This window comes from Rhizobium sp. FKL33 (assembly GCF_005222915.1).
In the GTDB taxonomy this organism is placed as follows: Bacteria; Pseudomonadota; Alphaproteobacteria; order Rhizobiales; family Rhizobiaceae; genus Rhizobium_E.
This window is the reverse complement of record NZ_STFX01000028.1, coordinates 113,648-169,319: the sequence shown is the minus strand read 5'-3', so window position 1 is coordinate 169,319 and position 55,672 is coordinate 113,648. Positions and strand designations below refer to the sequence as shown.

Genomic DNA, 55,672 nt, shown 5'->3' with positions numbered 1-55,672 from the left:
AGGCTTCCGGCCAGATTTCCTTCTCGATCCAGGCTTTGAAATGTTTTTCCACGGCAGCCTGAGAGACGGCTGCGGCTGGAGAGGCGAGAGCGGCGACCGTTATGGAGAGGCCGAGCATCACGCCTCTCGCCAATGCGGACGCATCCCGGAAACGGGCGGAAATGTTCATCGCAATTCTCCTCAGATCGACGTCCGCGAGCGTAGCGCCGCCGTCAGCGTGCCTTCATCGAGATAATCGAGTTCGCCGCCGACCGGAACGCCATGCGCGAGCCGGGTGATCTTCACCTCGAGCCCGGCCAGCTGGCTGGTGATGTAATGAGCGGTGGTCTGGCCTTCGACCGTCGCGTTGACGGCGATGATCACTTCCTTCACCGTTCCGCCCATGACGCGATCGATCAGGCCGCGAATGTTGAGATCATCGGGACCGACGCCGTCGAGCGGCGACAGCGTGCCGCCGAGCACGTGGTAGGCGGCGTTCATGGCGCCGGCGCGTTCGAGCGCCCAGAGATCGGAGACGTCTTCGACGACGATGATCACGGTATGGTCGCGCCGGTCGTCGGTGCAGACCGTGCACGGGTCGATCGTGTCGACATTGCCGCAGCAGGAGCAGATTCGCACCTTCTGATGCGCCTCCGCCATGGCGCCGGCCAAAGGCCCGAGCAACTGGTCTTTCTTCTTGACGAGATGCAGCGCCGCCCGGCGCGCCGAGCGCGGGCCGAGGCCGGGCACTTTCGCCAGCAACTGGATCAGTTTTTCGATTTCGGGGCCGGTGACTCGTTTTGCCATATCGAGGCTTTTAGCGCATCTATCGAGGATCTGTGAATCACCCGGAGGAAAAAACCATGCGGCTCCTCGCAGTTTCGATCGGCGACGCGACGCCGATGCCCGGAAAATCCTCCGGCAAGACCGGCATCGACAAGCGGCCCGTGGACCATCCGGTGATGATCGGCCGCGAAGGATTGGCCGGCGATAGGATCATCAACCGCAAATATCATGGCGGGCCGGATCAGGCCGTCTATATCGAGGGTTCGGTGGATTATGAGTGGTGGCGATCCGAGTTGGGACGAAACCTCCCGGCCGGAGCCTTTGGCGAAAACCTGCTGATCGACGGCTTGGACAATCGCAACGTTGCGGTTGGCGACCGGTTTCGGATTGGAGACGTGTTGCTGGAAGTGACCTCCGCCCGCACGCCCTGCGCCACATTCGCAGCCCACATGGAAGATCCGCTGATGGTCAAACGCTATGCCGCCGCGGCGCGGCCCGGCGCCTATGCCCGCGTGCTCGAAGAGGGCGTCGTGCGTGCGGGCGATCCTGTGGACTATACGCCTTTCGCCGGCGACCGCATCAGCATGCCTGACCTCATGCGCACTCATGGCAAGCGGCTGGACGAAGAGATCAAACGCCGCTTTCTCGCCGCGCCGATCGGCCAACGATTGCGGGCGATGATTCTGGCGAAATAGCAGCCTTTCGGGGAAATCTATCCCGGTCGCTTCGCCAGAGCCGCATCGACGAGGCAACGCGCCGCCTCGCCGGCCTCGCGCATATAGCCGGGGTCTCGATGCAGCATCACCACCGCGAAGCACCCGTCGATCAACAGCCGGATCTGGCGGGCAAGAGCGTTGGCGTTCTCCAATCCGGCATCCGCGAAGATCGATTGCAGCCAGGCCTCCAGCCGTTTCTTATGGGTAATGCCTGCTACGATCGCCGGATGACCCGGAAGATTGGCGAGTTCGACCGAGGTGCGCAGAAAGCCGCAGCCTTTCCATTTCGGATCGGCGGCCACAAGTGCAAGGTTCTCGAAAAGGCCGGCGATGCGATCGGCGAGCGGGCCCTTCGACGTGTCGAAGCATTTTTTAAAAGCGCCGAGGCTGGGCTGGTCGCGATAATCCAGATAGGCGGCGACGAGGTCGTCCTTGCTCTTGAAGTGGTAATAGAGCGACTTTTTGGTGATGCCGGCTTCAGCCGCCACCGCATCGACGCTGACGGCGCGGATTCCCTCCCGGTAGAACAGCCGGTTGGCGGCGGCGACGATCTTTTCGCGGGTGTCTGTCTCGACCATAGCCGAAAGTATACTGACCAGTTAGTATACACAAGCAGCGATTTCCGCCACTCTGAACCAAGAAAGGGTGGAGCGGGAATGGAGCCGAAAGCAATCGAGATCCAATGCGGCGATGGCGTGCGCCTCGGCGGCCACTGGTGGCCGCGGCGTCTCGGCCCCGAGCAGGGTGTGGTGATCGTCAATTGCGCCACCGGCGTTCAAGCGCGCTTTTATCATGCCTATGCCCGCTTTCTCACCGAGCACGGCTATCACGCGCTCACCTATGACTTTCGCGGCATCGGCCTCTCTCGTCCGGAGCGGTTACGCGGATCGAACTATCGCTGGCGCGACTGGGGGGAGAAGGATTTTGCCGCCGTTCTCGCCTATGTCCGTCAGACGGCGCCGGATCTGCCGGTTCTGGTCGTCGGACATTCCATCGGCGGCTTTCTGCCGGGCTATGCCGAAAACGCTGCTGACATCAGCCGCATGCTCACCTTGGGCGCTCAATACGCCTATTGGCCGGATTATCGCGCGGCGCAGCGCTGGACGCTGTTCCTTAAATGGCACGTGGTGATGCCGGCGCTGACGAGGGCGGCGGGCTATTTCCCGGGACGAAAACTGGGCTGGCTCGAGGATTTGCCGCGCGGCGTCGCGCTCGAATGGGCCCTGCGAGGAAAGGAGATCGAAAGAGGGTCGTCAAATGAAGAAAAGCAGAATCTGCGGGCTCGATTCGCCGCCGTATCAGCGCCGATCCTGGCGGTAAGCGTGTCGGACGATGACTTCGCCACTCCTGCAGCGGTGCGGCGCGCTCTATCTTATTATGCTGGTTCTGAGCGGCACGCCGTGATGCTGGAGCCCGACGATCTAGGTCAGTCGGAGGTCGGTCACTTCGACCTGTTTCGCGCCCATCATGCGTCCGGCTTCTGGCTAGACACGCTGTTGTGGCTGGGCCAGGGCGTCAACCCCTGGCCCAGCCGGCGTTTTGAATGATCAGAACGGGAACTTCATGCCCGGCGGCAGCGGCATGCCGGCGGTCAAAGTCGCCATCTTTTCCTGGGCCTGGGCTTCGCCCTTGTCCTTGGCGTCTTTATGGGCGGCGACGAGCAGGTCTTCGAGGATTTCGACATCGTCTTCCTTGAACAGCGATGGGTCGATCTTGAGCGAAGTCATATGGCCCTTGCCGTCGAGAACGACCGCCACCAGTCCGCCGCCGGCCTTGCCTTCGATGCTCATGGCGGCGATCTCGGCCTGGACTTTCTCCATCTTGGCCTGCATCTCCTTGACCTTGCCCATCATGCCCATGAGGTCTTTCATCATTCGCTCCTGTTATTATTCGTCGAAATCGTCGAGCGCCTCATCGGCGGCGACGGCGTCTTCATTGTCGTCATCGGGCGCGGCCATCACGCGGACGTCGGTGATCTTGGCGCCCGGATAGCGCGCCAGAATGGCGGCGACATCCGGGTCGGCGCGCGCATCCGCCACGCGGTCGTCGCGCTCCTTCGCTTCGGCCTCAACGAGGGTGAGCCCGCCCGGTTCCCGCGAGATCACCACCAGCCAGTGTTGCCCGGTCCATTCTCTGAGCCGAGTTGAGAGATCGCCGACCAGGCTTTTCGGCGCGTCGGGCGAGAGCGCCAGCTCGATCTTGCCGGGCTCCATGCGCACGGGCCGCACGAATTGCCGCAACTGCGCCTTCAGCTTCATGTCTCGCTTGTCGCCCGCGAGTTGGGCGACATCGGCGAGCGAGCGCAGGTTGACCTTGGGCGCTTCGTCGGGGCGCGCCGCCGGCGAGGGTCTGAGATCCTGCATCGGCTGTTGCGGCGAGGAGGGAACCGCGCGCAGCATGGTCGCCCCGCCCGAAGGCGAGGATGGAGCCATGGATTGATAGCTTCTGTTGTCTGATGCGGCCATCGTCTGCGGGCCGCCGCCATTGCCGCCGCGCGGCGCGGGCGTCGGCGCGCCCATGTCGCCGTTCATCATGCCGGCCAGACGGCGCGCGGCGTCTTCGGGCGAGGGCAGGGAGCCGGCATGCGCCAGCCGGATCAACACCATCTCCGCCGCGCCGAACGGGCGGGAAGCGTTCTCCGTCTCCGGAATGCCCTTGAGCAGCATCTGCCAGATGCGCGACAGCGCCGTCACGGCAATGGACTTGGCCAGTTCCGCGCCTTGCACCCGCTCGATTTCGGACAGCGACGGGTCATTGGCGGCGTCCGGGATATATTTGAGTCGCGTGACCAGATGGGTGAAATCGGCGAGATCGTTGAGCACCACCACTGGATTGGCGCCGGCGGCGTATTGTTCGGAAAATTCGTTGAGCGCCGCGGCGACGTCGCCTTTGACGATATGCCGGAAGAGATCGGCAATGCGGGCGCGATCGGCGAGGCCGAGCATGGCGCGCACCGCATCCGTCTCGACTACACCTGCGCCATGAGCGATCGCCTGATCCATCAGCGACAGGCCGTCGCGCGCAGACCCCTCGGCGGCGCGCGCGATCAGGGCCAACGCCTCGGTCTCGGCCTGAATGCCTTCCTTCTCGGCGATGGTGCTGAAGAGATGGGTCAGATCGGCGGCAGAGATGCGCCGGAGATCGAAGCGCTGGCAGCGCGACAGCACCGTCACCGGCACCTTACGAATTTCGGTGGTGGCGAAGATGAATTTCACATGTTCCGGCGGCTCTTCCAGCGTCTTCAACAAGCCGTTGAACGCGGCCGTCGACAGCATGTGCACTTCGTCGATGATGTAGACCTTGTATCGTGCAGACGCCGGCTTATAGCGCACCTGCTCGATGATTTCTCTGATATCGTCGATGCCTGTATGGGAGGCGGCGTCCATCTCGATCACGTCGACATGCCGGCCCTCCATGATGGCCTGGCAATGCAGGCCGGGCTCGCGCAGGTCGATGGTCGGTTTGTCGATGGCGTCGGTCTTGTAATTGAGCGCGCGCGCCAGAATGCGGGCGGTCGTGGTCTTGCCCACGCCGCGTACGCCGGTGAGCATATAGGCTTGGGCGATGCGGCCGGTCTCGAAGGCGTTGGTGAGCGTACGGACCATCGCCTCCTGGCCGACCATGAGGTCGGAGAAGTCCTTGGGGCGATATTTCCGGGCCAGAACCCGGTAGCCGGTCTTGTCAGTCTCTGCGCTCAAGCTTCATCCGCCTTTGATCGCGATCTTTTCGCCGGCGCAGGCTAAAGCATCCGATCGGAAAAAGGAAATTCCGCCGGGCTGTTCCTGCTTGTGATCCACGGGAAAAGAGAGGGTGGGAGGCCGGCACGATGACCCGTACCGAAGCTCGTTGGGGCTGCTTCCTTCCGGACCTGACCCGGTTGGCGAGTGGCGCGTCCACCACCAGCCTCCCGCTGTCCATATCGTCAATATCTTTTCTGATTGCAAGCCAATCTTGAAATTATCTGATATCTGGAGAGGAAAAAGAAGATCAGGATAGGGAAAGGGTCCCCATGGCGTTCACGCTGGATGAGAGATTGTCGAATGATTCCGTGCTGGTAGTCCGCATCGGGCTCTGCGAGCTCAGGCTGATGAACGATCGACGCTGGCCCTGGCTCATTCTGGTTCCTCAGCGCGACGGCCTCTCGGAATTGTTCGACCTTGCGCCTCTGGACCAGGCCATGCTCACCTTCGAGACCAATCTGGTCGGCGCGGCGCTGAAGAAGGTCACCGGCTGCGACAAGATCAACATCGCCGCCATCGGCAACATCGTCCGTCAATTGCATGTGCATGTGGTGGCCCGTAGCGCCGGCGATCCCAATTGGCCCGCGCCCGTCTGGGGCTATGGGACGCGCGAGCCCTATTCCACTGAGGAGATCGAAGCCTTCGCCAATCGTGTTCTGGAGGCGATCTGATGTCGAGCCGGAGCATTTTCGATAGTCCCCGACCGCATCCCGAGGCCTCCAGTCTCGTCGCCTTTTCCGGCAATCGCCTGGATCGCCGCTCCGAACATCGGGAGGACGACTGTATCGAAAAGGCCGTGCGCGCCGAGGGGGCTCTCTTTTATGCTCTGGCGGGTTCGAAGCTTGTGCTCAAGCATGAGAACGAGGTGATCGATCCCCTGTTCGCCCCCTATGAACTGCCGGATCTGGATCCGGATTTCGACGAAGCGATCCTGCTGGGTTTCGAAGAGAGCGGCGCGCCTCGGCTCGCGGTGCCCGTGGGCGTCGATCCCGAGAACCCCGTCGATCACCTCAAATTCGCCGATTGCCGCGCCTTGATGCGCGAGGCGCTGCTGAATGACGCGGCGCTGGGGGAGGCGGCGCAGGCCACGGCGATGATGTCCTGGTCGCGCGGCGCGCGTTTCTGTGGAAAATGCGGCGCGAAAACCGAGCCACGGGCCGGCGGTTACAGGCGGAAATGCACGAGTTGCGAAGCGGAGCATTTCCCCCGCACCGATCCGGTGGTGATCATGCTGGCGATCGATGTCGAGGGCGATCGTTGCCTGCTCGGTCGCTCGCCGCATTTCCCGCCGGGCATGTATTCATGCCTCGCCGGCTTCCTCGAGCCCGGCGAAACCATCGAGGCGGCGGTGCGCCGCGAAACCTTGGAGGAATCCGGCATCGAGACGGACTGTGTCCGCTATCACGCCAGCCAGGCCTGGCCCATGCCGCATTCCCTGATGATCGGCTGTTACGCCGAAGCCAAGACTCTGGATATTTCTCGCGACACGCTGGAGCTCGAAGACTGCCGGTGGTTTTCGCGGGACGACGTGGATGCGATGATCGAGGGGCGGCATTCCGAAGGAATCATCGTTCCTGTCAGCGGCGCCGTCGCCTATCGCTTGATTCGCGATTGGCTGGATTGGCCATCGGAATAATTCGAAAGAAATTTGGAAACAGTCGTAAAGGGCGTCGCGCTATCATTGCTGGACGTCGTTGTGGAGGATCGCATGAGCAAGACCAATGACGCCGGCGCAGACCTGATTGAAGCTTTGAAGCGGCAGGAGAAATTGGCCGTCTTCCAGCATTTCAACGAAGACCAGGCTTTCGACCTGGGCTCCATGACGATGGCGATCGCAAGGGGGCAGCATGCCCCTGTCGTCGTCGACATCCGCACGCCCAACCGCATCCTTTTTCATGCGGCGTTGCAGGGATCTTCGGCGGACAATGACGAATGGGTGCGACGCAAAAGCAATATCACGCTGCGTTTCAGCCAATCCTCGTTGCTCCACGGCCAGTTGCTGGCCGAAAAGCAGCGCAGCGTCGGACCGGAAATCGGTCTGGACCTCAAGGATTACGCAGCCCATGGCGGCAGTTTTCCCATCCGCTTTGCAAGCGGCGGCCTGGTCGTCGCCGCGCTGACCGTGTCGGGTCTGCCGCAACGCGACGATCACCGTATGGCGGTGGAAGCGATCGCGGCCTATCTGAAGATCGATCTGCCGCAGATCTGAGGACAAACTGTCAAAGGTTGCGGCGATATTCGCCTGGCGTCATCCGGGTGTCCTCGCGGAACACCTTGATGAATTGCTGGACGCTGCCGAATCCGACGGCGGCGGCCACTTCCGAAAGGCCGAGTCGCGGTCCAGCTAAAAGCAGTTTCGCCTTGGCGAGCCGTCGGCTGGTGACGAATTTGACCGGCGAGACGCCGAAAGCCGCCTTGAACGAGCGGGAGAAGTGAAAGCGGCTCAATCGCACCAATCCCGCCAAACGGTCGAGCGACACGTCCTCTGCGAGATGAGCGTCGATATATTCGGTCAGCATCTTCATCTGCAGGCGGTTCAGGCCGCCGCGGCGGAAGGAGATGTGGCGCGTCTCCTCGACCATGAACTCGGCTATTTCCAGGGCGGCCAGCAGCCCCAGCGTTTCGAGATACAGGTTGGAGCCGCCTTCGACGAGTTGCCGCTCGATCTTGCGCATGGTGGACGCCAGGCGCTCATCCTCGAAATAAATTTGCGGCTTGAAGGCGTTTTCTGAGAAGTCGCGCTCTAGTTCTTCGGAAATCAGCGAGGGGTCGAAATTGACGATCGTGAAGCTGTTCTTGCGGCCGACCGGCGCCGCCCAACCCGTCAGCGAATTTCCGGCTGGGATATAGGTCATCTTGTTGCGCAAATCGCGGCCGGAGATGGGGTCCATCCCATCCACATGCATTTCACCGCGATCGAGCACGAGATCGTGGGCGGCGAAATAATGCGTCGCGCCGTTCCAGGCGAATTCATACTCCGCGGGAAGCACCATGCTGGCATGCTGCAGGGTAAAGCCGCGCCAGTTGACGATGCGCTCGAAGTCGGGCGCCTGTTCGGGCTCGCGGAAATCCAGATCTAAGGTGTTGGCGTCTTGCATGTCACGGCTCTCCCCTAGCGAGGGTAGTAGGAGCATCTTGCGCGAAACTTGCTGGCGCGCAAGGCGAAAGCGCAACCCCAAAGCAAAAAGCCCGCCTTGCGGCGGGCTTTTTAACCTATTGAAATAGGTGGGAATTTGGTGCCCAGAAGAGGACTCGAACCTCCACGCCTCGCGGCACAGGTACCTGAAACCTGCGCGTCTACCAATTCCGCCATCTGGGCGACGAGGGAGCGTGTAGCCGCGTGACCGTTTTGTGTCAACAGCGATTTTTGAGAAAAGCGCAACGGCATAGGGGGCGAGGTGGAAAGATCCGAGATTTCCAGCTGTCACGGCATTCGAAAAAAAATTGCATGATATGATCTACAGCAAATCCTAAAATTGAGGCGCGTGATATATGGAACTAACAAGGGTACAATTGTGTTGCAAAAGGCTGAGCGCGGGAAGATTATTGCCGCGAATAACAAAAGACGACGAAACGTCTAGCGCAAGGGACACCGAGAAGCGTAAAGCTTCGCAATGTGAGAGGATCTGAAATGGCAAAATTGCGCAATCTAATCATAGCCGGCGTCGTGGCGTTGGCCGGCGCCGCCTCCGTATCGGTGGCAGAGGCTCAGCCTTCGATGCCGCCGCTGAAGGTCGAGAAGACGACGGATGTGACCAAAGCGAGAGTCGTGTGCAATCGCTGGAATTGCCGTCGTGTCTGGCGACCTGGCCCGCGCGTGGTCATTCGCCCAGGCTATTACTACCGGCCCCGCACGGTTTATGTGCAGCCGCGTGTGATCGTTAGGCCTGCGCCCCGCGTGATCGTTCGCACCGGTGGTAGCGCCCATGTGCGCTGGTGCCTCAATCGTTACCAGTCCTACAATCCGGCCACCAATCGCTTCCTGGCCTATGACGGCTACTACAAGGTTTGCCGTTCGCCTTACCGGTGACCCCAGAATCAAATCAGACAAACAGAGCGGCGCATCACACGCCGCTCTCACTATATCCAGCTTTCGGGAATCGGCGCTCAGCCCTTGTCGGCGCGGTCGGTGTGGCCGAGGTCGCGCTCGGGTTCGATGATGTCCCTGATGCGCTGCTTCAATTCCTTGGGGCCGGGAAAGCCGCCGTCGCGCTTGCGCTCCCAGACGAGGTCGTCATTGACCCGGATCTCGAAATTGCCGCCCGTGCCGGGAATGAGTGCCACTTCGCCCAGGCTCTGGCCGAAGGTCTGTAGCAGTTCCTGCGCCATCCAGCCTGCCCGAAGCAGCCAGTTGCATTGGGTGCAGTAGAGAATGGTGATGCGGGGTTTTTCGGTCATGACGCCTGATACCATCCCCCATGCGCTCTTGCAAAGCCGGCAGCGAGCGCCGACATCATCCGAAACAACACTGGAGACGCTTGATGATCCTTACTGCCGCCAGCCGCGCACTGGCTGATCTCTTCGCGCCGGAAGTCCGCGGCGTGTTCTGGAAAGTGCTCGGCCTGACGCTTCTGGCGCTCGCCGCGCTCTGGCTGGGTCTGCGCGAAGTCTTCATGGATGTGATCATGCCGTGGGTCACGCCCTATCTTCCGGATCTGCCGGCCTGGGCGGGGTGGCTCACCTTCGTGGCCGGTCTCCTGGCGGCCCTGGGGCTTGCTGCGGCGCTTGCGATGCTGATCGCGCCGATCAGCGCCATCGTCGCGGGTTTCTTTCTGGATGACGCCGCCGAGATCATCGAAAAACGCGACTATCCCGATGAAGCGCCGGGCGTGGCCCTGCCGCTCGGACAGTCGATCTGGTCCTCGGTGCAGTTCTTTCTGGTGGTTGTCGCGGCAAACATCCTGGCGCTGTTCCTGCTGCTCGTGCCGGGCGTCAATCTGGTGATCTTCTTTCTGGTGAACGGCTATCTGATCGGTCGCGAATATTTCGAATTCGCTGCATCGCGCCATCTCGGCGTCGAAGGCGCGCGCCAGTTCCGCAGGAGCAATCGCGGCGCGGTGATGCTGGCTGGCCTCATGGTCGCCCTGTTCCTGTTCATCCCCATCCTCAATCTGCTGACGCCGCTGTTTGCCGCCGCCACGATGATTCATCTGCACAAGGCGCTCAGGACCACATCGCCTGCGGTCCGCTAATTGCCTCAAAACACCTGCGGCGGCAGCTCCACGAGGGGAGCGGGCACATCCCAGCTCTTCTCGGGCGATTTGCAGATATCGGCGATCACGCATTTCTCGCATTCGGGCTTGCGCGCCTTGCAGCAATAGCGGCCATGCAGGATCAGCCAGTGATGGGCGTAGAACAGGTGGTGATCGGGAATGATCGACAGGAACTTCTCCTCCACCTCGTCAGGCGTCTTGCCCGGCGCGATTTTCAGCCGGTTGCCGATGCGGAATATATGCGTGTCGACGGCCAGGGAGGGAATTCCAAAGGCCATGGACAGCACGACATTGGCCGTCTTGCGGCCAACGCCCGGCAGGGTCACCAGTTCTTCGCGCGTGCGCGGCACCTGTCCGCCGAAATCGTCGATAAGCTTCTGCGAGAGCGCGATGACGTTTTTCGCCTTGTTGCGATAAAGTCCGATCGTCTTGATGGCGTCGCGCAGGCGTTCCTCGCCAAAGTCCAGCATCTTCTCGGGCGTGTCGACCAGCGGGAATAGCGGGCGCGTGGCGCGGTTGACGCCCACATCCGTCGCCTGGGCCGAAAGCGCCACGGCCACCAGCAGCGTAAAGGCGTTGGTGTGATAAAGCTCGCCCTTCGGCTCCGGACGTTGCACGGAAAAGCGCCGGAAGATCTCCTCGATCTCCTCGCGCCCATAGGGACATCGAAATTTCTTCGCGCGCACGGGCTTTTTTGTCGCTGGCTTGGCGGCGGCGGTCGTCTTGCTGTTTGTCATATTTGCCCTATAGTTTGGGCATGACTCTAGCCACTGTGGAAAGCGGGTTCAACGGGGAGCCGGCGGTGTTCACCGCCGAGCTTAGGCCACATCGTTCTCTCGGAAGGGTCGGGTTTCGGGTGTTGATGGGTGTGTCCGTCGCCGTCACCCTGATCAACGTCGTGTTCTTCCTCGCCACCAATGCGCTGCCGGTCGCCATGTTCTTCGGGTTGGATCTCGCGCTGCTCTATGGCGCCTTCTGGCTGAACTATAGATCGGCGCGGGCCAAAGAGGTCGTTCGATTGAGCCGCAACCATCTCGACATCCAGAAGGTCTCGCCGGCGGGTCTCGTGCGCAAGAGCCAGTACAATCCCTTCTGGGCGCGCTTTGATGTGGCGCGGCATGAGGAGTTCGGCATCACCGACATGGCGGTGATCGAGCGCAACCGGCGTACGACGCTCGGCAAGTTCCTCGGGCCTGAGGAACGTGAAAATTTCGCCCGCGCCTTCACGGCCGCGCTCGCCGATATCAAACGGCGCGTCTGAAGCGGGCTTGCGGAAATCGGGTGGCGGCGGTCCGGCCATCGTGCGAGAACGATGCGAAAGAGGATGAGCCCATGACCATCGCCCCACATTTCGATTCCGCCAGCGCCATTGACGTGACCCCCGAGGGAGATGATTACGCGACCGTGTGCAGTGTCATCGCCCATCTCACGGACCATTATCGCGCCCAACCGACGCTCGAAGACATCGGCCGCGCCATCGGACGGGATCCGCAGGAGTTACAGAAGACCTTCACGCGCTGGGCGGGTCTATCGCCCAAAGCCTTCCTGCAGGCCGTGACGCTGGACCACGCCAAGCGTCTTCTTGGTCGCGAGCGCCTGCCGCTTCTGGAGGCGTCGTTGGAGCTCGGACTGTCGGGGCCCGGGCGCCTGCACGATCTCTTCGTCACCCATGAGGCCATGTCGCCGGGCGAGTGGAAGACGCAAGGACGCGGACTTGAGATCCGCTATGGCTTCTTTCCGTCTCAGTTCGGGCGGACGCTGCTGATGGCCACCGATCGCGGCCTCTGCGGTCTCGGATTTTCCGACGCCGCGGGCGACGAAGCGGCGCTTCTGGACATGACGCAGCGCTGGCCCGAGGCGCATTTCGTCGCCGATCAGCAGGCGCTTGCTCCCTATGCCGCCCGCATTTTCGACCCGGCCCGCTGGCGCGCCGAGGAGCCGCTGCGCGTGGTTCTCATCGGCACCGATTTCCAGGTGCGGGTCTGGGAGCAGTTGCTGGATATTCCACTCGGCGGTCTCTCGACCTATTCCGATATCGCCTGCAAGATCGGCGCGCCCAAAGCGTCGCGTGCTGTCGGCGCGGCCGTCGGACGCAACCCCGTCTCCTTCGTCGTGCCTTGCCATCGCGCCATCGGCAAATCCGGCGCGCTCACCGGCTATCACTGGGGACTGACCCGCAAACGGGCCATGCTGGGCTGGGAAGCCGCCCAGCTCTGATCAGAGCGGGAATTCGACGCTGAAGGCGAAGCGCGCCGAGCCGCCGGGCTCGAGCGTCATCGTATAGGGCCGCGTTTCCAGCGCATCGCCGTCGCCGACCACAGGCGCGGTGCCATGCCAGGGCTCGATACAGAGGAACGGCGCGCCCGGCTTGGTCCAGAGCGCCAGATTGGGCAGCTTTTCGAAACGGAATCTGAGCGTCGGCCCGCCCTCGGCGGCATAGGTCAGCACATCGCCCGCGCCTTCGGGAAACACCAGCGCATCGTCGGCAAACAGCGCGTGATCGAGCACGAGATGGCCGTCCTTGAAGGGCGAAGGGAAGAGACCTGATTTACGCAGCCCGCCCTCGAGCGTCGACAGCCCCGGCTCGGCAGCATTTTCCAGGCTCACCGCATGCGGCTTGCCTTCCGCGCCCGGCAGCGGCCAGACAAAGGCGGGATGATAGCCGAGGCCGAAGGGCATGGGATCGGCTCCGAGATTGTCGACCACGGTCTCGACCGTCAGCACATGGCCTTCCAGCGCATGGGTGAGCGATAGCCGGAAATCGAATGGGTACACGGCGCGGGTGGCGTCGCTTGCCGTCAGTTCGTAGCGGCAAGCGGTCTCCGTCGTGTCCGCGAGCGCGAACTCGCTGCGGCGGGCGAAGCCATGCTGGTTCATCTCATAGGCTTTGCCGCCGATGCTGACGCGGTTGTCGATCGCCTTGCCGACGATCGGGAAGAGGATCGGCGAGCGGCCGGCCCAGAAGGCGGCGTCGCCGTTCCAAAGCCAGGAGCGACCGTCGCGCGAGGTCACGCTCTGCAACTCCGCGCCGAGCGACGACACTTCGATGGCGAGCGCATTGTTTTCGATGCGTGTCAGGCTCGGCATAATGATCTCCTTCGAACGGCGCTTGAAATGAAAAGGCGGGCCGGAGCCCGCCTTGAAGCCTTAGTGGGCGCCGGACATGTCGCCGAGCACATCCTTGGATTTGACGGTCGAATCCGCGTTCAGTTTGTAGACCATCGGCACGCCGGTGGCGAGGTTGACGCCGAGGATCTTCTCGCGGTCGAGACGGTCAAGCACCATCAGCAGCGAACGGAGCGAATTGCCGTGTGCGGCCACCAGCACCGTCTTGCCGGAGAGTACCTGCGGCAGGATATCGGTCATGTAATAGGGCCAGACGCGCGCGCCGGTGTCCTTCAGGCTTTCGCCGCCCGGAGGCGGAACGTCATAAGAGCGGCGCCAGATATGCACCTGCTCTTCACCCCACTTGGCGCGGGCGTCGTCCTTGTTGAGGCCGGAGAGGTCGCCATAGTCGCGCTCGTTGAGCGCTTCGTCCTTGATCGTCTCGAGGTCGCTCTGGCCGACGCAATCCAGAATGATCTGGCAGGTGCGCTGCGCGCGTTTCAGCGCCGAGGTGTAGGCAATGTCGAATTTGATGCCGGTGGCGGCAAGCGCTTCACCGCCGGCGGTCGCTTCGCTGACGCCGAGTTCGGTCAGGTCGGGGTCGCGCCAGCCGGTGAAAAGGTTCTTCAGGTTCCAGTCGCTCTGGCCGTGACGGACGAGCACCAAAGTTCCGCTCATGGGATTCCTCTCTTCGATGTTTATAAATCAATCCAGCCCGAGCACGTCGAGCATGTCGTAAAGTCCGGGCTTTTTGTCATAGGCCCATTCGGCGGCTTTCAACGCACCCTTGGCGAACAGCGACCGGTCGCTGGCGCGGTGAGACAGCGTGACCATTTCTGAATCGCTGGCCAGGATGACGGAGTGATCGCCGATGACCCCGCCGCCGCGCAGCGTGGCGAAGCCGATCGATCCGGCTTCGCGCGGACCGGTATGGCCGTCGCGCACCTTCACCGCATTGGCGAGCAGGTCGATTCCGCGGCCCTTGGCGGCTTCGGCCCCGAGCAGCAGCGCTGTGCCCGAGGGCGCGTCAACCTTCTTGTTGTGGTGCATTTCCAGCACCTCGATATCCCAGTCGGCGGCCGCCAGCGCGGCTGCGGCGCGGCGCACCAGCACGCCCAGCAGATTGACGCCGAGGCTCATATTGCCGGATTTGACAATGCGGGCATGGCGGCTGGCGGCGCGGATCTTCTCTTCATCCTCTTCCGAACAGCCGGTCGTGCCGATCACATGCACGATGCGCGCCTGCGCGGCGAGCGCTGCAAATTCGATCGTCGAGGCCGGCGTGGTGAAATCGATGACGGCATGCGCATCGAGAAAGGCCTTCAGCGGATCATTGGTCACCGGCACGCCGATCGGACCGATGCCGGCGATTTCGCCCGCGTCCTTGCCCGTGGCGCTCGACCCTTCGCGTTCGATTGCGGCATGCAGCTTGAGGCCCGGCGTCGACTGCACGGCGCGGATGATCGTCTGCCCCATCCGGCCGGCGGCGCCCGCCACCACGACCAGCTTCATATTCGTTTTCGTTTCGGTCATCATTCTATCCCCGCCGCGATCCGCGGCTCGTCTCGTCTTCCCTGCAGCCGGTTGAGGCGAGCGTAGAGACCGCCTTCTTCCTTCGCAAGCATTTCATGCGTGCCCTGTTCGGCGATATGCCCGTCTTCCATGACGATGATCTTGTCGGCGCCGGCGATCGTCGACAGCCTGTGGGCGATCACCACGACGGTGCGGCCCTTCATGGCGTTGTCGAAGGCTTTCTGAACGGCGGCTTCGGATTCATTGTCCAGCGCCGAGGTCGCCTCGTCGAGCAGCAGGATCGGCGCGTTCCTGACCAGCGCGCGCGCGATCGACAGGCGCTGGCGCTGGCCGCCTGAGAGATTGGCGCCGTTTTCGCCCACCGGCGTGTCGTAGCCCTTCGGCAAAGCGCTGATGAAATCATGCGCGTAAGCGAGCCGTGCGGCATCTTCGACCTCCGCATCGGTGGCGTCTGGCCGCCCATAGCGGATATTGTCGCGGATCGTGCCTTCGAACAGCAGCGCCGCCTGCGAGACATACGCGAGCTTTTCCCGCAGCGACTGCTTGGTCACGAAGCGAAGATCCTGCCCGTCGATCAGGATGCGCCCGGCGCGCGGATCGTAGAAACGCGGAATGAGACTGATGATGGTGGACTTGCCGGCGCCGGATGGGCCTGCAAAAGCTGTGGTCCGGCCGCCCTCGGCGGTAAAGGACACGCCGTGCAGGATCTCTTCGTCGCCGTAACCGAAGACGACGTTGTCGAAGTCTATGCGGCCCTCCGTGACTGTGAGCGGCTTGGCGTCCGGCTCTTCCCGCATCGGGATCGGCGTATCCAGGATGTCATAGATCATCTTGGCGTTGACGTAAGCGCGCTCCAGCTGCACCTGAACCCGGATCAACCGCCGCGCCGGGTCATAGGCGAGCAGCAGCGAGGTGATGAAGGCGATGAAGGCGCCGGGCAGTTGCCCCTGATAGATCGATTGATAGGCTGCGTAACCGATCACCAGCGCCACCGCCGCGCCGGCGAAGGAATCCGTGAGTGGCGAGGTGCGTTCCGACAGGCGGGCGATGCGGTTGCTGCGCCCTTCCGCCATCTCGATGAGGCGAAACACCCGTTGGCGCAGTTGGTCTTCCATAGTGAAGGCCTTGACGATGGCCAGCCCCTGGATCGTCTCCTGCATGGCGCCGATCACATGCGCGTTGAATTCCACCGCTTCCTTGGAGGCGACGCGCAGCTTCTTGGCGATGGCGCGCATGGCGAGAAACAGGGGAGGGGCCGCGGCGAAGAACACCAGCGACAGCAGCGGATCCTTGGAGATCATCACGCCGACCAGGGCCACGAAGGTCAGCGCATCGCGTGCGATCGAGGTGATGGTGAGATTGAGCGTGTCGCGTATGCCGTTGACATTCTGCGCCACCGTCGCTGAAAGTCGCGAGGAGCGCGAGTCCGAGAAATAGCCGAGATCCAGCGCCATCATATGGCTGAACAGGCGCTTTTGATAACGCGCCACGATCGAATTGCCGATCTTCTGCAGCGCCACCGCCTGGCCGTAGGAAGCAAGGCCCTTCATGGCGAAAGCGAGGAAGATCGCCAGGCAGATGATCCAGACGAGATCGGCCCGCTTGTTCTCGAAGGTCTCGTTGATCACCGATTCCATGATCCAGGCGGTGAAGGCGGTCGAGCCCGCGACCGTCACCAGACAGGCGATCGCGAAGGCGTAGCCGGCGATATGGTCGCGCGCATTCTCCGCGAAAACGCGCTTGATCACCGGGAAGATCTTCGCCCTATCCACCGCCTGGTTCGGCTTTTTTTCGCTCAACGCTTCTTATCCTCGCCTGATGCGTCCGCGGCTATAAACCTGGCGCAGGCGCTTGAACAGTCATTTCCGCCAGCGACGGCCGGCGGTCGATACGCCAAAGCGTTCCGGCGCGCGGGCATAGGCCGAGAGGCCGGCGAGCGCGGCGAGCGGATGCGTCACCACATAGGTCGGGATCGAGCCGAGCAACGCCTGGTGCGGAGCCTTGTCTTCGAAGGCGGCGCGGAATTCGGGTTTCTGAAGCGCAGGCAAGATCTTCTGCGAAATGCCGCCGGAGAGATAGACGCCGCCGCGCGCCATGAAGATCATCGCCATGTCGCCGGCCACGCGGCCGAGATAGGTCACGAACAGCGACAGCGCTTCCGCCGCCGCCTTGTTGTCCCCGGCCAGTCCATGGGTGGAGATATCGGCCGGATCGGTGAAGATCGGCTCCTGGCCATCGGCGATGCAGATGGCGCGATAGAGATTGACGAGGCCGCGGCCGCACAGGATCTGCTCGGCCGAGATGCGCCCGTCCAGTTCTTCCACATGCGGGAAGATCTGGTAGTCGCGCTCGCTGCGGGGTCCGAGATCGATATGACCGCCTTCGCCGGGAACGGGAATCCAGGCGTCCAGCGCATGCACGAGGCCGCCGACGCCCAGCCCGGTGCCGGGACCCAGCACCACCTTGGAATGGCCAGAAAGCGGCTCGCCCGGCCCAAGCTTGACCTGGTCTTCTTCGCCGAGCGTCGAAACCGCGAGCGCCTGCGCTTCGAAATCATTGACGACCATGACGTCGACAAAGCCGAGTTCGGCGATCATCGCCTTGGGACGCACGACCCAGGGGCAGTTTGTGAGCGGAATTTCGTCGCCATTGATCGGCCCGGCAATGGCGAGGATCGCCGAACGCGGCGCAGACGAGGCCTGCGGCAACACGCCGTCGCGCAGGGCGTCGTCGATGGTCTCGTATTTGGCGGTCTGCAGGATCGGAAACACCTGCGGCTCGGCGGCAGCGTCCGTCAGCAGCATGAAGCGCGCATTCGTGCCGCCGATATCCCCGACCAGTATAGGGAAGGGGAAATGTTCGTTTTGTCTCGCCATGAAATGTCCGCCTGGAATTTATGCCTTGTCGAAGCAGGTGATCAGAAGCTCTGCCGTGGCGCGGTTCAGCGCCATCGGTATGTCATAGACGGTGGCGAGCCGTGTCAAGGCTTTGACGTCCACGTCATGTGGCAGGGGCGTCAGCGGATCCGTGAAGAACAGCAGCATCTCGACCTTGCCTTCGGCGATCAGCGCGCCGATCTGCTGGTCGCCGCCGAGGGGCCCGCTCTTGAGGCGCTGGACGGCAAGCGTCGGACATGCATCGAGAATCCGGCCGCCCGTCGTCCCGGTCGCCACGATGTCGAACTGCATCAGTTCAGCCTGATGCTCCCGGGCGAAGTCCGCCATGTCGTCTTTTTTCTGGTCATGCGCGATGAGCGCAATGGTTTTCCGAACCGTCATCGGCCTCTCCCTGTCCGAGCCTGAGCCTATATCGGATTTGGCCGGGACTTCAAAAAGGAATTTCAATCGATTTGAGAAGGCTTGGGTTCCGTTCGCGAAAATTTCCGGAGCCAAGGGCGAAAATGCCGAACGGATCGGCTAAACAGGGCAAATCAGTTTCCGACCAGCGAGGACCGCCATGAGCATGATCGACACCGTCCTGTCCAAAGCCGACGCTAATCTCGATTCCAGCCTCGAGAAGATGTTCGCTCTGTGCCGCATCAAGTCGATCTCCACCGATCCGGCCTATAAGGAAGAGTGCGCCGCCGCCGCCCAGTGGCTGGTCGATGATCTCAAGGCCCTCGGTTTCGAAGCCTCGGTTCGCGCAACGCCCGGCCATCCCATGGTCGTGGCCCATCACGCCGGCGCGCGTGAGGATGCGCCGCATGTGCTTTTCTATGGTCACTACGACGTCCAGCCGGTTGATCCCGTCAATCTCTGGGAGACAGACCCGTTTCAGCCCCAGATTCGCGAGCTCAACGGCCGCAAGGTGATTTCCGGTCGCGGCACATCCGACGACAAGGGCCAGCTCCTGACTTTCGTTGAAGCATGCCGGGCTTACAAGGAATCGCATGGCGCGCTGCCGGTCAAAGTGACGATCCTGTTCGAAGGCGAGGAAGAGTCAGGCTCGCCGTCGCTCAAGCCGTTCCTCGAAGCCAACGCCGCTGAGCTCAAGGCGGATTTCGCCCTCGTCTGCGATACCAATATGTGGGACAGCGAGACCCCGGCCATTTCGGCCGGCCTGCGCGGCCTTGTCGGCGAAGAGGTTCTGGTCAAGGCGGCCGATCGCGATCTGCATTCGGGCTATTTCGGCGGCGCGGCCGCCAATCCGATCCATATCCTCGCCGACATCCTCGCCGGCCTGCATGACGAAACCGGCAAAGTCACCCTGCCGGGCTTCTATGAAGGCGTCGAGGAGACGCCCGATCACGTCAAGGCCATGTGGGAAACCCTCGGCATGACCTCCGACAAGTTCCTCGGCGAAATCGGCCTCTCCATCCCCTCGGGCGAAAAGGGCCGCAGCGTCATGGAGCTGACCTGGGCGCGGCCGACGGCGGAGGTCAACGGCATTACCGGCGGCTATACCGGCGAAGGCTTCAAGACGGTCATCGCCGCCCAGGCCTCTGCGAAAGTTTCGTTCCGTCTGGTTGGCAAGCAGGATCCGGACAAGATCCGCGAGAGCTTCCGCGCCTATGTGCAGTCGAAGATCCCTGCCGATTGCTCGGTCGAATTCCATCCGCATGGCGGCTCGCCCGCCATCCAGTTGCCCTATGATTCGCCGATGCTCAACAAGGCGCGCGAGGCGTTGACGGCGGAATGGGAAAAGCCCGCGGTGATGATCGGCATGGGCGGCTCCATCCCCATTGTCGGCGATTTCCAGCGCATGCTCGGCATAGAATCGCTCTTGGCCGGTTTCGGCCTGTCGGACGACCGCATCCATTCGCCGAATGAAAAATACGAGCTGCGTTCCTTCCATAAGGGCATTCGTTCCTGGATCCGCATTCTGGCGGCGATCGGCGGCTGACGGATTTTGCATTCTTTCGAAACGCCGTTGCCATGAAGATAAATCATGGACGACGGCGTTCATTTGGCGTTGAGGCGCTCAACGGGTCGCGAGAGTTAACGACCCGTTAAATCGCCACATTTAAAGTTCAGGCCGTCGACAACGAGACGGGCAAGCGAAACATCGGATCTGATGGCGGGAAAATCCAGAAACGGCACACGAATCGAACCTTCCTTCGAGGGCGGCTCACGCGCCCGTCGCGATGACGATTTGCGCGCCGATCCCAGGGAGCGGAGCGGCCGTGCGCCGATCAAGAAGCGCACCAAGACCGTGCGCGGTCGGTCCCGCTCGTCCGGCGGCGGCTTTTTCGGCCTGATCCGTCGGGCGATCTACTGGTCGCTGGTGCTCTGCCTCTGGGGCGGCATCGCCGCGGGCGGCGTCTTGATGTATTACGGCTCCCGCATGCCGAGCGCCGAAAGCTGGGCGATGCCTGACCGGCCGCCCAATATCAAGATCGTCGACGTCAATGGCGAACTTCTCGCCAATCGCGGTTCGACCGGCGGCGAGGCGATCCCGCTCGAAGCCATGTCGCCCTATATTCCCGAGGCGGTGATCGCCATCGAGGACAGGCGCTTCTATTCGCATCTGGGTTTCGATCCCATCGGCTTCGCCCGCGCCATGGCGCGCAATGTGATGGCGGGACGCATGGTGCAGGGCGGCTCGACCATCACCCAGCAGCTCGCCAAGAACATGTTCCTGACGCCCGATCGCACCTTGGAGCGCAAAGTTCAGGAAGTGCTGCTCGCCTTCTGGCTCGAGAGCAAATATTCCAAGGACCAGATCCTCGCGATGTATCTCAATCGCGTGTTCTTCGGGTCGAACTCCTATGGCGTCGAGGCGGCCTCACGCCGCTACTTCAACAAGTCTGCTCGAGATGTGAACCTGACCGAGGCGGCCATTCTCGCCGCTTTGCTGAAGGCGCCGTCCGCGCTTTCCCCCGCCAAGAATCCCAAGGGCGCCATGGACCGCGCCAAGCTGGTGCTCGCGGCGATGGAAGAGCAGGGCTATATCAGCGCCGAAGACATGAAGATGGCCACGAGCCAGCAGCCGCCGAAGGCCAAGAGCTACTGGTCCGGCGCCGAGCATTACGCCGCCGACATGGTGATGGACGAGTTGCCGGGCCTGATCGGCGAGGTCAAGGAAGACGTCATTGTCGACACCACGCTCGATCGCACGCTGGAGCGCGCCGCGGAAAAAGCGGTGCAGGCGGCCCTGAACAAAGACGGTAAGCGGCTGGGCGTCTCCCAGGGCGCGTTGGTGTCGATAGACGGCGCCGGCGCCATTCGCGCAGTGGTCGGCGGCCGCGACTACGCCAGGAGCCAGTTCAACCGCGCCTTCAAGGCCAAGCGTCAGCCGGGTTCCGCCTTCAAGCCCTTCGTCTACGCGGCGGCGCTGGAAAAGGGCCTGACGCCTGCCTCCGTCCTCAACGACGCGCCGGTTCGCATCGGCAAATGGACGCCTGAGAACTACGACAACAAATATCGTGGTCCCGTGACGCTTTCCACCGCGCTCGCAAACTCGCTCAACACCATCGCCGCGCAATTGGTCATGATGGCGGGGCCGAACAACGTCGTGAAATTCGCCCATCGCATGGGCATCGAATCCGACATTCAGGACAATGCCTCGATCGCGCTCGGCACCTCGGAAGTCTCGCTCGTCGAACTGACCGCTTCTTATGCGCCCTTCATGAATGGCGGATACAAGGCGACGCCGCATCTCATTCGCCGCATCACCACCGCGTCGGGCAAAGTTCTCTACGAAAACAAGTATGAGACGCCGCCGAAGGTTCTGTCGCCGCAGATCGCCGCCGAGATGAACATGATGATGGCGGGCGTCATCACCAAGGGCACCGGCAAGAAAGCCAAGCTCGCGGGCTGGCAGGCGGCGGGCAAGACGGGCACGACGCAATCGTTCCGCGACGCGCTCTTTGTCGGCTACACGACCAACCTCGCCACCGGTGTCTGGTTCGGCAATGACGACGGCGCCTCGATGAAGAAGGTCACCGGCGGCGGCCTGCCGGCCGAAGTCTGGAGCCAGTTCATGACGGCTGCGCATCAGGGCCTCAAGCCCGAACCGCTGCCGGGCATCGGGGCCGGCCAATCCGATCTCATCGCCTCGACCGGCAGCGACGAGCAGCGGCGAGACAGCCTGTTCGACATGATCAGTCATGCTCTGGGCGGAGCCGATAGTGAGCAGGAGCAGCCGAACCGTCCGCAGCAGGGTGATCCCCAGGGCCTGCCCACCCAGGACATCGAACAGGTGATCCGGCAGGATCGCCCAAGCAACGACCCCGGCCTGACGCCGCCTATGGATGTCGGCGAAAATTCGGGCGGCCAACCGCCGCGTCGCGCCAATTCGACCCTGCTCGACGTGATCATGCAACAGTAACTCGAGGCCGCTTACGCGTGCTTGCCTAAAGCTCCGCGCAAGCTCATGGGACGAGCTTGCGCAATCGCCGTGATTTTCTGGCTTCCTTGCGGGAAAATTGGTTTGGCGAGCCTGCGTGGACGCCTTGCACAGGCAAAAATGCCTCCTTATATACCCCGCATACAAGGAGCCCCGGCTCCGAAAAATTCGCAAGTGTACCCATCCAAACGGGGGTTGCGAGGGAACGCCGCCTGAAGGGTCCCTGCAGCCTGCTACAAGGAGAGAAGTGAAAATGGCAAAAGTTATCGGTATCGACCTCGGAACCACCAATTCCTGCGTCGCCATCATGGATGGCAAGGATGCAAAGGTGATCGAAAACTCCGAAGGCGCCCGCACCACCCCGTCGATGGTGGCCTTCACTGAGGAAGGCGAGCGTCTCGTCGGCCAGCCTGCCAAGCGCCAGGCGGTCACCAACCCTGAAAACACCGTCTTCGCCGTGAAGCGCCTCATCGGCCGCCGTCACGACGACCCGACCGTGGAAAAGGACAAGGGCCTCGTTCCCTACAAGATCATCAAGGCCGGCAATGGCGACGCATGGGTCGAAAGCCGCGGCACGGGCTATTCGCCCTCGCAGGTCTCCGCCATGATCCTTCAGAAGATGAAGGAAACCGCCGAAGCCTATCTCGGCGAGAAGGTCGAAAAGGCCGTTATCACCGTTCCGGCCTACTTCAACGACGCCCAGCGTCAGGCCACCAAAGACGCCGGCAAGATCGCCGGTCTCGAAGTGCTGCGCATCATCAACGAGCCGACTGCGGCTGCGCTCGCCTACGGCCTCGACAAGAATGAAGGCAAGACCATCGCCGTTTACGACTTGGGCGGCGGCACCTTCGATATCTCGGTTCTCGAAATCGGCGACGGCGTCTTCGAGGTGAAGTCCACCAACGGCGACACCTTCCTCGGCGGTGAAGACTTCGACATGCGTCTGGTCGAATACCTCGCGACCGAGTTCAAGAAGGAACAGGGCATCGAGCTCAAGAACGACAAGCTCGCTCTGCAGCGCCTCAAGGAAGCCGCCGAAAAGGCCAAGATCGAACTCTCCTCTTCGCAGCAGACCGAAATCAACCTGCCGTTCATCACGGCGGACGCCACCGGTCCGAAGCACCTGACGATGAAGCTGACCCGCGCCAAGTTCGAAAGCCTGGTCGACGATCTCGTGCAGCGCACTGTTGCGCCGTGCAAGGCTGCGCTCAAGGACGCCGGCGTTTCTGCTGCCGAGATCGACGAAGTCGTGCTTGTCGGCGGCATGAGCCGCATGCCGAAGGTGCAGGAAATCGTCAAGCAGCTGTTCGGCAAGGAGCCGCACAAGGGCGTCAACCCGGATGAAGTCGTCGCCATGGGCGCGGCCATCCAGGCCGGCGTTCTGCAGGGCGACGTCAAGGACGTGCTGCTGCTCGACGTGACCCCGCTGTCTCTCGGCATCGAAACCCTCGGCGGCGTCTTCACCCGTCTGATCGATCGCAACACGACGATCCCGACCAAGAAGAGCCAGGTGTTCTCGACCGCCGAAGACGGCCAGCAGGCTGTGACGATCCGCGTCTATCAGGGCGAGCGTGAAATGGCCGCCGACAACAAGATGCTCGGCCAGTTCGACCTCGTCGGCATTCCGCCGGCGCCGCGCGGCGTCCCGCAGATCGAAGTCACCTTCGACATCGACGCCAACGGCATCGTGCAGGTTTCGGCCAAGGACAAGGGCACCGGCAAGGAGCACCAGATCCGCATCCAGGCCTCTGGCGGTCTGTCCGACGCCGACATCGAAAAGATGGTCAAGGACGCCGAAGCCAATGCCGAAGCCGACAAGAAGCGCCGCGAGGGCGTGGAAGCGAAGAACCAGGCCGAAAGCCTGATTCATTCGACCGAAAAGTCCCTCAAGGACTATGGCGACAAGGTCACTGAAGCCGATCGCGGTGCGATCCAGGCGGCAATCGAGGCGCTGAAGTCCGCGATCGAACCTGTCGACGCCGATCCGGAAGACATCAAGGCCAAGACCCAGAATCTTCTGGAAGTCTCCATGAAGCTCGGTCAGGCGATGTATGAGGCCCAGCAGGCCGAAGGCGGCGACGGCGCGGCCAAGGAAGACGACGGCATCGTCGACGCGGATTATGAGGATGTCAGCGACGACAAGAAGAAGTCGGCCTGAATCTGAAATGCCGGCCTGCAAGCCTCGCTTGCAGGCCTCTTCAAATCCGCTTCCCGCCGGATTCGGTCCGGTCGGAGGCGGTTCCTCAATCCACGTGGTGATGCGCGGCTAACGCGCATGGTTTTCAAACATGGCAAAAGCTGATTTTTACGAGACGCTCGGCGTGAGCAAGACGGCGGATGAGAAGGAGCTGAAAAGCGCCTTCCGCAAGCTCGCGATGAAGTGGCATCCCGACAAAAATCCGGGCGATGCGGCCGCCGAAAAGAAATTCAAGGAAATCAACGAGGCCTATGAGACGCTCAAGGATCCGCAAAAGCGGTCTGCCTATGACCGTTTCGGCCACGCCGCCTTCGAGCAGGGCGGCGGCGCGGGTGCTGGCGCAGGCTTCGGCGCGGGCGCAGGCGGCTTCTCCGATATCTTCGAAGACATCTTCGGCGAGATGATGGGCGGCGGTCGCCGCCGTGGCGCGGGCGGCTCTCAGGGCCGCGAGCGCGGCGACGACCTGCGCTACAACATGGAAATCTCGCTGGAGGAAGCCTTCGCGGGCAAGGTGGCGCAGATCCGCGTTCCGACCTCGATCACCTGCGACGTCTGCACCGGCTCGGGCGCCAAGCCCGGCACCAAGCCGACGACCTGCGGCACCTGTCACGGCTCCGGCCGCGTGCGCGCGACCCAGGGCTTCTTCTCGATCGAACGGACCTGCCCGACCTGCCACGGCCGCGGCCAGACCATCAGCGATCCCTGCACCAAGTGCCACGGCCAGGGCCGCGTCACCGAAGAGCGGTCGCTGCAGGTCAACATCCCGGCCGGCATCGAGGATGGCACCCGCATTCGCCTGCAGGGCGAGGGTGAGGCCGGCCTGCGCGGCGGACCCGCTGGCGACCTCTACATCTTCATGTCGGTCAAGCCACATTCCTTCTACAAGCGCGACGGCGCCGACCTCTATTGTATGGTCACCATTCCCATGGCGACGGCGGCGCTCGGCGGAAAGTTCGAGATCTCGACGCTCGACGGCACCAAGTCGCGCGTCACCGTTCCCGAGGGCACGCCGACCGGCAAGCAGTTCCGCCTGAAGGGCAAGGGCATGCCGGTGCTGCGCTCGCACCAGACCGGCGATCTCTATGTGCAGATCGTGGTGGAAACGCCACAGAAGCTGACCAAGCGCCAGCGGGAGCTGCTGGAAGAATTCCAGAAGATCTCGTCGAAGGAGAACAATCCGGAATCGACCGGCTTCTTCGCCAAGATGAAGGACTTCTTCGATACGCTGAGCGACTGATGTCGGGATCGACGTTAAGCTGAATGAATGACGGCGGGCCGCAATGAGCCCGCCGTTTCTCATTTCTGCGTTGTGTGAAGCCGGACCAGTTCCATCATTTCCGCCATGGCCTGATCCTTTGCGGCCGGAGGCGTGAGATTGTGATCTGCATCCGGGATCATCACCAGTTTCACATTTGCAAAGCCCGAGAGCTTCTCGCCGGTGTCGCCGAAATGGTCGCGCAAAGCATCCAAACCCACATCCCCTTCGCTATAGGCGAGCCGCACGTCGGTCTCGCGCAGCGCGTAGGTCCGGAACATCTCTACGGTTTCATGGTGCACAGGACCGGCGGAGTCTATGAAGCGCAGCACCGGTTTCATTTTAGCCATCAGACGGCGATAGAGCGCCAGTGAAATGTTCCGCGCCGCCGCCGGCACGTCTACCTCTCCCTTGAGCAGCCGTTTGAATGTTCCCAATTGCGCCAGGCGTTGCCCGTAATCATCGAGGCTGCGCGGCATGAAGGTCAATGCGCCATCCACCGGCTTGGTCGTGTCCCAGTAAAAGATGTAGGGATTGATCGCCATGAAAGCGTTGACGCGCGGATCGGCGGCGGCGGTCCTCAGGGCCACATAGGCGCCGCTACAGCGGCCGAAGAGAATGAGCGGTCCCCGCCCAAGGTGGGCTTCGAGGAGGTCGATCGCGCTTTGCGCATCAGATATCTGATCTGGGGAATAGAGGACTTGGGCCCCTGTGCCGGCGATGGGCGGGCTGTCGCCGACATTGGCGGCGTCGAAGCGGAGTGAGGCCACGCCGGTCTTTGCCAGGTGGCGCGCCAGTTCCGTTCCGCTTCTCCCCCAGCCAGCGGCGCGGTCGTAAGCGGTGGTGAGGATCAGCACGCGAAGTCCTGAGGCGCTGCTTGTGGGGGTGCAGACGATTCCATGCAGCCGACCGCCGTCGCCGAAGCGCACGCCCGTCTCGATGTAATCCTGCGTCTCGATTCGTTCATTCGCCGTCGGAAGTTCGCTGCGCTGAGTAGACGGCCCAGTCTTTTCGAGCGCCCAGTCCACGATCCGGGCCACCGTCTGAAGCGGCATAACCTGAATTGTCGGATTGGCGACCAGCCCCTCGTAACCGGTGAATGCCTCGACATCGACCGACGCGCCCTGCTGGCGCAAAACGTCTCCCATTTGCGCTTCCGCACCGGAGGAGGGCTTGGAGAGAAGCAGGTAATGCGGCGCTGCAGCCTGCGCGGCAACCCCGAGATTCATCGACTTCAAGGCGGACGCGATGCTCTCGGACAGCCGGAACCCGGCAATGTTGACCGTCGTCTTGTCTCTCTGATCTTCCCTGAGACCGAGCGACTGATCGACTGCCGTCGACATGAGTGCGACCTCACGCAAATAGAGACGCCCGCTCAGCATCGGCGCGAGCATCACGATCCCGCCGATCTCGCCGAGCCGCCCGGCCAGATGCTGGGCGAGCGCTGCGCCCGGCCCCTGGCCGATCAGGATGATACGGTCGAGACCAGTCAACGCCCGCAGCTTTGCCGCCGCTTTTATAACCGAGGCTTCCCAAGCTTCCATGCCGGCATTGTCGTCGAGATCGCTTGAGTCGCCCGTGCCCGGATAATCGAAGCGAAGGCTTGGAAGGCCGGCGTCCGAGAGTTCTTCGGCGAGGATGCGGTAGAATTTTCGACTGCACAGCTCCTCAAATCCCCAGGGCGGCAAGAGAAGAACCGCAGCGTCTCGTCGAACCACGCCGTTGCCTTCAGCCATGTAAAGCCCTGCTGTTCCATCGAAGGTCACGGGATATCCTGCCTTCTGACCAGCGCCTGGCGCATCCGCATCAAGGTTTGGCGAGCGCGAGGATTCGTCCACAGTGCGCGGCGCAACCCACCGCACGATTTTTCCAACCATCTGGCCGGTCTTGCCAGGCGCACGACCAGAAAGCGCTCTCAACATCGCGCCGTCCTCGGGCGGAATAGCCTGCGTCCAGCGGAGAGCAGCAGGATAGACGACAACGCCAATGGCAATGGCGAGCGCAAGGCCAGCAAGGCCCGGCACGAAATCGGATACGGCGAATGCCGCACCTCCCACCAGCGCCGAGGCCATGGTCACCTTGGCAAGCACGCCGTACAGGCTATGCAGGTTCCTGCCGAAGCCCGTCATGCGGATCATCGCCATGCACATCAGAGTAAAGGCCAGCAGGCGCGCGCCGGCTGCGCCTTCTCCGCCGAAATGGGGCACCGCAATGAAACAACCGATGAGGATCACAGCGCTGCCGATCAGTCCCGCGAACAAACGGCTCTTCATCATATCGAGCGAGAAGAGATATTGCGTCAGGATCTGCATGAGCACATAGGCCGGCGCGGAAAGCGCAATCAACGCCACCATTGGCCCGGCGGGAGCGAAGTCTTCGCCGAATACCGAACTTACAAGCGGCGTGGCGATCCCGGCAAGTCCAAAACTCATTGGGAGGGTGAGATAGAAGAGCGCCCGGATGACCGACGTAAAGACATCGGCGCTCATTTGTCCGCCGTTGCTTGTTTGACGTTGCGCTGCGTAATACGGCAACAGGCTGCCGGTTAGCTGCACGGGCAGTTGCAACGCCAGATTGGCGAGCGACAGACTGACGGCATAGAAGCCGACCATCCTCACATCCCAGAACTGTTGCAGGAACAGGATTTCGATGCGATTGAGGAAAACCGAGTCGATGACATAGCCTGCCGACAAGGCAAGCGACGACGACACCAGGAATTTCGCCGGCGTGTCGCAAAAGTCCCTGCGCTCGAACATCAGCGTGAGCGTGTAGAGAAACATCACCGTCTGTCCGGCCGCATAGCCCAGAAGCGCGCCCTCCACGCCGTAGAAGACCGCGCCCGCGCCTACGGTGGTCAATTGAACCACGGACGCAGCGACAGTCAGCTTGAAGAAAGCGTCGAGCCTCTGCTCTCCGATCAGATAATTCTTGGTGAATGCGCCGATCGACTGAACGATGAACAAGCCGCCGGTCAGAAGGGCGACTTCAGGGCCCGTATCGATCCAGTGCAACTCCTCCGACCCGAGAAATATCAGAGCGTAGAGTACAGCCAATACGGCGGTCGAGATCAGCGTCGGCGTGAGCAAAAGCGCGGCAAAACCGCGCCGCCGCTTTTCGTCATAACCCTCCAGCCGGAGCTTAGGCAGCATGCGCATCAGGAGGACGCCCGTGCCGAGTTCGGCGACGAGAGCGCCGGTGGTGGCGAACCACAGCGAAAAGGCGATCACCCCATTGGCTTCGGGGCCGAGCAGGCGGGCAGCGATGATCGAGCAGGCAAAGCCGGTCACCAGGAGCAGCATGCCGGCTGCAGCGTTCAGGGCTGAATTGACGAGAACTCCCTTGGCCATCGTCAGATCTCCCGGTCCTTTGAATTTTCGGAAAGGCCAAAGAGGCGCGCGGTCTTCTCGTCCCAGGTCAGCACGCCGGAGATGTCGATCGTCTCGCGGTCGAAGGTGGTCGCAGCCGAGAAAGCTGCAGCGATGCTGTCGGCATGTCCAGGATCATAGGCCAGCACATGCTGCCGCCCGGCGGCGGCGAAGCGGGGCGCGACGATGGGGAGTTTGCAATAAGTGTATTGAATCATCTTGAGGCTGGACTGGCTGAGATAATCGGCGTCGGCTTTGGGTAGATAGGGGGCGATGCCGACATCGGCGTATTTGATGTATGCGGCGACCGTCTCGAAAGGCGTCTCGCCATGGATCCTAACATTGGCAGTCGGCTGATCCAGGGTCGCACGGCGGCCGAAGAGGTGAAAGGTCCAGTCGGGAAAACGCTTGGCCAGCGTCTCGATCGTGGCGGCGTCGAACAGCATGTCGCCGACGCTCACTGCATTGCGCGGACCGGCATACGGACTCTTCAGGGAGCGGTCGAAGCTCTCCTTGGAAATGCCATGCGACAGAAAGATCGTGTCGATGCCGGCGGGAATGTCGCCGCGAATGGCGTCCGCCATGACATGCGCCTGATCCACTGCGGAGGCGTGTGCGCGCAATGTCGCCGCCGCCGCCGGGTGCGCTCCGATCGTCTCTAGTCGGTCGGCTGCATGATAGATGACCTTCGCCTGCGGGGCGAGGCGACGGAGAGTGGGAAGCGCCAGCAACGAAATTCCACTCTCCACCAGAATATGGCTGTATTGGCCGAGCCTGGTTTTCACCGCCGCCGGCAGAAAACGTCCGTATAAGAGTGCAATCGGCGTGAGAGCCTCATCGAGCGCCTTGCGGTGGAAGGTGATAGGATGAAGCGGCGTCTTCCAGATGAATTCCTGCAAGTGCGGGCCGATCTCGGTCCAGCGATTCGATGGTCGGCCGCTGGCGAAAGCCCAACGTTCGTCCTTGGTGATCCGGCTCAGCCAACTCAGGCGCATGGACAGGAAATCCACAGCCACGCCTCGCGCGTTCAGGGCCTCCGCCATGAAGTGAAGGTCCACCTTGCGTGGATGGGTCGCGAAATGCTGGGCGGTGACAATGAGGACCCGGGTCATCGAGCCGCTCCCCGTCGCAGGATCGCCGCGTCATACTCCGCCAGATATTTCGCGGCGGAACTGCTCCAGGAATAGGTCTGGGCGGCATCCATGAGGGCGTTCCGCAGGCCCGGCTCGCATTTTGCGGCGGTATAGGTTTGCTCCAAAACAGAGGCGGCGGTTTCGGCGTCGCTGAAATCGCAGAGACGGATTGCGGCGTGATGACCTGCAAGGGTGGAATAGGCCGCATTGGGCTGTAGGACAGGCGTGAGCCCTGCGCTCATCGCTTCGATCGCCACGAGGCCGAAGCCTTCATACTCCGACGCCGAAGCAAAAAGCGCGCATTGCGAAATCACGCGCGCGACGTCTTGTTCGGGTAAACCCACATGGATTCGCACTCCGGTTTCCGCGCCCGCCTCACGCGCGAGCGCAGCGAGATCCGTGGCCGAAAGATCGGACTCCACCCCGACGATATCGAGTGTCCAGGCCGCGTCGTGACGGCGCAACGCCGTGAGCATATGGATGAGCCGGTCGAGACGCTTGTTGATGGAAAAACGACCGATGGTGACGATCGCCTTGCGCGGTTCTCGCGCCGCCTTATCAGCGAACTTATCGAGATCAACGCCGTTTTCGATCAGTCGAACATCCGGCGCAATCGTCGCGAATTGCGAGACATCCGACGTGCTGCAGCCCACCAGAGCGGCGTATCGGCTGGCGGAGAAGCGCGTCAGCGTCTTGAACCAGAACGACTTGAGGGCGGCAAACTTCCTGGTGTGGAAGAAGCCGCCATGGGTGGTGGCGATCATCGGCTTGCGATGCAAAACCTTGGTCAGCGCGAGGAAGTCGAAGAAGAAGTCGATCGCATGCACATGGACGAGATCCGCGTCGCGGATGTGGTCGAGCACCGACGGCGCGACCGGGTAGCGGCTCGATCCCCGCCATGGAATGCGCACGATCTCGATGTCGCCGAGCATTTCGCGCTCAGGAAGGGACCGCGCGGGATCGCTGAACAGCGAATTGAGCGTCACCACCCGGATGCGATAGCCGGCATCCCCTGCGCGGCGGCAAAGATTGAGCACCACATCTTCAAGCCCACCCCGATTGGGCCAGAACTGACGGACGACATGCACGACGAGCCGGCGACCATCAGGCGCGGGCTTGAGCGAGCGTGGTGCAGGGGCGGGCGGGGTCATCGGAGCGAGGGGCAATTCCGGCCCTCCGCAGAGAAATCGGTCAAGGTCGACGTCATCGCGGCGAGTTGCGGGCGATCACCATGCTGGGTGGGCTGGATGTTGAGAGGTTCGCTTTCGGGCCACCAGTCGCCGGCGGCCCAATAAGTCCATCCGGTCCAGACATCCCGGTCGGCCTCGACCACGTCCACCATTCCCTGAAGGCCCGCCACGCAAGCGGCGTCGCCGGGAGCGCCAAACTCACCCAGAAAGCCGCGGAAGCCATGGCTCTTCAGCCATTTGGTGAAGTCTTTGAGCGCTGTGACCGCGTCCTCGGCGCGAGAGCAGTTGCCCTTGGTGCCGGAGAAATCGTCGTCGAGATATTGATGGACCTCGAAGGCGAAATTCTCGCTCGGGTCCTTGTATTTGAGCAGCGCCACGCCGTTCGGCTCTCCGTCGATCTCCTTCATCCAGCTATGGGCGCCGGTCCAGGCGGTTCCGGGCACAAGCACGAGGTTGCCGGCCTTCGCCTCGACCCGAATGGCGAGCGTTGCGGCGTTGGCGGCCTCCACCCATTGCGCCACTGGCATTTTGTTCGGTTCGTTCATCAGTCCGAAATAGATGGCGGGGTCGTTGGCGAAGAGCGTGGCGAGCTTGGCCCAGAAATCAGCGAAGGCCTTGTGCGGAACCTCGGACGAGCCGATCAGCTTGCCGTTGTAACGGGCGTAATTGTGCGGATCGAGAATGACGCGCATGCCATGCGACTTGATCAATTCCACGCTTTCCCGAAGCCGGCCTTCTTCAGCCGGATCGAACGGCCCCATCAGCTTCGGCTGAAGCCGTTCCCACAGGAAGGGCAGGCGCACAGTGTCGAAGCCTTTGGCGGCGAAATAGGACACGGTCCTGTCGGACGGCCAGACATAGGCTTTGTTGACCTTGCCGCCCACTTCACCGAATTCCGCGCCCGAAATATTGATGCCGCGAAAACATCCCTTGGCCGCCAGAGCCGTGTTCTGAAAGCCGAAGGTCGCCGCCAAAGCCAGGGCCGCAAAGCTCATCATGCGCATGCCGGTCTTCCTCTTCATCTCTGGCCCGCACGTGTTCGGGCGCTTGATTTGCCGCCCCTCATGGATGGCGTGTCGTTCATCAATGTCGCGTCCAGTCTTCGCGTCAGAAGCGGATCTCTCCGCCCTGTAGATGCCGAATGGCGCCGCTCGGCAGACCGGATGGCGTCTCGCCCCGGGGCGCCAACGTCAGCCGCTTTTCCTGGCCGGGAGCCAGATGCAGCCAGTTGTCCGAGGCGCGCCAGCCGACGAGGTCGAAATGAACCGACTGCGCAAGGCGATCTGCCGAGAGATACAGCGCCCATTCATCCGCTTCCCGCGCCAGCCGGGCCGCCACCGTGGACCTGTGCAAGGCCGCGTTTCGCCCATGCGGGAAATGGAAGGCCGAAGCGATCTCCTCGCCTGTCATACGATCGAGAAGTTGAGCAATCGTGACGTCATGCGCCGGCGGGCCGAAGCGAAAGGCGTAGGTCGCGTCGAAGAAGGCGCCGAACAGGTCTGTCGCGGCAAAGCTCGCGGTTCCCCGGGGCGGAAGGTCGAGATCGATCTTGCCGCCGACGACAGGCGTCTGGCCGTCGCGCAGACAGGTCAGCGTCAGCGTAAGCGTACGGGGCGCGCTGGTTTCATTGATCACATGGGCGTAAAGGCCGCTGGTTCCCTCGTCCGACAGCACAACCGTGAGCGGGCGAAATGCGCGGCGAAGGCCATGCCAGACCGGTTTTTCAAGACCGGTCGCGTCGATCACCCCCCAGCCGGGGCCGGGCAGCAGATCCTGCAGCGTCCAGACCAGTGCGCCTGACGTCGGCGAGCCGGGGCGGCGCCATTCGGCATAGGCGGCCTCGACCACTTCCACGGTCGTCGCGCGCGACAGGGTCAGATAGCGGCCCACATCCTCGCGGCGCAGTCGCATGGGATCGAGGCTATAGAGGAGTTGCAGATAGTGATCGCGAATGTCCTCGAAATCCCAGGATGCGCCGCGGTCGCGCGGCACCCGCGCCTTCCAGCGCGGATCATGCACGGGCATGACGGGCAGATGCTCTTCCAGCGTTTCGGCTTCCGGCACATGCGCAAACGCCAGGCTTTCGGCGGAGAAGCGCACCTCGGCGCGGCGGGCGTCTTCGAGCGGGCGGCAATAGGCCCCGACACCGTAATAGTGGGTGACGCCTTCATTGGGCGAAAAGGGCATGGCGCCGCCGAAGGGCGAATTCGGCGCGTAGATCACATCTGGGCGCAGCTCTTCATAAACCGACGGCAGGATCTCGTCGGTGATCGGCCCGCTCCAGAAGCGCTCCGGCATGCCCAGCATGGCCGCCTGCTGGAACATCTCCGAGCCGCCGCAAAGGACGGTGAGCGAAGGTGATCCCTGAATGCTCGACAGGAGATCGACGGCCTCCTTGCGCACCAGATCGGCAAAGGCGGGGTCGGCAGCCGGATAGTCGAAATTGGCGAACATGAAGTCCTGCCACACCATCAGGCCGAGTTCGTCGCACAGCGCGAAGAACTCGGGGGTCTCATAGGTCATGGTGCCGCCGATGCGGATCATGTTCATGCCGGCGTCGCGGGCCTTCTGCAGCCATGGAAGATAGTCGTCCCTGGCGCCCGGAAGCCTGACGATATCGGCATTGGTCCAGACGGCCCCGCGGCAGAAGACCGGGACGCCGTTGATCTCGACCCCGAAGCCCTTGCCATCAGCGCCTTGATCGAGCGCGATGTTGCGAAAACCGACGCGGCCGATCTGATGCGCCGCCCCGTTGATCAGGAGATCGACGCCGTAAAGGTTGGGCTCGCCATGGGTGTGTGGCATCCACGGCTTCACTGCAGGGATTTCGAGACGTGCGGTGAGAAGACCCTCGGCGGAGATCATCACCGGCGTCGAGACGCCGCCACAGGCGATGCGGAGATCGACGGCGCGGGCGGCGAAACGGAAACTGACATCGAGAACGCCCACGCCTGCATCGTCGAGACCGGCCGAGAGCCTGAGCGCATCGATCTCGTTTTCGGCGGAACGGACGAGATGGATCGGCCGGAAGGGGCCGACGGCCTCCACATCAGGGCACCAGCCGGGCATATGCCCGAGCGCCGTGGCGCGGATCAGCCGCATGCCCGGCGGCGTGATCATCTGCGGCCGCCAACGGGCGCGGGGCCCGCTTGACTTCAGTCGCGGATTGAGCGCGCGAAAGCAGATGGCGATCTGGTCCTGGCCATGTCCCTTGAGAACAACCGAAACGTCATGGGCGATGAATTGGCTGACGCTTTCCAAAACCAGCCGGCCGTTGACATAGACTTCGGCGATCGTCGCCAGTCCGTCGAGCAGCAGTCGGGCCGGGCCGGGCGGCTGGCTGTCGAGCGCGGCGAGATACCAGAAATCGCGGTCGTTGAGACTGACGGGATGGGCGCGATCGAAACGACCGGCATTTTCCAGCGCTTCGGCCACCGTTCCGGGCACAGGGGCGGGGATCTGCCGCGCCTTGTCGGGAATGTCAGCAGGCGTCGCATAGGCGCCGGCGTCGGACACGACCAGCGCCCATTCGCCCGCAAGCGAATGCCGGATCTCCGAAATGACTGCCCTGCCGCCCATGTCGTTCCCTGTCAAAGTCATGCCCCGGCTGTCGCGCCGGGGCATGATGTCTCCCGATATGGTTAAGGATCAGTTGATATGCGCCGAGATGGTTTCCCTAAGGTGATCCCAGGCGTCCACTGCGGGCGCAAGCGCCTGTCCCAGCGTGTCGTATTTCTTGCGCGTCAGCGCCCGCGCCAGCTGGAACTGCGCCGTCTTGGCGGTGTTGGCGATGGTCATGGCGGCGTCCGAGGAGTCCTTGAGATCACCGCCGGGAGCCAGCCAGTCGAAATGCGTCGCCGCCAGTTCGAAATTCGCACCCAACTGCCGAAGCGTGTTGAAGGCGTATTTGTGGAAATGCCCGAAGGGACGATCGGCGAGCGCGCTGACCTGCATCGGAAACACCCGCGCAAAGGCGGCCACCGGATTGGCCTCCGGCATGCGTTTCATATGCCGCCGGAGCAGCCGATGCGCCTCCTGCCGAACATGCGCAGCGTCCGGCAGCCGGACCGGCAGCTTGGCGAATTCCGTATAGGGCAGGAAAGGCTGCGAGCCCGGCGGATAGAACTTGCCGAACACGCCGTCGAAATCCTCGCCCTCGAGGCGGTGGAAACCGCCATTGTGGAAGTAGTCGATCGCCTTGTCCTTCTCCGACAGCCGGTTGATGGCGATCGTCGTCTTGCCGTGTTCGGTTCGATAGGCCACGCCCTGCGTATCGGGCATATAGTAGCTGTCCATTTCCAACAGGCAGAGACGACCGCGCGCGATCTGTTCGGAGACGTGGTCTTCGACCCGGTCGAAGATCGCCAGTTCCGTCACCCTGACGTCATAGAGGCTTTCGAGGTCTTCCAGCGGAACCTTGAAGAAGGTGAACTGGTCGCCCTCGAAATCCTGGGTCAGCGTGAAGCCGAGCATGGCCTCGGGCTGGGCGCCCATGGCGTGGAGCGCCTCGATCCAAAGATCGACATAGCAGTTGGTCTCAGGCCAGGCCCGCTCGGCCGAATGCAGGGCATGCGGCCGGTAGGCGAGGGGATCGAGATGAGGAAATACTGCGGCCATCGCCTCAGCCCCACAGAACCTTGCGCACATTCTCCGGCCACAGCTTGGTGTCGAGACCGTGCTGGGCAAAGAGCGCGAGCGCGATGCGCTCCAGGCCGAAACCGACGCAGGCGGTGTGCGCCACCGAACCGTCTTCGAGGTTGAGACCCCATTTGGAGCCGAACGCGTCCTGATGGTAGTTGAAGCTCATGCAGGCCGTCTTCTTGGTCTGCGACGTCACCGGGATCAGCAGTTCGAACTTCAGGTTCTGGTCGCGCTGGTTGTTGGCGAGCAGCCGGCCGGCGCGGCCGAAGAACGGGTCGTTGGCGACGTCGATCTCGACGTCGAGCCCGACGGACTTCATCATCTCGACGCCGCGATCCATCCAGGTCTGGCGGAACTCGGTCACATGCGCTTCCGTGCCCATGCAGACATATTCGCGCATGCGGAACAGCTGCTGGCGCGCCGGATCCTTGGAGGGCTCGTGGCGGAAGCAGTAGGACTGCAGGTCGTAAAGGCCGCCCTTCATGGAGATCGGGCCGCGCTTGGCGATGGTGGGGTAGAGGGGATAGCAGGCCGCCGGCGTCAGCGCGATGTCGGTCGCCTTCTGCTCCTTGGTCCATTCATTGCCTTCCTCCATGCATTGCAGGAGACCGAGATGGTCATGGTCGTTGCCGCAGAAGGAGTGAACGGTGCCGGCGAGCTGAGGGAAGCTCTTCATGTAACCGCTCTTTTCGAAGTAGGCGCGGTTCATGCCCGGCGGAAAGCGGATGGCCTCGGCGCCGTCGCCGCCGCCGGTTCGGTCGATCAGTCGCTCGAAGGCGGCGATGACGTCTTCGAACTCGCCGGATCGGCCGTAAAGGCCGTCCACGCCGGTGTCGATCAGCAGTCCGGATTCAAAAAGACGATCAAGAAAGGAAACCTGCATATCCATTGTCATTATCCCAGTAGGCTCGTGTCCTGCTTGTGGATCAGGAGCATGGTGGATGTGTTGCCGAGGATCCGGTCGTTGGAGATCATCAGGCGGGCGGAATGCGCATCGCGAAGGTGGCGCCCCAGGCTGTAGGGCGTGCCATTCTTGTAGCCGAGGATGCCGCAGATCAGCATCGCATGGTCGATAATGGTCAGAACCGACTCCGAAGAGGCGATCTTGACATTGTTCATCGCCACGGAGAAAGCGACCGAAGAGAGCTTTTCGGGATCGGCTTTCGCCTCTTCATAGGCCTTGATGGCGGCCACGACGTTGGATTTCATCATCTGCAGCAGGGTCGAAACCTCGGCGAGACGAATGGCCCCGGGAGGAACCACGCCCGGCTGCTTGCGGGCGGCAGAGCGGACGAAAGCCTGGGCGCGATTGACCGCGTCCACGGCGATTCCGTACCAGACGCCGCTCCAGAGAATATGGCTGTTGGCCAGCATCGATTGCGCCGCAATCTCGGCGAAAGGTTTCGGGAAGATCTGCTCCTTGGGCGCTTCGCCCTTGAACAGGAAGCCTTCCGAGCAGGTGCCGCGCATGCCGAGCGTATCCCAGTCCTGGGTCTTGGCGAGCGTGTACTGCTCCTTGGTGAAGGCGGTCATGACCTGGTCGGTCGGCGCCGCATCCTTGTGAGCGCGCGAGGTGATCAAGATCGCATCCGACTTCGTGGCGTAGGAAATGACCGTGGCGTCCTTTTCCAGCCGGCAGATGTCGCCATCCACCTCTATCGCGCAGATCGAATTGCGGAGATTGCCGCCGATGCCGCCTTCGGTGGTGGCGGAGCCGAGCAGCAGTTGTTCGGAGACCACGCGCCGCATGAAGCCGCGATGCCAGTCGCTTTCCATGCCATGCTCCACCAGGCTGGAGAGCTTGATGTGATGCATGGCGAAGACCATGGCTGCGGACGCGCAAGCCTGTGAAATGATCGAGCACAGTTCGGTGATCTCGCCGGTTCCCGCGCTTTCGCCGCCGAGTTCCGTCGGGATCTGGATGGACAGAAGGCGCTCCGCCTTCATGGCGTTGACGGCTTCCTCCGGAAAGCGACCGTCATGGTCCACTTCGGCCGCATGGGCCCTGGCGACAGCCGCGACGCGCTGGGCGCGCTCGACAAGGCTGCCGGCCGACAGATTGACCGGCATGTTCATCACGCCACCTTTCTGCCGTCCAGGATGGAATCCACCGTCCGCGCGATGGCTTCGATGCTCTGGAAAGATTTGCGGTTCAGCAGATTGTCGGGGAATTCGATGTCGAAGTTTTCTTCGAGCGCAAGCATCACCTGTACAGAGGCGAAAGAGGAAAGCCCGGCGGCATAAAGATCCGCGCCATCGGCGATGTCGTCCACGCCGGCGGGCAGATTGGCATGCTTCTTCAGAATTTCGCGAATGGTCTCGGTCATTCCGTACATCCTCCATGGAATTGTGTTGTTCCGGCTTTCATTCCGGATTGGCACACACCATAGTCGGGAGGATATAAGATCTGGCTAATCCATATAGTTAGAGAACTTTCGGCTCTATTGATCGAAAACTCTCGTTAAATTTCACGTCTCTTTAACCAACTCGGCCATTTCGATCATCGAAACTCGATCGGCACAGCCATTTTGTAGCTTTTTCGGCCGGTTTCCGCTGGAATTGGGGGGAAAGGCGCGGCTTTATCCAGAAGCGCCAACGCCGCCTGATCCAGTTTCGGGTCGCCGGAGCTCCGGGAAATGCGGGCGCCAGACACGCCGCCATCCGCTGTTATGGTGAACGAAAGGACAAGGCTCCCCTCGCCGCGGGCGCGGATGCGCTTCTGCGCCCGGTTCAGTTTCTTCTGGACGAGACCTTTGTAATTGCTGGACGCGGCGTTGCCAACCTCCCGGTTGGAGGCGCCCCGCGATGCGTCTTTGCTCGACTGTCCCTTGTCCTTGGCGTCGCTGCGGCCGCGGTCGGCGTCATATTCCTGCTTGGCGTTCTGGCCCTTGCGCTTTTTCTGCTCCTTCTTCGCCACCGTCTTCTTGACGGTCTTCTTCTTCGGCCGCTCCTTCTCGACCACGGGCTTGGGATCGGGCTTCTTGAGCTCAGGCTCTTTTTCCACCGGTTTCGGCGGCTCCGGCGCCTTTTTCTCGACCGGCTTGGTTTCGATCTTGGGCGGCTCGATGGGCTTCGGCGGCTCGGGCTTGATCTCCTCGATCGTCTTGGGCTGTTCCTGAACGATCGGCTTGGCGATTTCCTCGACCTTCGCCTTTGCGGGCGTGGCAGCGGTGAGGATCTCAGGCAGCGGCGCGCCCAACACCGGCATTGGCGTGTCCTTGAGCACCTGTTGCGGTGTCGCGGGGATCACGGGCGGCGGTTCGGGAGCGGCTTTTTCCACCGGCGGCGTCTCGACGGGTTTCGGCTCCGGAGCGGGTTCCGCCTTCGGTTTCTCCTCGACGATCTCCTGCTCGGGCTCTTCGACCTCGAGGTCTTTCGCCTTCTCGTCGCCGGCGACGCGCGCATCGACATCGGAGTCATGGCCCTGAACGATCAGCGAAATCACCGTCTCTCCCTGCATGAGCGCGTCGTCCGGCGCCTGTGCGACGCCGAAACCGAATGCTGCGGCAAAACAGGCATGAACAAAGATCGACAGGGCAAAGCCGCTGCGGAGAAGTTTTCGGTGGGCGTTCGTCTCCGGTTTGTCCGGTTCGGGAGCCGGATGAGGAATATCCGCATGCAGGGGCTCGAGGCCAACGGCCGAAGCCGGAAACTGGTCGATGCCGGTTTCCGAAGCGAGATAGGGCGTAATGCCGTCATCGCGCGCGTAAGAGCAGCGCGGCACATTCTTGAACTGATGCGAGACGATCGAACGGTCCGGTTGATTGGAATTTGCGGGCTTGAAGCGGAGCGAGTTGAGATGGACGGTCGCGCTGTCGGCTGTCTGCGTCATCACCCACTCCCTGTCAGGGGCGGATGAACATTTTCCGCCCGTATTCCGGCGCCGCCCGTATCGCGGTCGCGCGATCAACAAATTTTAAGTTGACTCTGATCCACTGGTATTGCGTGGATTATGAAATATGACTAGGGAAGTCAACAAAGATCTGAATAATGAGGCCGATCATGCCGAGTGGAGAAAGAGACCCGTCGAGGAGCGGGAACGCTGAGTCCGACGATGCACTCGACGCCAATTTGCGGGAATACGACACGAAGACCCTGTTCATGGGCGACCGTGAAATCGTCATCAATCACGCCGGCTCGGCCTATCGCATGAAGATCACCAAACAGGGCAAACTCATTCTTAACAAGTAAGTCCCGCCGTCGCGGGGGTCAAAAAAGGATTGGACTATGAGCAAGACTGGACCGACGCCGTCCGAAATCCGCGCTTACCGGGCGGAAAACTCCAAATTGCGCGAGCGGGATATCGCCAAGAATCTCGGTGTGTCCGAGGCGGCGCTGGTGGCGGCGGAAGTGGGAATTTCGGCCGTTCGCATCGACGCCCATCCCAACCGTCTGCTCGAGCGTGCGCCCGAACTCGGCGTCGTCATGGCGCTCAGCCGCAACGAAAGCGCCGTCCATGAAAAGATCGGCGTCTACGAGAAGATCGAGATCGGCGAACGCACGTCGCTGACGCTCGGCGACAATATCGATCTTCGCATCTTCAACTGGGTCTGGGCGCATGCTTTCGCCGTGACCAAGACCGATGGCGATACGGTTCGCAGAAGCCTGCAATATTTCGACAAGTCCGGCGAGGCGATCCACAAGATCCATCTTCGCCCGGAATCCAATCTGGAGGCCTATGAGCGCATCGTTGCCGATTTCCGGCTTGACGATCAGTCGCAGGAATTTGTCGCCGAAGCCTTCACCAAACTGCCGTCCGGCCGCAAGGAAGGCTTCGATGTAGATGCCCTGCGCGACCAGTGGAGCAAGCTGACGGATACGCATGAGTTTTTCGGCATGCTGCGCAAGCTCGACGTCGATCGCTGCGCCGCCGTCCGGGCCGTAGGCGAAGACTTCGCCTGGAAACTGGCCGACGGCGTGATCGCCGAATTCTTCCAGAAGTCTGTGGAGACGCAGGTCAATCTGATGTGCTTCGTCGCCAATCGCGGCATCGTCCAGATCCATACCGGTCCGGTATCCAACATCCAGCCGATGGGTCCCTGGATCAATGTCATGGATCCGACCTTCCACCTGCATCTGCGCATGGATCACATTGCCGAAGCCTGGGCCGTGCGCAAGCCGACCAAGGATGGCCATGTGACCTCGATCGAAGCCTATGACGCCGATGGCGAAATGATCATCCAGTTCTTCGGCAAGCGCAAGGAAGGCAACGCCGAGATGACGGATTGGCGTTCGCTGGTCGAGAGCCTTGCAACCACCAACGCCGCTGAAGCCGCGTAGGATATAAGAACATGCTGGATAGATTGATGAGAAGAGGTCGCGTCGGATTTGCCGGCGCAATGGTGGCGCTTGCTTTGGCGTCGGCTTCGAGCGCCGGTGAGAAAATCAAGGATGCCTCGCGCGTTGTTTCAATCGGCGGAGCAGTCACCGAAATCGTTTATGCGCTCGGCAAGTCGGATCAGCTGATCGCGCGCGATTCGACCAGTTTCTTCCCGGCGGAAGCGACCAAACTGCCTGATGTCGGCTATATGCGGCAACTGTCCCCGGAAGGCGTTTTGTCGGTCAATCCGTCCGCAATCCTGATGATCGAGGGCAGCGGTCCCAAGCCGGCGATCGAGGTGATCAAGAAGTCCTCGGTTCAGGTCGTCACGGTGCCGGAAGGCTATGATCGCGACGCTATCGCGCGGAAGATCATGACTGTCGGCGATGCATTGGGCGTTCACGATCAGGCCAAGGCGCTTGCCGACAAGGTTTCCGCCGACATCGACGCCGCGGTGAAGGCGGCGGCCGATGTTCCGGCTGAAAAGCGCAAACGGGTCCTCTTCGTCTTGACTCTGCAGAACGGCAAGATCATGGCCGCCGGCGACCACACCGCAGCCGGCGCAATCCTGCAGCTTGCCGGCGCCACAAACGTCGCGGCGGAGTTCCACGGCTACAAGCCCATGAATGACGAAGCCGTGATCGCCGCAGCGCCCGATCTGATCCTGATGATGAGCCGGGCAGGTCCCGGGCCGTCAGATGAGGAAGTCATGTCGCATCCGGCCATCGCTCTGACGCCTGCGGGAAAAGCGCATGCGATCGTCCGCGTGGACGGAGCGGCGACGCTCGGATTTGGGCCACGCACCGCCGAAGCGATCCGCAATCTCTCGACGGCGCTCTATGGCGGCTGAAACCGACATGACGGCGACGATCTCGGCTGCGCCGCGCCTCCGCGGCAGGGGGCTTCCCATGCGTTCCAGGCAGCGAATTGGTCTGGTCGCGCTCGTCGCCGTCACACTTGCCGCGGTGATCGCGTCCATCGGCGCGGGCGCAAGTTCAGCCTCACTCCCTCGCTTCCTAGCGGGTCTTATCTCAGGAGGAGCGCAAGGTGGAGTGGAAGCGTTGCGTGACCGGATCGTGATCGTCGACATCCGTCTGCCCAGAGCTCTGCTTGGCCTGATGGCGGGAGCAGGGCTCGCAGTGTCTGGAGCCGTGATGCAGGGTCTCTTTCGCAATCCTTTGGCGGATCCGGGCGTCGTGGGCGTGTCGGCTGGCGCGAGCTTCGGCGCGGTCGGCTCCATTGTCCTCGGGCCGACCTTGCTGGCGCCGCTTGCCTACGTGCTCGGTCCGTTCCTGCTGCCCGTGGCTGCGTTTGTCGGCGGCCTTGCCGTGACCATCCTTCTCTATGCGATCGCATCCCGCGACGGCGAGACGCAGGTGGCGACGCTTCTGATCGCCGGCATTGCGATCGGCGCCCTCGCCATGGCCGGCACCGGTCTGTTTGTCTACATGGCGGAAGACCTGCAACTGCGCGACATTTCCTTCTGGAACCTGGGGTCGCTGGCTGGCGCGACCTGGGACAAGGCGCTGATCGCAACCGCCGTGATAGCGCCATGCCTCGTCGTCCTGCCGTTTCTGGCGCGCGGTCTCAACGCTTTCACGCTGGGCGAAGCGGCGGCCATGCATATGGGCGTTCCTGTCGAACGATTGAAAAAGGCGTCGATTTTCCTCGTGGCCGCCATGACGGGCGTGGCTGTCGCCTTTTGCGGCGTCATCGGTTTCGTGGGCATCATCGTGCCTCATATCCTCCGTCTCGCGGTCGGCCCGGACCATCGGTTCCTCTTGCCGGCGTCCGCTTTGTTGGGCGGCGTCTTGTTGATTGCCGCCGATATCGTGTCGCGCGTCATCGTCGCGCCGGCTGAATTGCCGATCGGCATACTCACCGCGATTATGGGCGCGCCCTTCTTCCTCTGGATTCTCTTCCGCGGCCGACGCGGCCAAATTTTGTGAGACGAGCATGATATCGCTGCAGCAGGTCTCGGTGAGCCTCGGGGGGCACCGCGTGGTCGACGACGTCAGTTTCGATGCGCAAGCCGGGCGACTGACCGTGATCATTGGCCCCAATGGTTCGGGCAAGACGTCAACGTTGCGGGCGATCGCGGGCGACAGGCGCTATGATGGATCTATACGGCTCAACGGCCGGGATCTAAAGGTTCTGTCGGTAGGTGAGCAGGCGCGCCGTCGAGGCGTGATGTCGCAGTCGATCCATCTCGGCTTTCCGTTTAGCGTTAGGGAAGTTCTGGAAATGGGCGTGGTGGCAGGCGAGGTCCATTCGCGCGAGCAGGCGGAGCGATTGATTGACGACGCTTTGGCGGCGGTAGATCTGGCGGGTTTCGCAGATCGTTCCGCGCTGGCGTTGTCGGGCGGCGAGCAGGCGCGGATGCATATGGCGCGGGTGCTTTGCCAGATCAACAGTCCGATGGCGGATGGCGAAGCGCGCTGGCTGCTGCTCGACGAACCGGTCGCCAGTCTCGATGTGAAGCATCAGTTGGCGCTCATGAAAACGGCGCGCTCTTTCGCAAGCCAGGGTGGCGGCGTCGTGGCGGTGATGCACGACCTGAATCTCACGGCCATGTTCGCCGATCATGTGTTGATGCTGCGCAACGGTCGTCTTGTCGCAGAAGGCGCTCCCGCGGAGGTGTTCCGAGAAGACATTCTTGAACAGGTCTACGGCTGCGCTCTTTCCGTGCGCGCCGAAAACGGGGCAATCAGGGTATTTCCGGCCGCAGAGGCGGCTTGAAGCGGTCAATAAAAAACGCGGCCCATAAGACGGACCGCGTTGTTGTTGGAATAAGCGCTCAGTCTCAGAGAATGTGGAAATCCGATTTGTTGAGATCAGCGATTTCGACGCCGGTGAGCAGGACGCTTCCGCCAGAGTAGGAAATCAGCACGCCGTCGGCGGTGTCCTTGGCGGAGTCGATGACATCCGCATAATTCTTGAACAGGCCATCGGCGAATTCGAGAACGTCCTTGCTCGAGGAACCGGCGGCGAAGTCCGTAATCGTGTCGGAGCCGTTGCCCTTAGCAAACACGAAGGTGTCGGCTCCCGCGCCGCCGCTTAGAACGTCCTTGCCTGCCCCGCCTACAAGACTGTCATTGCCGGCGTTTCCGTAGAGCGTGTCAGCGCCCTGATCGCCCTTGAGTGTATCGTTGCCGTAGCTGCCCGTCAGGTTGTCGGCTCCATTGCCGCCGTTGATTTTGTCCAGGCCATTGCCGCCATTGATCTTGTCGCTGCCGCCAGCGCCGCTCAGCGTGTCGTCGCCCTTGCCGCCGGTGATCGTGTCCGAGTGTCCATAACCCGTAAACACGTCATCGCCGGTCGAGCCCTTGAATATGATTGAATCACTGGCCAGAAGCGCCGTCAGCGTCGATGTCCGGGCGTCCATGATATCGCCCATCACCTGACCGTCCGAGGTCGTGGTCGCGTAGCTTGAGAAGCCGGAAATCACGATATCGCTCGAGTTCGAATAGGTCTCGGTCGACTCGTCGTAGGAGGTGTCGGTTCCGAACGTGATGGAGCTCAAATTGCCGCTGACCACATGCGTGCTGAGATCATAGGTGAAGCCGTCCTCGGAATCGAAGATCACACTCGTTCCGCCATCGCCGTCTTCATTGGCCATGGTCACATAGCCTTCGCCCTTGAACGAATCGGAATCGTCAGGGTTGTTGAACGAGCCATAACCGGAGGATTGATACGTCGCGGCGAAATTTTTGAGGTAGGAGGCGAAGTTGATTCCTTCGCCGTCATTATTCGCGTCGGTGACGGAGATGGTGAGGGCCATCGGGACATCCTTCCAAAATAAGATGAGTGATATGCTCAACTATTAAACTGGAATAGAACTGTCAACATTGTTCCGAGACTTTTGATCTGTCTGGTTTGGCCGCCAGCGACCAAAAAAATAGGCGGGGACCAGCCCCGCCTGTATTGCAAATGAAGTGCCCTGATAGATCTCAGAAACCCGTTCCGCCGCGGAATTCACGTACCGCCGTTCCGATAATGATCCGGATATCCTGAAGGACGGAGAAGGTCTTGATGTATTCGATGTCATGGACGATGCGGCCGCGTGCTGCTTCTTCCGTGTCTGTCGGACCGCGATAGCCATTCATCTGTGCAAGGCCCGTAAGGCCCGGCCGCACGAGATGTCGGATGTGATAGTCGCGAACCAGATCTTCATAAAGGACGCCAGCCGCCAGCATCTTCGGTACATGGCAGCGGGGCCCCACGAGAGACATGTCGCCAATCAGAATATTGATCAGCTGCGGCAGTTCATCAAGATTTGTCTTGCGCAGGAAAGCGCCGACACGTGTCACACGAGGATCGTTAGCAGTCGTTTGGCGCACGCCACTCACATCGCACATGTCGCTGCGCATGGAGCGAAACTTGTAGATGCGGATGAGCTTGCCGCCGCGACCCCAGCGTTGCTGGCTAAACAATACGGGTCCGCGATTCTCGATCACGATGGCTGCGGCGATCATCAGGAAAAAAGGCAAAAGCACCAGAAGCGCGAAGCCCGAAACGCCAATGTCCATGCTTCGCTTTACGGCGAACTGGAATGGCTTGTCGAGAGCCGCATGAATCCAGCTGGAGCCACGTGACGCTGAAATTGCGTCCAGTTCGGCCTGTGCGCCTGGGGCGGCAGATGTGCTGCGAAGGGGCAGGGTCGTGCTGAGTGTTCCAGGATTCATACTGATAACCTGAATGGGAGGCTTCTGATCTCAAGATGGCCAATCGTTAAACCAATCTATCGAGATTGTCACCTCTGATTAATATTGTTGCAAGGTTGATTATCCGAACGAAATCAACCGACTCTGCTCAGATTCAGACCACCAAACGCGCGAAAATGTGGCGTAGTTCCCTAAAACCTTCGCTTTTCAGGAGAATTTTTTAAGACTTTGCCAAACTTTGCGCCAACTCGATCTGGAGCCATGCACCAAACGCCGAGGTGTGCTGCGGCTGGGGAATAGCTCGTATGCGCCAACTGTATCGTTATGGCGCAGAGTGCTCACTCGACATGGTTAACGCTCAGTCCGCCTTTGGCTTGGCGACGGAAAAATAGCCGTTGAGAATGGAATCGAGATTTGCCTGATAGGCCTTCTGCACTTCGATGCCGCTCTCGAACATCTGGTTGAAGATGTTGCCATAGATGTCGGCGCCGGCAGGCTCGGGAGCGGATTGCATCGGCTTCTGAGGCGCCATGGCGGCGTTCATAGCGCCCATCATCTGCATGAAGGGATTGGCAGAGAAGGGATCGGCAGCCTTTTCCTGCTTTGGTGCTGCGGGCGTCATCATCGCCTGCATTGCCTCGAGAAACGGGTTCTGGAAAGGTGCGGATGGCTGGGGCTTCTCCGTCATTCCGGATGCACGCAGCCAGGGTTCCATCAATCTAGCACCGTCGCCCGCCGTGATCGCCTCGCCCGCCGCGCGGAACTGATCCGCCATCTGCCTCAAAAAACCACCCACCATAGCGTTGGCCATCACCGGCATCATCTGTTTTAGAACGTCCTGGCCGATGCCGGACATTTGCGCAGCCTGCGCGGCGATGGCGCGTGACACCTCCTTGGAGCCGAACAGTTGTCCGAGGATGGCGTTGCCGTCGGCCACGCCCTGTGGCGTGAACGCCTTGCTCATGTCCTCGAAATACTTGATGTATTCGCCGGACATGGCCGATTGCAGCAAGGTTGTGAAATCGTAGGGATTAGCGGCGTTGCGCTTGAAGCCGGAGGAAAACGCCGGCATTAGCGCCGACATCGCCTTTTGCATCTGCTCCTGCGCAAGCCCGAACTGGCGGGCCATTGCCTCCGTCGCCTGACCATTTTGCGCATTCATCATCAGGTCGAACAAAGGCAGCATGATAGTCCTTTCAGGAAAGCGAAGCGCTATGCGTGTCAGACACTATAACGCGGATTCGCTTTCTTGAAACAGGAAAGGCGGGACAGTCTTCGCTCAGTACCGGTATTCCGAAAATGCCGGCTCGACAGAGCCGTTCCAGTCGCCGCTGAAACGCCCGAGCAATCGATCCGCAAGCGTTTTCCTGCTGGCCACGATTTCATCAAGCGGGTCGAGATAAATCGTCTCGTCCTGCCCTGCGTCATTCAGGAGTTTGCGGGACTTGAGGCCCTTGCGGGAGATGGCGAGCGCGTCGCGGGCGATGTCGCCCAGACGCCTAGCGCCCAGCATCGCGTCGAGTCCTTGTTCCGGCACGGCGTTGCGAGCGGCCTGCACAACCTCGAAGCTCCAGTCGCGGGTCAGTTGCGCCGCGTCTTCGAGCGCGCCGGCGTCGTAGAGTAGTCCAACCCAGAAGGCAGGCAATGCGTTGATGTGGCTTTCAGGGCCGCAATCGGCGCCGCGCATTTCCAGGAAGCGCTTGAGGCGGACGTCCGGGAATAGGGTCGAGAGGTGATTGGTCCAGTCGCCCATATTCGGCTGCCAGTCCGCGAGTTCGCCCTTGAGCGCCCCCGCCATGAACTGGCGGAAGGTGACATGGGTGCAATCGTGATAGGCGCCGTCGCGGACCACGAAATACATCGGCGTATCCAGCGCCCATTCGACATAGTCGCGATAGCCGAAATCTTCGGAGAAGGCGAAAGGCAACAGGCCGGCGCGGGCGTTGTCGGTGTCGCGCCAGATGTCGCCGCGCCAGGATTTGAAGCCGTTCTGCTTTCCTTCGGTGAAAGGCGAAGCGGCGAACAGGGCGGTGGCCAACGATTGCAGCTTGAGGCCGACCTGCATCTTGCGACGCATATCGTCTTCCGAGGAGAAATCGAGATTCACCTGGATCGTGCAGGTGCGATACATCATATCGAGGCCGCGGGTGCCGACCTTCGGCATGTAACGCGACATGATGCCATAGCGGGATTTTGGCATTTTCGGCGTCTCGTCCCAGCTCCATTTCGGGCTGCCGCCCAGGCCGAGAAAGCCGATGCCCATGGGGGCCGCGATGTCGCGCATCAGGTCGAGATGACCGCGCGTTTCCGCCGCCGTTTCATGCAGGGTGGAGAGCGGCGCGCCCGACAATTCGAACTGGCCGCCCGGCTCAAGCGAAATAGCGCCCATGCCCGTGGGCGAGGCGAGGCCGATGATGTTGCCCTTGTCGATGATTGCGTCCCAGCCGAGCCGGTCCCGCATGATCTCGAGAATGGTCTTGATGCCCGTTTCGCCCTCATAGGGCACGGGGCTGTTGTCCTGGGTGTAGAACACGAATTTCTCGTGTTCGGTCCCCAGCCGGAAGGCGCTTTCAGGCTTTTCTCCGGCCGCGATATGCGCGGTCAGATCGTCGACCGAAGTAAGAAGAGTGTCGTCCGTAGTGTCGCGCGCCATATGTGCTTCTTCTGCAGATGAGATCGACGGTCGCCCGCACGCCGCCGGGCTGAGTGCTTGACCTGTCTTTACCGGATTTGCAAGCAAAAAGGATGAAAGCCTGGGTCAGATTTATTGATCATCGCCAGTCCCCGATCACCGCCTGGATCACGGCGAAAGCCGCGACTGCAGCAGTGTCGGCGCGCAGAATCCTGGGGCCTAGCGGAATGGGCGTGACGAAGTCGAGACCGCGCAGATTACGCTGTTCTTCCTCCGAAAATCCGCCCTCCGGACCGATGAGAAGAGCAAGTTTTTTGTCTGTGATCGCCTGCAGCGCGCTCATGGGATTGTTGGTGTCGGCGCCCTCGTCGCAATAGATGATGCGGCGGTCGCGCGGCCAGGTTTCGAGCAGCGTGGTCAGCTTCACTGGCTCACGGACCTCGGGGATCGCCAATATGCCGCATTGCTCGGCGGCTTCGATGGCGTTGGCCTTGAGGCGGTCGAGCGAAGTGATCTTGCCTTGGACATGCTGGGTCATCACCGGCTGGATGACGCCGGCCCCCATCTCGACCGACTTCTGGATGAGATAATCGAGCCTGCCGACCTTGAGCGGGGCGAAGAGATAATGGAGATCCGGCTGCTCCGGTTGCGGCCGGGTGATGTCGACGGGAATGATCTGGATCTTCTTGCGGCTCGGAAAAGCCAGTTGCGCCTTCCACTCGCCGTCGCGGCCGTTGAAGACGAGGATCTCGGCGCCGTCCTGCAATCTCAGCACATTGGCGAGATAGTTGACCTGTTCGTCATTGGCGGCAATGGCCGTGTTCGCCGAAATCGGCGCGTCGAGAAACAGCCTCTGCATTCGAAAGTTGGCGCGCATCGCATCCTCACTGGATCAGTCTTTGCAGGGCGGCGGCGATGCCGGCGGCGAGCGCGCCGGACATGGGAGCCGTCACCACCCAGGCCGCAAGGATGGACAACAGATAGGAGCGCCGCACCAGATAGCGATAGTTGTTGTCCACAGACTGTGTCGTCTCCTCCGAGGCGGCGCGGGCCGCGATCAGTTCACGCGCGGCTTTCTTGTCGCCCTTCAGCGCTTTGGCTTCGATATAGATCCGCCGCTGCGTGGAATGCGCCACGTGCCATTCGCGGAACAGGCCGACGCCGAAGACGGAGCCGACGGCGATGTGAGTCGAGCTGACCGGCAGGCCGAGCGCCGAGGCGACGATCACCGTCAGCGCCGCCGACATCGCCACGCAGAACGCCCTGATCGGATTGAGCTTGGTGATCTGGCTGCCGACGATCCGGATGAGGCGCGGCCCGAACAGCAGCAGCCCGACCGAGATCCCGAAAGCGCCGAGCGCCATCACCCAGAACGGCGCGTCCTGATTGGCGGTGACCGACTGGATGCCGGAGGCCTCGACCACGGCGAAGAGAGGGCCGATCGCATTGGACACGTCGTTGGCGCCATGGGCGAAGGATAGAAGCGCCGCCGAAAACACCAGCGGCGTTCGAAACAGCAACTTGATCGAGGGATCCTTGCGGTCAAGCCGATCCGCCTGCCGCGCCACGACGCGGCGGAACGGGAAATAGCAGATCACGCTGACCACCGGTCCGGCCGCGATTGCCTGCCAGGTGCGCAGACCGACTGCGCCATCGACGCCGATCAGCAGCAGATAGCTGACGAAAGATCCGCTCATGACGGCCAGCAGCATCGGCACCCAGCGCATGGCCGCTTCGAGCCTGTCCGTCGCGTAGAGAATGGCGGTTTGGATGAGCCACAGAAAGGAGACCGCGATAAGGCCCCCGATGATCGGGGACAATAGCCATCCCGCCGAGATTTCCAGGAGTTGTCTCCAGTTCACGGCCTGGACCCCGGCAATCGCCGCGCCTGCGCCCATGATGCCGCCGACGATCGAATGTGTGGTGGAAACCGGCGCATTCAGCCAGGTCGCGATGTTGATCCAGGCTGCGGCGGCAAACAGCGCGCTGACCATGATGATGATCAGCATGTCGGGATCGGGCGTGAGGCTTGCGCCGATGATGCCGTCCTTGATCGTCGCCACCACGCGATCGCCGGCCAGAAAAGCGCCTGCGATTTCGCAGACCGCCGCCAGGATCAGGGCATTGCGCAATGAGATTGCTCTTGCGCCGACGGCCGCGCCGACATTGTTCGTCACGTCGTTAGCGCCGATATTCATCGCCATATAGGCGGCCATCACCGCAGCGACGGCGATGAACAGCATGCCGGCGCTGCCGGCGGACATGCTGATGGCGGCGCTGGCTGCGCAGACGATGAAGATCAAGGCGAGCGCCGGCGTCGCCGCGCGGGTCATCACAAATTGGGCAGCGCTCTCCATCATCCCGATCTTGTCGAGATCCTTGTCGAGAACAGGCTTGGTATAGGGTGATTTCGCCATCCCGGATGCCCTGCAGCTTGGTCATGCCGGCGTCGACAATGCGTCACCGCGCTTGTGTGATGATGACCTTTCAGGCCGAGGGTGAACGAGACGCCGCAAAACGCAGGATGAGGTCCGTCAATTCCGGCTCCGCCACGCGGGCCGCAGCTTCCTTCGGTGAAACCCAATCGATTTGGCGCTTGCCCTTTTCCTTGAAGCTGTCGACGAAGCCGGTGACCCGCATGGGATAGACCTCGACGCCGCAGGGCACGGAAAAGTCGTCCTGCATGCGCTTCTGATACCGGTAGGTTCCGAGCGGCGTCGCGCCGGCCTCGCCGGTCACGCCGGCTTCTTCAAGCGCTTCCTGTGCGGCGACCTCATGCCCGGCTTTCGCGCCCATCGGCCAGCCTTTCGGGATCACCCATCGCCCCGTGTCGCGGCTCGTCAAAAGCAGGATTTCCAGCAATCCTCCTGACGTATCCCGATAGCAAAGCGCGGCATATTGCCGGCGCTGAGGACGGCGTAGCATGAGTTGCATCGACTGCGCGATGCCCGACAGGATCGTCAACGGTTGGGAACCTCCAGCACGAATCGGTAAAGACAATGCAAATGAGCATAACAGCGTTTCATCAAGGAATGGCGACGCAGGTCGACATGACGATGTTCTGAAAACGCTGTTTCACAGATTTATTTGTCTGTGACGTCGGAAGCGGTGCTATAAAACGAGGAAGGCGAGATTATGTTCGCTGTAGGGCGGGCAGACTGCCGGCGCCGATGCGCGGCGCCGGCGTTTATTCTGTAATAAATGTTTCAGGCGGCGAGAATGCTGCGGTCGAGCTCCGAGATCTGCCTCTTTCCGCACAGCGCCATGGTGATGTCCATCTCCTTGTAGAGGATGTCGAGCACGCGGCGCACGCCGGCTCGACCGCCCGCGCCCAAGCCATAGAGGAAGGGGCGGCCGATATAGACGCCGCGGGCGCCGAGCGCGACGGCCTTCAGCACATCCTGGCCAGAGCGCACGCCGCCATCCATATGCACCTCGATCCGGTCGCCGACGGCCTCGACGATGCGCGGCAGCATGGCGATGGAGGAATGCGCGCCATCGAGCTGACGACCGCCGTGATTGGACACGATCAGCGCATCGGCGCCCGAATAGGCGGCGGCGCGGGCGTCTTCCTCATCCAGAATGCCCTTGAGGATAAGCTTGCCACCCCACTTCTCCTTGATCCAGGCTACATCCTTCCACGACAGACGAGGATCGAACTGTTCCGCCGTCCAGGACGACAGAGATGAAAGGTCGGAGACATTCTTGGCGTGACCGGCAATGTTGCGGAACGTCCGGCGCTCCGTCTTCAGCATGTCCAGGCACCAGAAAGGCCGCGTCGCCATCTGGTAGATGTGTTTGGGCGTGAATTTCGGGGGCGCCGACAAGCCGTTGCGCAAGTCCTTATGCCGCTGGCCGAGGATCTGCAGATCGAGCGTCAGCACCAGCGCCGAGCATTTGGCGGCCTTGGCGCGGTTGATCAGGTTTTCCACGAATTCGCGATCGCGCATCACATAGAGCTGGAACCAGAATGGCTTGGTGGTGACCGACGCGACATCCTCGATCGAGCAGATCGACATGGTCGATAGGGTGAAGGGCACGCCGAACTCTTCCGCCGCCTGCGCCGCCAGCATCTCGCCATCGGCATGCTGCATGCCGGTGAGCCCGGTCGGCGCGAGCGCCACCGGCATCTTCACGTTATGGCCGATCATGGTGGTTTCGAGCGAGCGGCCGGTCATATCGACAAGTACGCGCTGCCTCAGCTTGATCTTCTCGAAATCGCTCTCATTGGCGCGATAGGTGCCTTCGGTCCAGGCGCCGCTGTCGGCATAGTCGAAAAACATCTTCGGCACGCGCCGCCGCGCCTTTTCCTTCATTTCGGCGATGGTGAGGATCTTGTCGATGCTCATGCGGTTTTTCCTTTTGCAGGGCGGGGAGCCGCCTTGGCGGCGGCGCGTTGGGAATTTCTCATCTCGGCGATGCGCTGGCGCTCATAGGCGCGGGCGGCTTCAGTGGCGGTCTCCGCCACGTAATCGATATGCTCCTCGGCGGCCTTGCGCGCGGCGCCGGGGTCGCCGGACACTATGGCGTCAACGAGGATGCGGTGCTGGCGGAACAGTTTTTCGCGCGCTGCGGCTTGGTCGAAGATCAGCCGGCGATGATGGAAAATGCCAAGGCTCAACAGCCTGTAACAGGCGCGCAGCGTATGCATGAGGATGATATTGTGCGCCGCCTCGCCGATGGCATGATGCAGTTCGATGTCGCGTTCGGCCTCGGCCTGAAAATCCCCGTCCGCATGCGCTTTTTCCATGCCGTCGAGAATGGCGGAGAGACGCGCTTTATCCGCCTCGCTCGCCCGCTTGGCCGCGAGCTCGGCGGCATGTCCCTCGAGCATCCGGCGATATTCGAGATAGTCGCGCGTCGGCCGCTCGTGCCGGGCGATGAGTTCGGAGACAGCTGGCGAAAAGATCTGGCCGATGAGATCGGCGACATAGGTGCCGCCGCCATGACGGCTGACGAGCAATCCCCGTTCTTCCAGTGTCTTCAAGGCTTCCCGCAGCACCGGACGCGAGATTTCCAGGCGTTCGGAAAGTTCCCGCTCTCCCGGCAGCCGATCGCCGCTCGACAGAACACCGTCCAGCAACAACAATTCGATCTGGCGCACGGCTTCATCTGCCGTGTTGCGATGATCGATCGATGTGAAGATTTCGTCCTGCATGCTCAGTCCTCTGATGCAGCAGGCCTATCAGCTTTTCGGAAGAGTGGTCAAATAAATTATCCACTTCTCTGATTCTCGTCTGCCGGATTGTCGCAGCGGGTCTGCCGCGATTGACAAAGCGCATGAGGGCAAGGGAAGGATGACGGAAGCAGGGGAGACATAGGATGGGCAGCGGGGCGTTCACCTTTCCACAGGCGCCGGACCGGGCGCGGGCTCTGGGCGAGATTCACGCCCGGCCTTATGTTCTCGTGCCATCGCCGCGCGTCATCGTGCAACTGGCCTTCATGCTGGATGGCGGCTCGGGCGTCGATCATGCGGTGATGGCGGATCTTTCCCGCCAACGGGGACTGACGCCTCCCGGTCGCGATGCGCGCCACCACGCCATGCCATGGGGGCCGGGCACGCTGCGTTGGGAGCAGCACACCGAATTCTCGACTTGGTTCTGGGATGGGCCGCTGCCGGACAGGTTCGGCGGCGACATTATCGGCCATCCCTTCGGGGACGGCTTTCGCCCGCCCGGCTCGCTGATCTCCGGCATCCGGCTTGAGATCCGCCCGGAGGGACCCGAGACCGATGCGGCCATCGCCAGTTTCGATCCCGCGAGCCTCTGTCATAGCGAGGTCAAGACCGGGCAGGCGGCGATCTACACCGATTTCCGCCAGAACGGCGATGGGCTCACCATGATCCTGCTGGTCGACCGCGGCTTGACACGCGCCGGCGTTGGCGCGCTCGCCCAGCGTCTTCTCGATATCGAGACCTACCGGACGCTCGCCATGCTCGGCCTGCCGCTCGCCCAGACGCTGTCGCCGGAGATCCGCCGCATCGAGGACGGACTGACCGCCGTTACGCAGACCATGAAATCGGGCGCAGACGCAGGCTCAGACGCTGCACTCGGCGAAATCACCAAGCTGGCCGCCGATCTGGAAGCGAATGCGGCGCTGTCGCTCTATCGCTTCGGCGCGTCGCGCGCCTATTACGGCATCGTGCAGGAACGCATCCGCATGCTGGCGGAAACGGCGACCCCGGGCTCGGAAACACTTGGCTTCTTTCTCGAACGACGCCTGGCGCCTGCCATGCGCACCTGCCAGTCTGTGGAGGAGCGGCAGGCCAACCTGTCGCGCAAACTCTCCCGCGCCACCGGCCTTGTCCGCTCCTGGATCGATGTCGAGCTTGAACGGCAGAACGCCGATCTCCTGTCAGCGATGAACCGCCGCGCCGAATTGCAGCTGCGTCTGCAACAGACGGTCGAAGGGCTTTCGGTTGCTGCCATCTCCTATTATATCGTCGGTCTCTTCGGTTACGTCGCCAAGGCGCTGGGGCATGATCTCCTGCCCATCGATGCGAGCGTGCTGACGGGATTGTTCGTCCCGTTCGCCATCGTCTCGGTCTGGCTCGTGGTGCGGCGGATCCGATCGAAACACGGGGATGGATAGGCGAGACGCATGGCGCGACAGGCGAAGGCGAAGCTGGACAAGAAGGGCCTTTCGTCCCTTGGCCTCGACAAGCTCGTCGATATTCTTCTTGAGGAAGCAGGCTCCAACAAGGCGCTGAAGGCGCGGCTGCAGGCCGCGCTTGCCGGCACGTCAGGGCCAGAGGAAATCGCTGCGCTGATCGATAAGCGCCTGACCGCGCTGGAAACGGCCAAGACCTCGATCAACAGCGCCCGCGCCAAGGATCTCGGCGTCGAAATCGCCGGCCTTATCCGGAATGTCCAGTCCGAACTCGCCGCGCTCGATCCCCGGGCCGCGACAGAGCGCA

At 61.9% G+C, this 55,672-nt stretch carries 53 protein-coding genes, 1 tRNA gene and 1 other RNA gene (2 of these 55 cut by a window edge); 20 read left to right on the top strand and 35 right to left on the bottom strand.

The window, feature by feature from the left end:
- On the bottom strand, positions 1–169 hold the 5' portion of the coding sequence (locus E8Q41_RS17830) for a lytic murein transglycosylase (protein WP_137156902.1). 1,106 nt of this gene lie to the left of the window's left edge; the window shows 169 of its 1,275 coding nt (coding positions 1–169); the start codon lies at positions 167–169; its stop codon lies beyond the left edge, outside the window.
- Between the two features lie 11 nt (positions 170–180).
- Positions 181–786 (bottom strand): recombination mediator RecR, encoded by a 606-nt coding sequence (recR, locus tag E8Q41_RS17825; protein ID WP_137156901.1) that lies wholly within the window; start codon positions 784–786, stop codon positions 181–183.
- A gap of 56 nt (positions 787–842) precedes the next feature.
- Here recR and E8Q41_RS17820 point away from each other — a divergent pair, with 56 nt between their 5' ends.
- Complete coding sequence (locus E8Q41_RS17820; RefSeq protein WP_137156900.1) at positions 843–1,460, top strand: MOSC domain-containing protein; 618 nt, start codon at positions 843–845, stop codon at positions 1,458–1,460.
- A gap of 17 nt (positions 1,461–1,477) precedes the next feature.
- On the opposite strand, the gene E8Q41_RS17815 is transcribed toward E8Q41_RS17820, so the two are convergent.
- Positions 1,478–2,059 (bottom strand): TetR/AcrR family transcriptional regulator, encoded by a 582-nt coding sequence (locus tag E8Q41_RS17815; protein WP_137156899.1) that lies wholly within the window; start codon positions 2,057–2,059, stop codon positions 1,478–1,480.
- Between the two features lie 78 nt (positions 2,060–2,137).
- Between E8Q41_RS17815 and E8Q41_RS17810 the strand changes: the two genes are divergently transcribed.
- Positions 2,138–3,028 carry an alpha/beta fold hydrolase gene (locus tag E8Q41_RS17810; RefSeq protein ID WP_137156898.1) on the top strand — a complete coding sequence of 297 codons (891 nt, stop codon included), beginning with the start codon at positions 2,138–2,140 and terminating at the stop codon, positions 3,026–3,028.
- Here E8Q41_RS17810 and E8Q41_RS17805 read toward each other — a convergent pair whose 3' ends face one another.
- The 3 genes from E8Q41_RS17805 to ffs form a co-directional block, all read right to left on the bottom strand.
- Complete coding sequence (locus E8Q41_RS17805) at positions 3,029–3,352, bottom strand: YbaB/EbfC family nucleoid-associated protein (RefSeq protein WP_137156897.1); 324 nt, start codon at positions 3,350–3,352, stop codon at positions 3,029–3,031. It abuts the gene before it with no gap.
- Positions 3,353–3,367: 15 nt separating this feature from the next.
- Positions 3,368–5,179, bottom strand: a complete 1,812-nt coding sequence (locus E8Q41_RS17800; RefSeq protein ID WP_137156896.1) for a DNA polymerase III subunit gamma/tau — start codon at positions 5,177–5,179, stop codon at positions 3,368–3,370.
- 112 nt (positions 5,180–5,291) lie between these two features.
- Positions 5,292–5,389: signal recognition particle sRNA small type (gene ffs / locus E8Q41_RS17795), an RNA gene on the bottom strand.
- 101 nt (positions 5,390–5,490) lie between these two features.
- Between ffs and E8Q41_RS17790 the strand changes: the two genes are divergently transcribed.
- The 3 genes from E8Q41_RS17790 (at position 5,491) to E8Q41_RS17780 (ending at position 7,430) form a co-directional block, all read left to right on the top strand.
- Positions 5,491–5,892, top strand: a complete 402-nt coding sequence (locus tag E8Q41_RS17790; protein WP_137156895.1) for an HIT family protein — start codon at positions 5,491–5,493, stop codon at positions 5,890–5,892.
- Entirely contained in the window at positions 5,892–6,857 is a 966-nt protein-coding gene (gene nudC, locus E8Q41_RS17785; RefSeq protein ID WP_137156894.1) for an NAD(+) diphosphatase, read from the top strand. The genes E8Q41_RS17790 and nudC overlap by 1 nt, the downstream gene beginning before the upstream one ends.
- Positions 6,858–6,929: 72 nt before the next feature.
- On the top strand, positions 6,930–7,430 hold the full coding sequence (locus E8Q41_RS17780; protein ID WP_137156893.1) for a heme-degrading domain-containing protein: 501 nt from the start codon (positions 6,930–6,932) through the stop codon (positions 7,428–7,430).
- Positions 7,431–7,440: 10 nt separating this feature from the next.
- On the opposite strand, the gene E8Q41_RS17775 is transcribed toward E8Q41_RS17780, so the two are convergent.
- Complete coding sequence (locus E8Q41_RS17775) at positions 7,441–8,319, bottom strand: AraC family transcriptional regulator (protein ID WP_170976525.1); 879 nt, start codon at positions 8,317–8,319, stop codon at positions 7,441–7,443.
- Between the two features lie 136 nt (positions 8,320–8,455).
- Positions 8,456–8,540, bottom strand: a tRNA-Leu gene (locus E8Q41_RS17770).
- A 312-nt stretch (positions 8,541–8,852) separates the two neighbouring features.
- Between E8Q41_RS17770 and E8Q41_RS17765 the strand changes: the two genes are divergently transcribed.
- On the top strand, positions 8,853–9,251 hold the full coding sequence (locus E8Q41_RS17765) for a BA14K family protein (protein WP_137156891.1): 399 nt from the start codon (positions 8,853–8,855) through the stop codon (positions 9,249–9,251).
- 77 nt (positions 9,252–9,328) lie between these two features.
- Here the strand turns inward: E8Q41_RS17765 and E8Q41_RS17760 are convergent, their stop codons facing one another.
- Positions 9,329–9,619, bottom strand: coding sequence for a SelT/SelW/SelH family protein (locus tag E8Q41_RS17760; RefSeq protein WP_137156890.1), 291 nt, complete (start codon positions 9,617–9,619; stop codon positions 9,329–9,331).
- A gap of 83 nt (positions 9,620–9,702) precedes the next feature.
- On the opposite strand from E8Q41_RS17760, the gene E8Q41_RS17755 reads away from it, so the two are divergent.
- A complete protein-coding gene (locus E8Q41_RS17755) occupies positions 9,703–10,413 on the top strand; it encodes a sulfate transporter family protein (RefSeq protein ID WP_137156889.1) in 711 nt (236 codons plus the stop codon).
- Between the two features lie 5 nt (positions 10,414–10,418).
- Here E8Q41_RS17755 and nth read toward each other — a convergent pair whose 3' ends face one another.
- The gene (nth, locus tag E8Q41_RS17750) at positions 10,419–11,171 is read right to left on the bottom strand and encodes an endonuclease III (RefSeq protein WP_137156888.1); all 753 of its coding nucleotides are present in this window, start codon (positions 11,169–11,171) and stop codon (positions 10,419–10,421) included.
- Between the two features lie 20 nt (positions 11,172–11,191).
- Here nth and E8Q41_RS17745 point away from each other — a divergent pair, with 20 nt between their 5' ends.
- A complete protein-coding gene (locus E8Q41_RS17745) occupies positions 11,192–11,695 on the top strand; it encodes a DUF2244 domain-containing protein (RefSeq protein WP_137156887.1) in 504 nt (167 codons plus the stop codon).
- A gap of 71 nt (positions 11,696–11,766) precedes the next feature.
- Positions 11,767–12,651 carry a bifunctional helix-turn-helix domain-containing protein/methylated-DNA--[protein]-cysteine S-methyltransferase gene (locus E8Q41_RS17740; RefSeq protein WP_137156886.1) on the top strand — a complete coding sequence of 295 codons (885 nt, stop codon included), beginning with the start codon at positions 11,767–11,769 and terminating at the stop codon, positions 12,649–12,651.
- Here E8Q41_RS17740 and E8Q41_RS17735 read toward each other — a convergent pair whose 3' ends face one another.
- Genes E8Q41_RS17735 through E8Q41_RS17710 form a run of 6 tightly spaced genes read right to left on the bottom strand, consistent with a single transcriptional unit; the run spans position 12,652 to position 18,350 of the window.
- Positions 12,652–13,521: an aldose 1-epimerase family protein gene (locus tag E8Q41_RS17735; protein ID WP_137156885.1), complete on the bottom strand. Its 870-nt coding sequence runs from the start codon at positions 13,519–13,521 to the stop codon at positions 12,652–12,654. It lies immediately after the preceding gene.
- Between the two features lie 60 nt (positions 13,522–13,581).
- Positions 13,582–14,217: a 2,3-bisphosphoglycerate-dependent phosphoglycerate mutase gene (locus tag E8Q41_RS17730; protein WP_137156884.1), complete on the bottom strand. Its 636-nt coding sequence runs from the start codon at positions 14,215–14,217 to the stop codon at positions 13,582–13,584.
- A gap of 27 nt (positions 14,218–14,244) precedes the next feature.
- On the bottom strand, positions 14,245–15,072 hold the full coding sequence (gene dapB / locus E8Q41_RS17725) for a 4-hydroxy-tetrahydrodipicolinate reductase (RefSeq protein ID WP_246660239.1): 828 nt from the start codon (positions 15,070–15,072) through the stop codon (positions 14,245–14,247).
- The gene (locus E8Q41_RS17720) at positions 15,072–16,871 is read right to left on the bottom strand and encodes an ABC transporter ATP-binding protein (RefSeq protein WP_246660238.1); all 1,800 of its coding nucleotides are present in this window, start codon (positions 16,869–16,871) and stop codon (positions 15,072–15,074) included. The genes dapB and E8Q41_RS17720 overlap by 1 nt, the downstream gene beginning before the upstream one ends.
- A gap of 60 nt (positions 16,872–16,931) precedes the next feature.
- Positions 16,932–17,948, bottom strand: a complete 1,017-nt coding sequence (locus tag E8Q41_RS17715) for a glucokinase (protein ID WP_137156883.1) — start codon at positions 17,946–17,948, stop codon at positions 16,932–16,934.
- An 18-nt stretch (positions 17,949–17,966) separates the two neighbouring features.
- Positions 17,967–18,350, bottom strand: coding sequence for a methylglyoxal synthase (locus E8Q41_RS17710; RefSeq protein WP_137156882.1), 384 nt, complete (start codon positions 18,348–18,350; stop codon positions 17,967–17,969).
- Positions 18,351–18,528: 178 nt separating this feature from the next.
- On the opposite strand from E8Q41_RS17710, the gene E8Q41_RS17705 reads away from it, so the two are divergent.
- The 4 genes from E8Q41_RS17705 to dnaJ all read left to right on the top strand — a co-directional run bounded on the left by E8Q41_RS17705 (position 18,529) and on the right by dnaJ (position 25,793).
- Entirely contained in the window at positions 18,529–19,914 is a 1,386-nt protein-coding gene (locus E8Q41_RS17705; protein ID WP_137156881.1) for a dipeptidase, read from the top strand.
- A 171-nt stretch (positions 19,915–20,085) separates the two neighbouring features.
- Positions 20,086–22,341 carry a transglycosylase domain-containing protein gene (locus E8Q41_RS17700; protein WP_137156880.1) on the top strand — a complete coding sequence of 752 codons (2,256 nt, stop codon included), beginning with the start codon at positions 20,086–20,088 and terminating at the stop codon, positions 22,339–22,341.
- 271 nt (positions 22,342–22,612) lie between these two features.
- On the top strand, positions 22,613–24,517 hold the full coding sequence (gene dnaK / locus E8Q41_RS17695; protein WP_137156879.1) for a molecular chaperone DnaK: 1,905 nt from the start codon (positions 22,613–22,615) through the stop codon (positions 24,515–24,517).
- Between the two features lie 130 nt (positions 24,518–24,647).
- Positions 24,648–25,793, top strand: a complete 1,146-nt coding sequence (gene dnaJ, locus E8Q41_RS17690) for a molecular chaperone DnaJ (RefSeq protein WP_137156878.1) — start codon at positions 24,648–24,650, stop codon at positions 25,791–25,793.
- A gap of 59 nt (positions 25,794–25,852) precedes the next feature.
- On the opposite strand, the gene E8Q41_RS17685 is transcribed toward dnaJ, so the two are convergent.
- The 10 genes from E8Q41_RS17685 to E8Q41_RS17640 form a co-directional block, all read right to left on the bottom strand.
- A complete protein-coding gene (locus E8Q41_RS17685; RefSeq protein WP_137156877.1) occupies positions 25,853–29,158 on the bottom strand; it encodes a polysaccharide biosynthesis C-terminal domain-containing protein in 3,306 nt (1,101 codons plus the stop codon).
- 2 nt (positions 29,159–29,160) lie between these two features.
- Positions 29,161–30,288, bottom strand: coding sequence for a glycosyltransferase (locus tag E8Q41_RS17680; RefSeq protein WP_137156876.1), 1,128 nt, complete (start codon positions 30,286–30,288; stop codon positions 29,161–29,163).
- The gene (locus tag E8Q41_RS17675; RefSeq protein ID WP_137156952.1) at positions 30,285–31,460 is read right to left on the bottom strand and encodes a glycosyltransferase family 4 protein; all 1,176 of its coding nucleotides are present in this window, start codon (positions 31,458–31,460) and stop codon (positions 30,285–30,287) included. The genes E8Q41_RS17680 and E8Q41_RS17675 overlap by 4 nt, the downstream gene beginning before the upstream one ends.
- Positions 31,457–32,521 (bottom strand): glycoside hydrolase family 5 protein, encoded by a 1,065-nt coding sequence (locus E8Q41_RS17670; protein ID WP_137156875.1) that lies wholly within the window; start codon positions 32,519–32,521, stop codon positions 31,457–31,459. Before E8Q41_RS17670 ends, E8Q41_RS17675 begins: the two co-directional genes overlap by 4 nt.
- An 85-nt stretch (positions 32,522–32,606) precedes the next feature.
- Positions 32,607–35,078, bottom strand: coding sequence for a glycoside hydrolase family 2 protein (locus tag E8Q41_RS17665; RefSeq protein ID WP_137156951.1), 2,472 nt, complete (start codon positions 35,076–35,078; stop codon positions 32,607–32,609).
- Between the two features lie 69 nt (positions 35,079–35,147).
- Positions 35,148–36,116: a DUF1839 family protein gene (locus tag E8Q41_RS17660; protein ID WP_137156874.1), complete on the bottom strand. Its 969-nt coding sequence runs from the start codon at positions 36,114–36,116 to the stop codon at positions 35,148–35,150.
- Between the two features lie 4 nt (positions 36,117–36,120).
- Positions 36,121–37,029 (bottom strand): amino acid--[acyl-carrier-protein] ligase, encoded by a 909-nt coding sequence (locus E8Q41_RS17655; protein ID WP_137156873.1) that lies wholly within the window; start codon positions 37,027–37,029, stop codon positions 36,121–36,123.
- A 5-nt stretch (positions 37,030–37,034) separates the two neighbouring features.
- Positions 37,035–38,216, bottom strand: a complete 1,182-nt coding sequence (locus tag E8Q41_RS17650; protein WP_137156872.1) for an acyl-CoA dehydrogenase family protein — start codon at positions 38,214–38,216, stop codon at positions 37,035–37,037.
- Positions 38,216–38,467 carry an acyl carrier protein gene (locus E8Q41_RS17645; protein ID WP_137156871.1) on the bottom strand — a complete coding sequence of 84 codons (252 nt, stop codon included), beginning with the start codon at positions 38,465–38,467 and terminating at the stop codon, positions 38,216–38,218. Before E8Q41_RS17645 ends, E8Q41_RS17650 begins: the two co-directional genes overlap by 1 nt.
- Positions 38,468–38,640: 173 nt before the next feature.
- Positions 38,641–39,972: a TonB family protein gene (locus E8Q41_RS17640; RefSeq protein ID WP_137156870.1), complete on the bottom strand. Its 1,332-nt coding sequence runs from the start codon at positions 39,970–39,972 to the stop codon at positions 38,641–38,643.
- A gap of 170 nt (positions 39,973–40,142) precedes the next feature.
- Between E8Q41_RS17640 and hemP the strand changes: the two genes are divergently transcribed.
- From hemP to E8Q41_RS17615, 5 genes are read left to right on the top strand one after another with little or no spacing between them, the layout of a single operon-like run.
- Entirely contained in the window at positions 40,143–40,331 is a 189-nt protein-coding gene (hemP, locus tag E8Q41_RS17635; RefSeq protein WP_246660237.1) for a hemin uptake protein HemP, read from the top strand.
- 36 nt (positions 40,332–40,367) lie between these two features.
- Positions 40,368–41,420, top strand: a complete 1,053-nt coding sequence (locus tag E8Q41_RS17630) for a ChuX/HutX family heme-like substrate-binding protein (RefSeq protein ID WP_137156868.1) — start codon at positions 40,368–40,370, stop codon at positions 41,418–41,420.
- Positions 41,421–41,446: 26 nt separating this feature from the next.
- Positions 41,447–42,310, top strand: coding sequence for an ABC transporter substrate-binding protein (locus tag E8Q41_RS17625; RefSeq protein WP_246660236.1), 864 nt, complete (start codon positions 41,447–41,449; stop codon positions 42,308–42,310).
- Positions 42,311–42,368: 58 nt separating this feature from the next.
- Positions 42,369–43,409: an iron ABC transporter permease gene (locus tag E8Q41_RS17620; RefSeq protein WP_246660235.1), complete on the top strand. Its 1,041-nt coding sequence runs from the start codon at positions 42,369–42,371 to the stop codon at positions 43,407–43,409.
- A 7-nt stretch (positions 43,410–43,416) separates the two neighbouring features.
- A complete protein-coding gene (locus E8Q41_RS17615; RefSeq protein ID WP_137156865.1) occupies positions 43,417–44,199 on the top strand; it encodes a heme ABC transporter ATP-binding protein in 783 nt (260 codons plus the stop codon).
- Positions 44,200–44,263: 64 nt separating this feature from the next.
- Here E8Q41_RS17615 and E8Q41_RS17610 read toward each other — a convergent pair whose 3' ends face one another.
- The 9 genes from E8Q41_RS17610 to E8Q41_RS17570 all read right to left on the bottom strand — a co-directional run bounded on the left by E8Q41_RS17610 (position 44,264) and on the right by E8Q41_RS17570 (position 53,914).
- On the bottom strand, positions 44,264–45,241 hold the full coding sequence (locus tag E8Q41_RS17610; RefSeq protein ID WP_137156864.1) for a calcium-binding protein: 978 nt from the start codon (positions 45,239–45,241) through the stop codon (positions 44,264–44,266).
- Positions 45,242–45,410: 169 nt separating this feature from the next.
- Complete coding sequence (locus tag E8Q41_RS17605) at positions 45,411–46,145, bottom strand: sugar transferase (protein ID WP_348640028.1); 735 nt, start codon at positions 46,143–46,145, stop codon at positions 45,411–45,413.
- A 337-nt stretch (positions 46,146–46,482) separates the two neighbouring features.
- On the bottom strand, positions 46,483–47,310 hold the full coding sequence (locus E8Q41_RS17600; protein ID WP_137156863.1) for a DUF937 domain-containing protein: 828 nt from the start codon (positions 47,308–47,310) through the stop codon (positions 46,483–46,485).
- A 93-nt stretch (positions 47,311–47,403) separates the two neighbouring features.
- Positions 47,404–48,777 (bottom strand): glutamate--cysteine ligase, encoded by a 1,374-nt coding sequence (locus tag E8Q41_RS17595; RefSeq protein ID WP_137156862.1) that lies wholly within the window; start codon positions 48,775–48,777, stop codon positions 47,404–47,406.
- Positions 48,778–48,895: 118 nt separating this feature from the next.
- Positions 48,896–49,633, bottom strand: a complete 738-nt coding sequence (locus tag E8Q41_RS17590; RefSeq protein WP_137156861.1) for a 16S rRNA (uracil(1498)-N(3))-methyltransferase — start codon at positions 49,631–49,633, stop codon at positions 48,896–48,898.
- Positions 49,634–49,640: 7 nt separating this feature from the next.
- Positions 49,641–51,173 carry an inorganic phosphate transporter gene (locus E8Q41_RS17585; protein WP_137156860.1) on the bottom strand — a complete coding sequence of 511 codons (1,533 nt, stop codon included), beginning with the start codon at positions 51,171–51,173 and terminating at the stop codon, positions 49,641–49,643.
- 70 nt (positions 51,174–51,243) lie between these two features.
- Positions 51,244–51,720: an NUDIX hydrolase gene (locus E8Q41_RS17580; RefSeq protein WP_137156859.1), complete on the bottom strand. Its 477-nt coding sequence runs from the start codon at positions 51,718–51,720 to the stop codon at positions 51,244–51,246.
- 242 nt (positions 51,721–51,962) lie between these two features.
- Positions 51,963–53,105, bottom strand: coding sequence for an alpha-hydroxy acid oxidase (locus E8Q41_RS17575; protein ID WP_137156858.1), 1,143 nt, complete (start codon positions 53,103–53,105; stop codon positions 51,963–51,965).
- Entirely contained in the window at positions 53,102–53,914 is an 813-nt protein-coding gene (locus E8Q41_RS17570; protein WP_137156857.1) for a FadR/GntR family transcriptional regulator, read from the bottom strand. Before E8Q41_RS17570 ends, E8Q41_RS17575 begins: the two co-directional genes overlap by 4 nt.
- A gap of 164 nt (positions 53,915–54,078) precedes the next feature.
- On the opposite strand from E8Q41_RS17570, the gene E8Q41_RS17565 reads away from it, so the two are divergent.
- Both E8Q41_RS17565 and E8Q41_RS17560 read left to right on the top strand, forming a co-directional pair.
- Positions 54,079–55,347: a DUF3422 family protein gene (locus E8Q41_RS17565; protein WP_137156856.1), complete on the top strand. Its 1,269-nt coding sequence runs from the start codon at positions 54,079–54,081 to the stop codon at positions 55,345–55,347.
- 9 nt (positions 55,348–55,356) lie between these two features.
- Positions 55,357–55,672: the start of a DUF6880 family protein gene (locus E8Q41_RS17560; protein WP_137156855.1), read on the top strand. It continues 1,115 nt past the right edge of the window; 316 of the gene's 1,431 nt are visible here — the first part of the coding sequence; its start codon is at positions 55,357–55,359; its stop codon lies beyond the right edge, outside the window.

What these genes read in the sequence shown, in the direction of transcription:
- recR (WP_137156901.1), bottom strand. Translation starts at nt 786, where the DNA reads ATGGCAAAACGAGTCACCGGCCCCGAAATCGAAAAACTGATCCAGTTG.
- E8Q41_RS17820 (WP_137156900.1), top strand. Translation starts at nt 843, where the DNA reads ATGCGGCTCCTCGCAGTTTCGATCGGCGACGCGACGCCGATGCCCGGA.
- E8Q41_RS17815 (WP_137156899.1), bottom strand. Translation starts at nt 2,059, where the DNA reads ATGGTCGAGACAGACACCCGCGAAAAGATCGTCGCCGCCGCCAACCGG.
- E8Q41_RS17810 (WP_137156898.1), top strand. Translation starts at nt 2,138, where the DNA reads ATGGAGCCGAAAGCAATCGAGATCCAATGCGGCGATGGCGTGCGCCTC.
- E8Q41_RS17805 (WP_137156897.1), bottom strand. Translation starts at nt 3,352, where the DNA reads ATGAAAGACCTCATGGGCATGATGGGCAAGGTCAAGGAGATGCAGGCC.
- E8Q41_RS17790 (WP_137156895.1), top strand. Translation starts at nt 5,491, where the DNA reads ATGGCGTTCACGCTGGATGAGAGATTGTCGAATGATTCCGTGCTGGTA.
- nudC (WP_137156894.1), top strand. Translation starts at nt 5,892, where the DNA reads ATGTCGAGCCGGAGCATTTTCGATAGTCCCCGACCGCATCCCGAGGCC.
- E8Q41_RS17780 (WP_137156893.1), top strand. Translation starts at nt 6,930, where the DNA reads ATGAGCAAGACCAATGACGCCGGCGCAGACCTGATTGAAGCTTTGAAG.
- E8Q41_RS17775 (WP_170976525.1), bottom strand. Translation starts at nt 8,319, where the DNA reads ATGCAAGACGCCAACACCTTAGATCTGGATTTCCGCGAGCCCGAACAG.
- E8Q41_RS17765 (WP_137156891.1), top strand. Translation starts at nt 8,853, where the DNA reads ATGGCAAAATTGCGCAATCTAATCATAGCCGGCGTCGTGGCGTTGGCC.
- E8Q41_RS17760 (WP_137156890.1), bottom strand. Translation starts at nt 9,619, where the DNA reads ATGACCGAAAAACCCCGCATCACCATTCTCTACTGCACCCAATGCAAC.
- E8Q41_RS17755 (WP_137156889.1), top strand. Translation starts at nt 9,703, where the DNA reads ATGATCCTTACTGCCGCCAGCCGCGCACTGGCTGATCTCTTCGCGCCG.
- nth (WP_137156888.1), bottom strand. Translation starts at nt 11,171, where the DNA reads ATGACAAACAGCAAGACGACCGCCGCCGCCAAGCCAGCGACAAAAAAG.
- E8Q41_RS17745 (WP_137156887.1), top strand. Translation starts at nt 11,192, where the DNA reads ATGACTCTAGCCACTGTGGAAAGCGGGTTCAACGGGGAGCCGGCGGTG.
- E8Q41_RS17740 (WP_137156886.1), top strand. Translation starts at nt 11,767, where the DNA reads ATGACCATCGCCCCACATTTCGATTCCGCCAGCGCCATTGACGTGACC.
- E8Q41_RS17735 (WP_137156885.1), bottom strand. Translation starts at nt 13,521, where the DNA reads ATGCCGAGCCTGACACGCATCGAAAACAATGCGCTCGCCATCGAAGTG.
- E8Q41_RS17730 (WP_137156884.1), bottom strand. Translation starts at nt 14,217, where the DNA reads ATGAGCGGAACTTTGGTGCTCGTCCGTCACGGCCAGAGCGACTGGAAC.
- dapB (WP_246660239.1), bottom strand. Translation starts at nt 15,072, where the DNA reads ATGACCGAAACGAAAACGAATATGAAGCTGGTCGTGGTGGCGGGCGCC.
- E8Q41_RS17715 (WP_137156883.1), bottom strand. Translation starts at nt 17,948, where the DNA reads ATGGCGAGACAAAACGAACATTTCCCCTTCCCTATACTGGTCGGGGAT.
- E8Q41_RS17710 (WP_137156882.1), bottom strand. Translation starts at nt 18,350, where the DNA reads ATGACGGTTCGGAAAACCATTGCGCTCATCGCGCATGACCAGAAAAAA.
- E8Q41_RS17705 (WP_137156881.1), top strand. Translation starts at nt 18,529, where the DNA reads ATGAGCATGATCGACACCGTCCTGTCCAAAGCCGACGCTAATCTCGAT.
- E8Q41_RS17700 (WP_137156880.1), top strand. Translation starts at nt 20,086, where the DNA reads ATGGCGGGAAAATCCAGAAACGGCACACGAATCGAACCTTCCTTCGAG.
- dnaK (WP_137156879.1), top strand. Translation starts at nt 22,613, where the DNA reads ATGGCAAAAGTTATCGGTATCGACCTCGGAACCACCAATTCCTGCGTC.
- dnaJ (WP_137156878.1), top strand. Translation starts at nt 24,648, where the DNA reads ATGGCAAAAGCTGATTTTTACGAGACGCTCGGCGTGAGCAAGACGGCG.
- E8Q41_RS17685 (WP_137156877.1), bottom strand. Translation starts at nt 29,158, where the DNA reads ATGGCCAAGGGAGTTCTCGTCAATTCAGCCCTGAACGCTGCAGCCGGC.
- E8Q41_RS17680 (WP_137156876.1), bottom strand. Translation starts at nt 30,288, where the DNA reads ATGACCCGGGTCCTCATTGTCACCGCCCAGCATTTCGCGACCCATCCA.
- E8Q41_RS17675 (WP_137156952.1), bottom strand. Translation starts at nt 31,460, where the DNA reads ATGACCCCGCCCGCCCCTGCACCACGCTCGCTCAAGCCCGCGCCTGAT.
- E8Q41_RS17670 (WP_137156875.1), bottom strand. Translation starts at nt 32,521, where the DNA reads ATGAAGAGGAAGACCGGCATGCGCATGATGAGCTTTGCGGCCCTGGCT.
- E8Q41_RS17665 (WP_137156951.1), bottom strand. Translation starts at nt 35,078, where the DNA reads ATGGGCGGCAGGGCAGTCATTTCGGAGATCCGGCATTCGCTTGCGGGC.
- E8Q41_RS17660 (WP_137156874.1), bottom strand. Translation starts at nt 36,116, where the DNA reads ATGGCCGCAGTATTTCCTCATCTCGATCCCCTCGCCTACCGGCCGCAT.
- E8Q41_RS17655 (WP_137156873.1), bottom strand. Translation starts at nt 37,029, where the DNA reads ATGGATATGCAGGTTTCCTTTCTTGATCGTCTTTTTGAATCCGGACTG.
- E8Q41_RS17650 (WP_137156872.1), bottom strand. Translation starts at nt 38,216, where the DNA reads ATGAACATGCCGGTCAATCTGTCGGCCGGCAGCCTTGTCGAGCGCGCC.
- E8Q41_RS17645 (WP_137156871.1), bottom strand. Translation starts at nt 38,467, where the DNA reads ATGACCGAGACCATTCGCGAAATTCTGAAGAAGCATGCCAATCTGCCC.
- E8Q41_RS17640 (WP_137156870.1), bottom strand. Translation starts at nt 39,972, where the DNA reads ATGACGCAGACAGCCGACAGCGCGACCGTCCATCTCAACTCGCTCCGC.
- hemP (WP_246660237.1), top strand. Translation starts at nt 40,143, where the DNA reads ATGCCGAGTGGAGAAAGAGACCCGTCGAGGAGCGGGAACGCTGAGTCC.
- E8Q41_RS17630 (WP_137156868.1), top strand. Translation starts at nt 40,368, where the DNA reads ATGAGCAAGACTGGACCGACGCCGTCCGAAATCCGCGCTTACCGGGCG.
- E8Q41_RS17625 (WP_246660236.1), top strand. Translation starts at nt 41,447, where the DNA reads ATGAGAAGAGGTCGCGTCGGATTTGCCGGCGCAATGGTGGCGCTTGCT.
- E8Q41_RS17620 (WP_246660235.1), top strand. Translation starts at nt 42,369, where the DNA reads ATGCGTTCCAGGCAGCGAATTGGTCTGGTCGCGCTCGTCGCCGTCACA.
- E8Q41_RS17615 (WP_137156865.1), top strand. Translation starts at nt 43,417, where the DNA reads ATGATATCGCTGCAGCAGGTCTCGGTGAGCCTCGGGGGGCACCGCGTG.
- E8Q41_RS17610 (WP_137156864.1), bottom strand. Translation starts at nt 45,241, where the DNA reads ATGGCCCTCACCATCTCCGTCACCGACGCGAATAATGACGGCGAAGGA.
- E8Q41_RS17605 (WP_348640028.1), bottom strand. Translation starts at nt 46,145, where the DNA reads ATGAATCCTGGAACACTCAGCACGACCCTGCCCCTTCGCAGCACATCT.
- E8Q41_RS17600 (WP_137156863.1), bottom strand. Translation starts at nt 47,310, where the DNA reads ATGCTGCCTTTGTTCGACCTGATGATGAATGCGCAAAATGGTCAGGCG.
- E8Q41_RS17595 (WP_137156862.1), bottom strand. Translation starts at nt 48,777, where the DNA reads ATGGCGCGCGACACTACGGACGACACTCTTCTTACTTCGGTCGACGAT.
- E8Q41_RS17590 (WP_137156861.1), bottom strand. Translation starts at nt 49,633, where the DNA reads ATGCGCGCCAACTTTCGAATGCAGAGGCTGTTTCTCGACGCGCCGATT.
- E8Q41_RS17585 (WP_137156860.1), bottom strand. Translation starts at nt 51,173, where the DNA reads ATGGCGAAATCACCCTATACCAAGCCTGTTCTCGACAAGGATCTCGAC.
- E8Q41_RS17575 (WP_137156858.1), bottom strand. Translation starts at nt 53,105, where the DNA reads ATGAGCATCGACAAGATCCTCACCATCGCCGAAATGAAGGAAAAGGCG.
- E8Q41_RS17570 (WP_137156857.1), bottom strand. Translation starts at nt 53,914, where the DNA reads ATGCAGGACGAAATCTTCACATCGATCGATCATCGCAACACGGCAGAT.
- E8Q41_RS17565 (WP_137156856.1), top strand. Translation starts at nt 54,079, where the DNA reads ATGGGCAGCGGGGCGTTCACCTTTCCACAGGCGCCGGACCGGGCGCGG.